The sequence below is a fragment of the Martelella mediterranea genome (assembly GCF_004342225.1).
GTDB lineage: Bacteria > Pseudomonadota > Alphaproteobacteria > Rhizobiales > Rhizobiaceae > Martelella > Martelella mediterranea_B.
Window position 1 is genome coordinate 1 of record NZ_SMAR01000007.1, and the last position, 57,671, is coordinate 57,671.

49 protein-coding genes, 2 tRNA genes, 1 pseudogene and 1 riboswitch (1 of these 53 running past the window's edge) are annotated in these 57,671 nt (G+C 56.1%); of the genes and pseudogenes, 22 read left to right on the top strand and 30 right to left on the bottom strand.

All coding sequences use genetic code 11. The annotated features are described in order from the left end of the window. The 3 genes from EDC90_RS06425 to dgcA all read left to right on the top strand — a co-directional run. Positions 1-378: cupin domain-containing protein (locus tag EDC90_RS06425; RefSeq protein ID WP_132309682.1), on the top strand; the 378-nt coding region annotated here is incomplete at its 5' end. Positions 379-655: 277 nt separating this feature from the next. Then, positions 656-1,657 (top strand): N-acetyltransferase DgcN, encoded by a 1,002-nt coding sequence (dgcN, locus tag EDC90_RS06430; protein ID WP_132309684.1) that lies wholly within the window; start codon positions 656-658, stop codon positions 1,655-1,657. Then, positions 1,654-2,640, top strand: coding sequence for an N-acetyl-D-Glu racemase DgcA (dgcA, locus tag EDC90_RS06435; protein ID WP_132309686.1), 987 nt, complete (start codon positions 1,654-1,656; stop codon positions 2,638-2,640). Before dgcN ends, dgcA begins: the two co-directional genes overlap by 4 nt. Before the next feature lie 149 nt (positions 2,641-2,789). On the opposite strand, the gene EDC90_RS06440 is transcribed toward dgcA, so the two are convergent. From EDC90_RS06440 to EDC90_RS06450, 3 genes are all read right to left on the bottom strand, one after another. After that, a tRNA-Thr gene (locus tag EDC90_RS06440) sits at positions 2,790-2,865 on the bottom strand. A 148-nt stretch (positions 2,866-3,013) separates the two neighbouring features. Continuing rightward, a complete protein-coding gene (gene folE / locus EDC90_RS06445; protein WP_245510964.1) occupies positions 3,014-3,625 on the bottom strand; it encodes a GTP cyclohydrolase I FolE in 612 nt (203 codons plus the stop codon). 112 nt (positions 3,626-3,737) lie between these two features. Beyond that, positions 3,738-4,613: a DMT family transporter gene (locus tag EDC90_RS06450; RefSeq protein WP_132309688.1), complete on the bottom strand. Its 876-nt coding sequence runs from the start codon at positions 4,611-4,613 to the stop codon at positions 3,738-3,740. A 220-nt stretch (positions 4,614-4,833) separates the two neighbouring features. Between EDC90_RS06450 and EDC90_RS06455 the strand changes: the two genes are divergently transcribed. Beyond that, positions 4,834-5,229 (top strand): VOC family protein, encoded by a 396-nt coding sequence (locus EDC90_RS06455; RefSeq protein ID WP_132309690.1) that lies wholly within the window; start codon positions 4,834-4,836, stop codon positions 5,227-5,229. 2 nt (positions 5,230-5,231) lie between these two features. Here the strand turns inward: EDC90_RS06455 and EDC90_RS06460 are convergent, their stop codons facing one another. Then, complete coding sequence (locus tag EDC90_RS06460; protein ID WP_132309692.1) at positions 5,232-5,768, bottom strand: AAA family ATPase; 537 nt, start codon at positions 5,766-5,768, stop codon at positions 5,232-5,234. Between the two features lie 14 nt (positions 5,769-5,782). After that, complete coding sequence (locus tag EDC90_RS06465; protein ID WP_132309694.1) at positions 5,783-6,142, bottom strand: MliC family protein; 360 nt, start codon at positions 6,140-6,142, stop codon at positions 5,783-5,785. Between the two features lie 470 nt (positions 6,143-6,612). On the opposite strand from EDC90_RS06465, the gene EDC90_RS06470 reads away from it, so the two are divergent. The 3 genes from EDC90_RS06470 to EDC90_RS06480 all read left to right on the top strand — a co-directional run bounded on the left by EDC90_RS06470 (position 6,613) and on the right by EDC90_RS06480 (position 9,750). Next, positions 6,613-7,566: a bifunctional enoyl-CoA hydratase/phosphate acetyltransferase gene (locus tag EDC90_RS06470; protein WP_132309696.1), complete on the top strand. Its 954-nt coding sequence runs from the start codon at positions 6,613-6,615 to the stop codon at positions 7,564-7,566. Between the two features lie 151 nt (positions 7,567-7,717). Further along, a complete protein-coding gene (locus tag EDC90_RS06475; RefSeq protein ID WP_132309698.1) occupies positions 7,718-8,986 on the top strand; it encodes an Hsp70 family protein in 1,269 nt (422 codons plus the stop codon). 143 nt (positions 8,987-9,129) lie between these two features. Next, positions 9,130-9,750, top strand: coding sequence for a hypothetical protein (locus EDC90_RS06480; protein ID WP_132309700.1), 621 nt, complete (start codon positions 9,130-9,132; stop codon positions 9,748-9,750). A gap of 94 nt (positions 9,751-9,844) precedes the next feature. On the opposite strand, the gene EDC90_RS06485 is transcribed toward EDC90_RS06480, so the two are convergent. The 5 genes from EDC90_RS06485 to EDC90_RS06505 form a co-directional block, all read right to left on the bottom strand. After that, positions 9,845-10,690: a dipeptide ABC transporter ATP-binding protein gene (locus tag EDC90_RS06485; RefSeq protein ID WP_132309702.1), complete on the bottom strand. Its 846-nt coding sequence runs from the start codon at positions 10,688-10,690 to the stop codon at positions 9,845-9,847. Continuing rightward, entirely contained in the window at positions 10,687-11,529 is an 843-nt protein-coding gene (locus EDC90_RS06490; RefSeq protein ID WP_132309704.1) for an ABC transporter ATP-binding protein, read from the bottom strand. The genes EDC90_RS06485 and EDC90_RS06490 overlap by 4 nt, the downstream gene beginning before the upstream one ends. A gap of 4 nt (positions 11,530-11,533) precedes the next feature. Continuing rightward, positions 11,534-12,442 carry an ABC transporter permease subunit gene (locus EDC90_RS06495; RefSeq protein WP_132309706.1) on the bottom strand — a complete coding sequence of 303 codons (909 nt, stop codon included), beginning with the start codon at positions 12,440-12,442 and terminating at the stop codon, positions 11,534-11,536. Positions 12,443-12,452: 10 nt separating this feature from the next. After that, positions 12,453-13,460 carry an ABC transporter permease subunit gene (locus EDC90_RS06500; protein ID WP_132309708.1) on the bottom strand — a complete coding sequence of 336 codons (1,008 nt, stop codon included), beginning with the start codon at positions 13,458-13,460 and terminating at the stop codon, positions 12,453-12,455. 67 nt (positions 13,461-13,527) lie between these two features. Further along, complete coding sequence (locus tag EDC90_RS06505; protein WP_132309710.1) at positions 13,528-15,123, bottom strand: ABC transporter substrate-binding protein; 1,596 nt, start codon at positions 15,121-15,123, stop codon at positions 13,528-13,530. Positions 15,124-15,572: 449 nt separating this feature from the next. On the opposite strand from EDC90_RS06505, the gene EDC90_RS06510 reads away from it, so the two are divergent. The 6 genes from EDC90_RS06510 (at position 15,573) to EDC90_RS06535 (ending at position 20,991) form a co-directional block, all read left to right on the top strand. Next, positions 15,573-16,094, top strand: coding sequence for an NUDIX hydrolase (locus tag EDC90_RS06510; protein ID WP_132309712.1), 522 nt, complete (start codon positions 15,573-15,575; stop codon positions 16,092-16,094). Positions 16,095-16,181: 87 nt separating this feature from the next. Then, positions 16,182-17,090, top strand: coding sequence for an NUDIX hydrolase (locus EDC90_RS06515; RefSeq protein ID WP_132309714.1), 909 nt, complete (start codon positions 16,182-16,184; stop codon positions 17,088-17,090). Positions 17,091-17,160: 70 nt separating this feature from the next. Beyond that, complete coding sequence (nadA, locus tag EDC90_RS06520; RefSeq protein ID WP_132309716.1) at positions 17,161-18,132, top strand: quinolinate synthase NadA; 972 nt, start codon at positions 17,161-17,163, stop codon at positions 18,130-18,132. Then, positions 18,129-19,658, top strand: a complete 1,530-nt coding sequence (locus tag EDC90_RS06525; RefSeq protein WP_132309718.1) for an L-aspartate oxidase — start codon at positions 18,129-18,131, stop codon at positions 19,656-19,658. The genes nadA and EDC90_RS06525 overlap by 4 nt, the downstream gene beginning before the upstream one ends. A gap of 1 nt (position 19,659) precedes the next feature. Further along, the gene (gene nadC / locus EDC90_RS06530) at positions 19,660-20,523 is read left to right on the top strand and encodes a carboxylating nicotinate-nucleotide diphosphorylase (RefSeq protein ID WP_132309720.1); all 864 of its coding nucleotides are present in this window, start codon (positions 19,660-19,662) and stop codon (positions 20,521-20,523) included. Between the two features lie 93 nt (positions 20,524-20,616). Then, positions 20,617-20,991 (top strand): DUF2147 domain-containing protein, encoded by a 375-nt coding sequence (locus EDC90_RS06535; RefSeq protein ID WP_132309722.1) that lies wholly within the window; start codon positions 20,617-20,619, stop codon positions 20,989-20,991. A gap of 30 nt (positions 20,992-21,021) precedes the next feature. On the opposite strand, the gene EDC90_RS06540 is transcribed toward EDC90_RS06535, so the two are convergent. Next, entirely contained in the window at positions 21,022-22,845 is a 1,824-nt protein-coding gene (locus EDC90_RS06540) for an SLC13 family permease (protein WP_132309724.1), read from the bottom strand. A 679-nt stretch (positions 22,846-23,524) separates the two neighbouring features. Between EDC90_RS06540 and EDC90_RS06545 the strand changes: the two genes are divergently transcribed. Continuing rightward, complete coding sequence (locus EDC90_RS06545; RefSeq protein ID WP_132309726.1) at positions 23,525-24,571, top strand: DUF2778 domain-containing protein; 1,047 nt, start codon at positions 23,525-23,527, stop codon at positions 24,569-24,571. A 79-nt stretch (positions 24,572-24,650) separates the two neighbouring features. Here the strand turns inward: EDC90_RS06545 and nrdF are convergent, their stop codons facing one another. The 4 genes from nrdF to nrdH are packed head-to-tail and all read right to left on the bottom strand — an operon-like array spanning position 24,651 to position 28,483. Next, positions 24,651-25,631, bottom strand: a complete 981-nt coding sequence (gene nrdF / locus EDC90_RS06550) for a class 1b ribonucleoside-diphosphate reductase subunit beta (RefSeq protein ID WP_132309728.1) — start codon at positions 25,629-25,631, stop codon at positions 24,651-24,653. A gap of 17 nt (positions 25,632-25,648) precedes the next feature. Then, entirely contained in the window at positions 25,649-27,820 is a 2,172-nt protein-coding gene (gene nrdE / locus EDC90_RS06555; RefSeq protein ID WP_132309730.1) for a class 1b ribonucleoside-diphosphate reductase subunit alpha, read from the bottom strand. 2 nt (positions 27,821-27,822) lie between these two features. Next, the gene (nrdI, locus tag EDC90_RS06560; protein ID WP_132309732.1) at positions 27,823-28,215 is read right to left on the bottom strand and encodes a class Ib ribonucleoside-diphosphate reductase assembly flavoprotein NrdI; all 393 of its coding nucleotides are present in this window, start codon (positions 28,213-28,215) and stop codon (positions 27,823-27,825) included. A gap of 46 nt (positions 28,216-28,261) precedes the next feature. Continuing rightward, positions 28,262-28,483: a glutaredoxin-like protein NrdH gene (gene nrdH, locus EDC90_RS06565; protein ID WP_132309734.1), complete on the bottom strand. Its 222-nt coding sequence runs from the start codon at positions 28,481-28,483 to the stop codon at positions 28,262-28,264. An 826-nt stretch (positions 28,484-29,309) separates the two neighbouring features. On the opposite strand from nrdH, the gene EDC90_RS06570 reads away from it, so the two are divergent. Continuing rightward, a complete protein-coding gene (locus tag EDC90_RS06570; protein WP_132309736.1) occupies positions 29,310-30,371 on the top strand; it encodes a dipeptidase in 1,062 nt (353 codons plus the stop codon). Positions 30,372-30,426: 55 nt separating this feature from the next. Here the strand turns inward: EDC90_RS06570 and ribH are convergent, their stop codons facing one another. From ribH to EDC90_RS06605, 7 genes and pseudogenes are all read right to left on the bottom strand, one after another. Then, positions 30,427-30,867, bottom strand: coding sequence for a 6,7-dimethyl-8-ribityllumazine synthase (gene ribH, locus EDC90_RS06575; RefSeq protein ID WP_132309738.1), 441 nt, complete (start codon positions 30,865-30,867; stop codon positions 30,427-30,429). A 125-nt stretch (positions 30,868-30,992) separates the two neighbouring features. Then, positions 30,993-32,207 carry a 3,4-dihydroxy-2-butanone-4-phosphate synthase gene (gene ribB, locus EDC90_RS06580; RefSeq protein WP_132309740.1) on the bottom strand — a complete coding sequence of 405 codons (1,215 nt, stop codon included), beginning with the start codon at positions 32,205-32,207 and terminating at the stop codon, positions 30,993-30,995. Further along, on the bottom strand, positions 32,204-33,259 hold the full coding sequence (gene ribD / locus EDC90_RS06585; protein ID WP_132309742.1) for a bifunctional diaminohydroxyphosphoribosylaminopyrimidine deaminase/5-amino-6-(5-phosphoribosylamino)uracil reductase RibD: 1,056 nt from the start codon (positions 33,257-33,259) through the stop codon (positions 32,204-32,206). Before ribD ends, ribB begins: the two co-directional genes overlap by 4 nt. 113 nt (positions 33,260-33,372) lie before the next feature. Next, positions 33,373-33,526, bottom strand: a riboswitch (FMN riboswitch). A gap of 140 nt (positions 33,527-33,666) precedes the next feature. Beyond that, positions 33,667-33,819 (bottom strand): annotated as a pseudogene (locus tag EDC90_RS06590) (mannonate dehydratase); the annotation flags it as partial. Between the two features lie 27 nt (positions 33,820-33,846). Then, positions 33,847-34,482 (bottom strand): phosphoribosyltransferase family protein, encoded by a 636-nt coding sequence (locus EDC90_RS06595; protein ID WP_132309744.1) that lies wholly within the window; start codon positions 34,480-34,482, stop codon positions 33,847-33,849. Between the two features lie 155 nt (positions 34,483-34,637). Continuing rightward, positions 34,638-35,093 (bottom strand): thermonuclease family protein, encoded by a 456-nt coding sequence (locus EDC90_RS06600; RefSeq protein ID WP_132309746.1) that lies wholly within the window; start codon positions 35,091-35,093, stop codon positions 34,638-34,640. Positions 35,094-35,167: 74 nt separating this feature from the next. Then, positions 35,168-35,392 (bottom strand): DUF1674 domain-containing protein, encoded by a 225-nt coding sequence (locus tag EDC90_RS06605; RefSeq protein ID WP_432419993.1) that lies wholly within the window; start codon positions 35,390-35,392, stop codon positions 35,168-35,170. 221 nt (positions 35,393-35,613) lie between these two features. On the opposite strand from EDC90_RS06605, the gene htpX reads away from it, so the two are divergent. The 4 genes from htpX (at position 35,614) to purH (ending at position 41,580) form a co-directional block, all read left to right on the top strand. Beyond that, on the top strand, positions 35,614-36,573 hold the full coding sequence (htpX, locus tag EDC90_RS06610; protein ID WP_132309750.1) for a zinc metalloprotease HtpX: 960 nt from the start codon (positions 35,614-35,616) through the stop codon (positions 36,571-36,573). An 8-nt stretch (positions 36,574-36,581) separates the two neighbouring features. Next, positions 36,582-37,949, top strand: coding sequence for an RsmB/NOP family class I SAM-dependent RNA methyltransferase (locus tag EDC90_RS06615; RefSeq protein ID WP_132309752.1), 1,368 nt, complete (start codon positions 36,582-36,584; stop codon positions 37,947-37,949). A 259-nt stretch (positions 37,950-38,208) separates the two neighbouring features. Then, positions 38,209-39,819 (top strand): heparinase II/III family protein, encoded by a 1,611-nt coding sequence (locus EDC90_RS06620; RefSeq protein ID WP_207903866.1) that lies wholly within the window; start codon positions 38,209-38,211, stop codon positions 39,817-39,819. A 144-nt stretch (positions 39,820-39,963) separates the two neighbouring features. Beyond that, a complete protein-coding gene (gene purH / locus EDC90_RS06625) occupies positions 39,964-41,580 on the top strand; it encodes a bifunctional phosphoribosylaminoimidazolecarboxamide formyltransferase/IMP cyclohydrolase (protein ID WP_132309756.1) in 1,617 nt (538 codons plus the stop codon). A gap of 326 nt (positions 41,581-41,906) precedes the next feature. Here the strand turns inward: purH and EDC90_RS06630 are convergent, their stop codons facing one another. Together EDC90_RS06630 and EDC90_RS06635 are read right to left on the bottom strand one after the other, a co-directional pair. Then, positions 41,907-43,223, bottom strand: a complete 1,317-nt coding sequence (locus EDC90_RS06630) for an MFS transporter (RefSeq protein ID WP_245510975.1) — start codon at positions 43,221-43,223, stop codon at positions 41,907-41,909. Positions 43,224-43,382: 159 nt separating this feature from the next. Next, a complete protein-coding gene (locus tag EDC90_RS06635; RefSeq protein ID WP_132309760.1) occupies positions 43,383-48,173 on the bottom strand; it encodes an NAD-glutamate dehydrogenase in 4,791 nt (1,596 codons plus the stop codon). A 189-nt stretch (positions 48,174-48,362) separates the two neighbouring features. Here EDC90_RS06635 and pdxY point away from each other — a divergent pair, with 189 nt between their 5' ends. Both pdxY and EDC90_RS06645 read left to right on the top strand, forming a co-directional pair. Beyond that, positions 48,363-49,241 carry a pyridoxal kinase gene (gene pdxY, locus EDC90_RS06640; protein ID WP_132309762.1) on the top strand — a complete coding sequence of 293 codons (879 nt, stop codon included), beginning with the start codon at positions 48,363-48,365 and terminating at the stop codon, positions 49,239-49,241. A gap of 52 nt (positions 49,242-49,293) precedes the next feature. Next, the gene (locus tag EDC90_RS06645; protein ID WP_132309764.1) at positions 49,294-49,932 is read left to right on the top strand and encodes a carbonic anhydrase; all 639 of its coding nucleotides are present in this window, start codon (positions 49,294-49,296) and stop codon (positions 49,930-49,932) included. A 14-nt stretch (positions 49,933-49,946) separates the two neighbouring features. On the opposite strand, the gene EDC90_RS06650 is transcribed toward EDC90_RS06645, so the two are convergent. After that, entirely contained in the window at positions 49,947-50,384 is a 438-nt protein-coding gene (locus EDC90_RS06650; protein ID WP_132309766.1) for a metallopeptidase family protein, read from the bottom strand. A gap of 360 nt (positions 50,385-50,744) precedes the next feature. Here EDC90_RS06650 and EDC90_RS06655 point away from each other — a divergent pair. Further along, positions 50,745-50,821: transfer RNA gene (locus tag EDC90_RS06655), tRNA-Met, on the top strand. Positions 50,822-51,019: 198 nt separating this feature from the next. On the opposite strand, the gene EDC90_RS06660 is transcribed toward EDC90_RS06655, so the two are convergent. The 5 genes from EDC90_RS06660 to EDC90_RS06680 form a co-directional block, all read right to left on the bottom strand. Next, entirely contained in the window at positions 51,020-53,014 is a 1,995-nt protein-coding gene (locus EDC90_RS06660; protein ID WP_132309768.1) for a CocE/NonD family hydrolase, read from the bottom strand. A gap of 77 nt (positions 53,015-53,091) precedes the next feature. Then, a complete protein-coding gene (locus EDC90_RS06665; RefSeq protein WP_132310006.1) occupies positions 53,092-54,738 on the bottom strand; it encodes an ABC transporter ATP-binding protein in 1,647 nt (548 codons plus the stop codon). A 1-nt stretch (position 54,739) separates the two neighbouring features. After that, positions 54,740-55,564, bottom strand: coding sequence for an ABC transporter permease (locus tag EDC90_RS06670; RefSeq protein ID WP_132309770.1), 825 nt, complete (start codon positions 55,562-55,564; stop codon positions 54,740-54,742). Beyond that, positions 55,561-56,577 carry an ABC transporter permease gene (locus tag EDC90_RS06675; RefSeq protein ID WP_132309772.1) on the bottom strand — a complete coding sequence of 339 codons (1,017 nt, stop codon included), beginning with the start codon at positions 56,575-56,577 and terminating at the stop codon, positions 55,561-55,563. The genes EDC90_RS06670 and EDC90_RS06675 overlap by 4 nt, the downstream gene beginning before the upstream one ends. Before the next feature lie 50 nt (positions 56,578-56,627). After that, positions 56,628-57,671, bottom strand: partial view of an ABC transporter substrate-binding protein gene (locus EDC90_RS06680; RefSeq protein WP_132309774.1) — the 3' portion only. Its footprint extends 543 nt past the window's final position; 1,044 of the gene's 1,587 nt are visible here — the last part of the coding sequence; its start codon lies beyond the right edge, outside the window — the gene reads right to left on this strand; it ends in the stop codon at positions 56,628-56,630.

Below are 57,671 nucleotides of genomic sequence, written 5' to 3' on the forward strand. Positions count from 1 at the left end.
AAGAAATCGAAAGAAACGCAATCACTGGCGGTCGATCACCCGACTTCCTACCGGCCATGGGGCGGATACACCTCGATCATCAAGGGTGAGCGGTTTCAGGCCAAGCGCATTTTCGTCAAGCCCGGCAAGAAGCTTTCGCTGCAAAAGCACCACCACCGCGCCGAACACTGGATTGTGGTGAAGGGCACGGCAGAGGTCACCGTCGATGAAAATGTCACGATGCTGACGGAAAACCAGTCGATCTATATCCCGCTCGGCGCCGTTCACCGGCTTTATAACCCCGGCAAGATCACGCTGGAACTGATCGAGGTCCAGACCGGCTCATATCTCGGCGAAGATGATATCATCCGACTCGTCGATGATTTCGGGCGCGAGTAAAACACACCACCGGTGAAAAGTCAGGCCCGCAATGTCATCGCGTTGCGGGTCTGACTTTTCCATCCACCCAAAATCGACGATTATTCGAAATTAATTCTATATGACCGCATTTTCATCGATTATTCCGCAACAGAAAACAATATTCCAGCGCACCTACTTGACCAGACAGCAGCCTGCACCATAAATTGCATCGCTAAAAGCGGTCAGCCAAGTGCATGCCGCAATTGGCGTTGAAAGAACAATATCTCCCGGTGCGGACAACAAGGGGCAATGGCACATGATTGAAACTCCCTACCTTCTCTTCCTCGGCGATGCGCCGGATCAGCTCGCAGCCAAGGTGGCGCAAGGGATCAAAGACTGGCGCCCCGATTATGCGACTGGTCAGTTCCGGCTGGAAGGCTGCAATGCCGATCTGGGCCTGCCGGATCTGTCTATCGCCGACGCCGTCGAAAAGGGTGTGAAAACGCTGGTCATCGGCGTTGCCAACCGTGGCGGGATCATTTCTCCGGCCTGGAAGAGCGTTCTGATCGAAGCGCTGGAAGCAGGGCTTGATATTGCATCGGGACTTCATAACCTGCTGCGCAATGAGCCGGATCTCGCTGCGAAGGCGAAGGAACTGGGTCGCACGCTGCATGATGTGCGCATCCCCAACGTTCAGTATCCGATTGCCAACGGCAAAAAACGCACAGGAAAACGCATGCTCGCGGTCGGCACGGACTGCTCAGTGGGAAAGATGTACACCGCGCTTTGCGTTGAAAAGGCGCTCAAGGCAAAAAACGCCAAGGCAACCTTCCGCGCCACCGGCCAGACAGGCATCCTGATCACCGGGGATGGTGTGCCGCTTGACGCTGTGATTGCCGACTTCATGGCCGGTTCCATTGAATACCTGACGCCCGACAATGATGCCGACCACTGGGACCTGATCGAAGGTCAGGGCAGCTTGTTCCATGCATCTTATTCCGGCGTGACGATGGCGCTCATTCACGGCGGGCAGCCGGATGCACTCGTGCTCTGCCACGTTCCGAACCGTCCGCATATGCGGGGCCTGCCGGACTACCAGCTTCCAAGCCTTGAGGCTTTACAAGATCTGGCGCTGACAATGGCGCGGATCGTCAATCCTGCCTGCAAGGTTGTTGGCATTTCGGTCAACACCTACGGCATGTCTGATGAAGAGGCGGCCAAATGCTGCAAGGATATCGAGGACCGCATGGGCCTGCCGACGGTTGATCCGTTCCGCCATGGCGCAGACCGTCTTGCGGAGGCATTGCTGGCGCTATGACCGCACTCAGCCTCACCGCAACAGAAGACATCTTTCCCGTCGCCGGCAGTTTCACCATTTCCCGCGGCTCCCGCACGGAAATTCATGTAGTCACGGTGACGCTGTCTGACGGCACGCATACGGGGCGCGGCGAATCCGTACCCTATGCCCGCTACCATGAAACCGTTGATGGTGTTATCGGTGACATTCTGGCGCTCGAAGAAGACCTGAAAGCCGGTCTGGATCGCTTTGGCCTTCAGGACCGTCTGAAGCCGGGTGCCGCGCGCAATGCGCTGGACTGCGCCTTCTGGGATCTGGAAGCCAAACGCGCCGGAAAGCCGGTCTGGCAGCTTGCCGGTCTGAAAGCCCCTGAACCGCTGACAACAGCCTACACGATCTCACTTGGGACACCGGAGAAGATGCAGGCTCAGGCCGGTGAGAATGCACATCGACCGCTCTTGAAGGTCAAGCTTGGCACAGACGATGACCTGGGCCGGATTGAGGCGGTGCGCAAAGGTGCACCGGATGCGACCATCATTGTCGATGCCAATGAAGGCTGGACGCTGGAGGCCTATCAGAAGCTTGCGCCGCAACTCGTGCGCCTCGGTGTGGCTCTGGTTGAGCAGCCACTGCCCGCCAGTGACGACGAGGCTCTGCGGCATATCTACAGGCCGCTGCCGGTCTGCGCCGATGAAAGCTGCCATGACCGCAGATCACTGGAAGCACTCGAAGGCAAATATGACGCAGTCAATATCAAGATCGACAAGACCGGCGGCCTGACGGAAGCCCTGCAGTTAAAGCGCGAGGCTATGGAAGCCGGCTTCAAGATCATGACAGGGTGCATGCTGGGCACATCGCTGGCCATGGCGCCGGCTATGCTGGTGGCAGCCGGAGCGCCGTTCGTGGACCTTGATGGGCCACTGCTGCTGGCAAAGGATCGTGATCACGCCATCCGGTTTGATGGATCCGTCATGCATCCTGCCGAACCGGCACTTTGGGGGTAAAACTTAAAAGCCCCTGATTATGTCGAAAATATAAGATCAACCTGTCACGGTCCGGAACATGCGTTCGGGCCGTTTTTCATAGCAAGCGCAAAACTTAAAAAACAGTTCGCACGGCACACTTGTCAGACTGATATTTTTGAAAAGGGAGGTGGTGCCCCAAGCCGGACTTGAACCAGCGACCTACGCATTACGAATGCGTTGCTCTACCGACTGAGCTATTGGGGCAAAGAAGAATGCAAAGGGCTGTTACAGGCTCGTGACTCTTTTTTCAAGCGCCTTTGCCCGGATATGTTCAAAAAAACAGAAAACCAGTATTTCTCTTCTCCCGCAACGGCCCTGAAGACCGACAGAGCCATCCCGGTGATCGGCCGGCTCAGCCTTTCAGCAAGGAAAGCACCTCAGCGCGTTGTTCAGCGTCAGTCTCATAAAGGCCGCGTGTGACCAGTGTAACCGTCTTCGCGCCATGGGCTTTGATGCCGCGCATCGCCATGCACATATGCTCGGCCTCTACCATGACCATAATGCCTTTTGGCTTAAGTCTGTCTTCAATAGCATCCGCGATCTGGGCTGTCAGACGCTCCTGCAGCTGTGGGCGTCTGGAAACCGCTGAGACGACACGGGCGAGCTTGGACAGACCTGTGAGTCGTCCGCCATCCGGCAGGTATGCGACGTGGACCTTTCCGAAAAAAGGCAGCAGATGATGCTCACACATCGTGTGAAATATGATGTCTCTGACAACGACAACTTCACTGTGACCGTCCTCCTGAAACACCGTCTGCAAATGCTCGCGCGGATCTTCATGAAGGCCGGAAAAAACGTCCTGATACATCCTGGCAACGCGCTTTGGCGTATCGCGCAGGCCTTCCCGCGCCGGATCCTCGCCCAGCGCCACGAGGATGTCGCTGACCGCCCGCATGATCGTTTCGCGCTGCTTCAGCAGATCTTCATCTTCGTGGCTGTTCACACCTGTCGAAAAATCGCCCACGGCTCACCTGTCTTTCATATTTTTGTCTTGCCTGCGTCTACGGCACCTTCACTTGATGCCGGGACGCTACAGCGGATAAGAGACGCTTGATTTAACAATCTTTTGGTTTTCTTCAAGACAAAGAGCGCTGGCCATGAGCTGAAATCGCACAGGCCGCAACAATCAGTCCTGCGCCGATCAGCGTGGTCACAGACGGCACTTCATTGAAGAAGACATAGCCATAAAAGGCAGCCCAGACGAGGCCGGTATAATCGATGATGGCATAAAGCGACGCGGGAATACGACCGAGCCCCGCTATCAGCAGAATAAACCCGACTGCGCCGCAAAGGCCGATCAGACCGATCTGCCATCCGAGTTCAGCGGCAGGCATTTGCCATAGAATAAAAGCCATTGGCGCGGAGAAAACGGCAGCAAATACTGTCTGCATCAGGCTCAGTGCTATGGGGTGATCATGCGCGGAAGATTGTTTCATCGCAATCGCTGTCAAAGCATAAGCCAGTGGCGCCAGAAGCCCGGCAGCAATCGCAAACGGCGAGACCGGTGGTCCTGCCAGCCCGGTTCCGCGCATGAGAACGATCAGCCCCGCCCCAAAGACAGCCAGAACGATCGCGGCTGTCGTTGCGCTGGAAGGGGTTTCCCTGAATACGATCACGCCCAGCACGGCCATGAACACCGGCGCAGTCATCGCCAGCGCGAGAGCCATCAGCAAAGGCATGCCAGCAATGCCGAAGAAGAACAGGCTGGCGGTAATCGCGGCGAGAAATCCGCGCAGCGCGTGGGCCTTCAGATAGCCCGGTCGCGGCCAGCGGCGAACGATGAGACGCAAAAAGACACAGAGAAACAGCGCCGAAACCATGTAGCGCAGAAACACGACCTGAAAACTGGAAAGTTCCGCGCCCAGACTCTTTGCCAGCGCGTCAACGCCTGAAAGCGAAGCCACCGCGCCGATTGCCATGCCGACGCCGGATGTCCTGGTCAACGAAGACATGATCACCTCCTCAACACGCCCCGGCACTCTGCATTCACCGAAAGCGCACCCGGCATCAGAAGCCGGATCGTCAAGCGGTATACAGGTGCAGGAACGTGGTCAAGGCGACTGCCTGTTATATCTGTCCTCAGATCATCCGAAGTCCGGCATCTTCACTTTTTTCGCCCGCCCCTATCGGCTAAGGATACGCCCAGACAAAGCAAAAGCAGGACTTTCCGCCATGGCAAAAATGATTCACTCAATGATCCGCGTTCTTGATGAAGCCCGGTCAACCGATTTTTACAAAACGGTTCTCGGTCTGGAGGTGGTGGACCGGTACCCGTTTGACGGTTTCACTTTGATCTATCTTGCCAATGCAGAAACCGGATTTGAGCTGGAACTGACGGTCAATGAGGGGCAGAACGAAGCCTACGACCTTGGCAATGGCTATGGCCATCTCGCTGTTTCGGTGGATGATGTGGCTTCAGAGCACGCCCGCTTGTCAGCACTCGGCCTGCCGGTCGGCAAACTTGTGACGATGGAGCGTGACGGTTCTGCATTCGCCCGGTTCTTCTTCATCGCCGATCCCGACGGCTATAAAATTGAGGTTCTGGAGCGTTTTGGCCGGTTTCAGTAAGTCTATCTGCCGGCACCCAGCCGCTCGAGCACAAAATCAGCCCGGGTGGCAATGCCGGTTTTGGGGAGCAACACCGGCTGGTAACCCAGGCGCGGATAAAACATCATCAACCGCTCATATTCCGCCTTCGCCTCATCGAAACCATGTTTGCGCTGTGCATCATGTTCATAGATCTCAGGCCATGGCGGCGCCATGAAAACCAGCCGATTGTAACATCTTCCAAGGTTCAGCCCGTCAGCATGAGCCTCACCGGTGATGTGTTCCAGCCCCGCGACAGCATCGACAAGGCCACGATCAAAGAAGACCGGTTCGCGGCAACCATGGAACCGGTCACAGTCTTGACGAGCAACCGAGATGGCACGGCGCAAAAAACCTTCAAGATCAAGCCAGGGCAATACCGATCCGCCGGTTTGCTGTTCCTCTCGCACGATACGGCGGCCGGGCTCTTCAACCGTGTTGAACCCGCGCGCCGAAAGCTCCTCCAGCAAAGTGGATTTCCCGCCGCCGGAGCAGCCGGAAATCACAATGAAGTTTTCCATTCAGGGCTGCCGCCTCAGTCTTCGGTGGTTTTGCAGGTCAGCGGATCATCATCGCTCATCTGATTTTCTAGACTGGCCACATCGCCTTTGACCCACCAGATATAAGGTCCGCCAGCATACCGGGCGCCGGAGCCCGAAATGACATTGGCCGTGACGATAAAGTTCTCAGGCCAATCAAGCACTGCAATCGAAACCTCGTCAGCATTAATGTAACGGGCGGACAATTCAAAATCACCGCAGTCATAAAGCGTACTGATTTCGGTCGCTTCCGTATCATCCGGCAATGCTATTGAGATATCGGCAGCTGACGCTGGTGCGGCAGCCATCAGCAGCGCGGCAACACTGAGGGTGGCGGCAGAGTTTCTGATCGTCATTATCTCATCCCTTTGAAATATGAATGCATTTGTTAACCGGAAACCGGTTTCTTTAGGGGCTGTCTTCACCGATTGACCACTTTCATGAAAACCGGCGGAAAACAGCACAGACGCTTTGATCTTGCTCAAGGCTGCCTCTTCGTCTTAGCCTTAAGTCGTACGGCAACGCCGCAAACGTGAAGACCGCCAATCGGTGTTCGACAATTGACCGGCCTGAAGCGATACCGTCATATGCAACGGTTATCGTGCTCAAACATGACAGGGAATGAACACGTGCCGATTTTGGCAAATCTGAGCGTAAAAGCAAGACACAGGACACGTGCATGCGTTGTTTCTGATGTTCATGACGCTCTCCCTGTTTTTACGACATTCTCAACACGTTCTGTCCGCCGCCACCTTCTCCCGAGGGACCCGGCGGCAGGATACCACCTCACAAGCCACAACTGATGTTCGTTTAAGGAGTTCACACCATGGCCGATAAATTCGATGTCGCGGGTTTCAATAAAAACTTTATCGAACGCGCCGCCCAGAAGCCGGCCATTGCAACCGCTGTTGTTCACCCCTGCAGCCGCGACGCTTTGCTTGGTGCCGTTGAAGCGGCTCATGAAAACCTGATCGTTCCGATCCTCGTCGGTCCGGAAGCCAAGATCAGGGCTGTTGCCGATGAGCACGAAATCGACATTTCCGATTACCAGCTGATCGATACACCCCACAGCCACGCGTCTGCTGCTCAGGCCGTTGCGCTTGCCAGCAAGGGCGAAGCCGAGGCCCTGATGAAGGGCAGCCTGCATACTGACGAATATATGAGCGCGGTTTTGAAGAAGGATGCCGGCCTGCGCACCGCACGCCGCATTTCCCATGTCTTCGCCATGGTCGACCCGGAATATCCCAAGCCCTTCTTCATTACCGATGCGGCGATGAACATCAAACCGGACCTGGCCGCAAAGGCCGATATCGCCCAAAACGCCATTGATCTGATGCGGGCAACATCCGAAACGGAAATCACACCGAAGGTTGCCGTTCTCTCCGCCGTTGAAACCGTCAACCCGTCGATCCAGTCCACCATCGACGCAGCCTGCCTGTCGAAAATGGCAGATCGTGGCCAGATCACCAACGCTATCGTCGACGGCCCGCTGGCTTTCGACAACGCCATCAGCCTGGAAGCGGCCAAAATCAAAGGCATCACCTCCTCCGTTTCCGGTGATGCAGACATCCTGCTGACCCCTGATCTGGAATCCGGAAACATGCTGGCAAAGCAGCTGGTTCTGCTCGGTGGCGCAACCTCTTCCGGCATCATCCTCGGTGCCCGCATTCCTGTTATTTTGACCTCGCGCGCCGATGGCCCTGCCTCGCGCATCGGATCCTGCGCAATTGCAGCTCTGATGGCTGACGCCCGCCGCAATGGCCGTTACGCCGCCATCTGATCGCCGAAAATAAGAAACCCTCAGGCCGCTGCCTTGCTTTTCATGCGAGGCGGCGGCTTTCTTTTGGCTGAAGACTTGAAACCCGGCATCAGAGGCGTATAACCGCCGCCCCTCTGAAATTTCCTCAAAAGGCAGACGAAAGGACGGCGTCATGACCGCTCTTGGGCTCGACTTCGGCACCACAAACACTGTGATCGCACTGCCTGACGGCAAGGATCACCAGACCCGCTCCATCCGGTTTGAAAGCCGCGCAGGGGTCACTGACACCATGCGCACCTGCCTTTCGTTCATGAAGGACGGGAAGGCATCTGTTGGCGTGCCTCTGGTAACCGAGGCCGGCGCTGCCGCCATTCGCACGCTGATCGACAATCCCGGTGAATGCCGGTTCCTGCAGTCGATCAAGACTTATGCTGCCAGCCCGCTTTTCAAGGAAACCGCAGTTCTTGGCCGTCGCCATTCGTTCTCGGATCTCATGGCCGTTTTTCTGCAAAAGTTGATTGATTATGCCGGTGATGAGTGGCCTTCAAATGTAAAGCGCCTCGTTGCTGGCCGCCCTGTTCGCTTTGCCGGCATCGGCGCAGACGAAGCTCTGGCGCTGGAACGCTACAACGAAGCACTTGCCCGGTTTGGCTTTCCTGAAATCCGGTTTGTTCTGGAACCGGTAGCCGCCGCATGGTATTTCGCCGAACGACTGACGCAGGATGCCAATGTTCTGGTGGCCGATTTCGGCGGCGGCACGACCGACTATTCAATTATCCGTTTTTCAAGAAGCGCCGGAAAACTTTCCGCCGAGCCATTGTCGCATTCCGGTGTCGGGGTTGCAGGCGATATGTTCGATTACCGTATCATCGACAACGTCGTCAGCCCGCAGATCGGCAAGGGAACGCAGTATAAAAGCTTTGGCAAAAGGCTGGATGTTCCATCAAACTATTATGCCAGCTTCGGGCGCTGGAGCCAGCTTTCGATTTTCAAGACAACACGGGATTTCGCGGACCTGAAAAGCCTGTTGCGCGATGCCGTTGAGCCGGAAAAACTTGAACTCTTCATCGACCTTATCGAACATGACGAAGGCTACCCGCTCTATGAAGCTGTATCGGCCACCAAACGCGCACTTTCGGACGGCGAAGAGGCCGAATTTTATTTCTCGCCGCTCGGTAAAGACAGCCATCGTACCGTTCGCCGGGCGGACTTTGAAGGCTGGATTTCCGGGGAACTGAACCAGATGGAAGAAGCGCTGGATGAAGCGATCACGGGTGCGGGTCTTCAGCCGGGAGAAATCGACAAGGTCTTCCTGACAGGCGGCACGTCCTTTGTGCCGGCAGTGCGCAAAATCTTCGAAAACCGTTTTGATGCAAGCCGGATCGAAAGCGGCGGTGAACTTCTGTCGATTGCTCACGGTCTGGCACAGATCGGTCGTTAGAACGTTTTCGGGCGCAACGCTCAAAATATATTTCAAAAACCGATTCTACCATCACCCTGTCAATCTCTACTTTCATGCCACTACCAAGGATGGCTGGAACTTCTGATGTGCCTTAAGTCCAGTCCATCAAAAAGGAGGCATGAATGAAAACGTTGTCCGCCTTACTTCCATGCGTCAAGCGCCGACAACCGGAAGCGCCGCAGCCTGAAAGGCATCAACTGGCCGACCGACGACCTCAGGCAAAGAGAAGTCAAACAACAGCACCGCGCGACGGAAGCCTTTCAGATGTGCTGGCGAAGCAACCAGACAAGCCGGCAAGACCGTTCACAATCATACCAAAACCACTCCAAAAACCCGCTGCGGCGAACCAGATTTTTGCGCTGCAGAAATCAGGCATGGATTACCGCCTGGTCGAAAGTGAGAACGGCAAACCTCTGGACAACCCCGAGCCCCACGGCGATTACGTATTTGCAATCAAAGCTTCCGATCCGAAGACCGTGCTTGTCGGCAAACATGTTCTTCCCGGAGCCACACCACAACCACACGACAATTTGGCTGTGGAGGGACATTCATCCATCACCCACGGCGAGAATGCTCTCTATGCAGGCACTGCATGGTTTAACAAGGGAATACTCAAAAGCTGGTCGAATGACAGCGGCCACTACAGACCGAATGCGCATGCACGCCACAGTGCCCTGACGAGCGACAACAGACAACTTCTTCCAGAAAGCAAGTTCATCCGTCACAAACATCAGGACGGATAAAACAAAAGGCTTGTCAGGGTGTACCCCCGGCAAGCCTTATGCCAACGATCACGATTAGCGCACCCTTGGACTTTGCGCTTGCGAGAAAAGGGGACTAACGACCGGCGGCCATCTTTGCCTGCTTGGCAGCAAGGCGCGCACGAATGCTGTCGACACCGGCGCGCGGCGTTGCCTTGAACAGCGTCTGCGTATATTCATGCTGCGGATCGGTGAACACCTGATCGCGCGTGCCGCGCTCCACGACCTCGCCGAAATACATCACCATGATCTCGTCGCAGATGTAGCGAACCACCGAAAGATCGTGACTGACGAAAATATAGGTCAGGTTGAACTCATCCTGCAGGTCAGCCAGGAGATTCAGGATCTGCGCCTGCACAGAAAGATCAAGCGCGGACACCGGCTCATCAAGCACCAGCAGACTCGGATTGAGGATCAGCGCGCGGGCAATGGCGATGCGCTGGCGCTGGCCGCCTGAAAACATATGCGGGTAACGGTCGAAATGCTCCGACCCGAGGCCGACCTTTTTCAGCAGATCCTGCGCCTTTTCGCGCCGGTCCGCTGCCGAAAGATCGGTGTTGAGCAGCAGCGGCTCCATCAGCACGTCACCAACCTTCTGGCGCGGATTGAGCGAGCCATAGGGGTTCTGAAAGACAATCTGCACCTTGCGGCGCATTTCCGGTGTCGGTTTTGACTTTGCAATATTGACCGTATGCCCACCAAGCTTCAGTTCGCCATCGGTCTGGGCATCAATCATCGTGATGATGCGCGCCAGCGTGGACTTACCACAGCCGGACTCCCCCACAAGTGCCAGCGTCTTACCGCGTTCAACGGAAAAATCGACGCCCTTCAGGGCGCGAACGGTGCGTGCCTTGTTGAACATGCCACCTGGAACAACATAGTCACGGACGATGTTCTTGCCTTCAGCAACGATATCGCTCATGCCTGATCTCCCGTGTAATCAGTTGCATAATCAATGGTCGGCAAACGGTCGCCGGTCGCATTTTCCGGCAACGCGGAAAGCAGCGCTTTTGTGTAGGCGTGTTTCGGGTTTTCAAACAGCGAAAGCACGTCGGACTCTTCCATTTTCCGGCCCTGAAACTGCACGATCACCCGATCGGCAGTCTCGGCGACAACGCCCATATCATGGGTAATCATGATCAGCGCCATGCCAGTTTCAGCCTGAAGGCGGCCCAGAAGTTCCAGAATCTGCTTCTGGATCGTCACATCCAGCGCGGTCGTCGGCTCATCAGCAATCAGCAGCTTTGGCGAGCAGGCCATGGCAATCGCGATCATGATGCGCTGGCACTGACCGCCGGACATCTGATGCGGATAGGCCTTCAGCCGGTCCTCAGGGTTTGGAAGGCCGACAGCTTCCAGCAGTTCGACGGCGCGCTTGTGACGTGCCTTCTTGTCGAGGTCGGTATGCTGCTTCAGGACTTCATCGATCTGGAACCCAGACGTAAAGCACGGATTGAGGCTGGCAATCGGCTCCTGAAAGATCATCGAAATATCCTTGCCGATGATCCTGCGGCGTTCCTTGGGGCCAAGATTGGAAATATCCTTACCCTCAAAAACGATCCGATCAGCCGTCACTTTGGCCGTTGGCGGCAAAAGCCCCATCACGGCGAGCATGGCAACGGACTTGCCCGAGCCACTTTCACCGACGATAGCCAGAACCTCGCCTTTATCAACCGTGTACGAGGCATTGTGCAGAACCGTCGTTTCGCCACCGGCGGTGGGAAAGCTGACGGAAAGATTTTTTACATCCAGTAGCGGCATGGTCTTAACTCCGCTTCAGCTTGGGATCGAGCGCATCACGCAGGCCATCGCCCACGAGATTGATCGCCAGAACCGTGATCAGGATGGCAAGACCGGGAAAGGTGACAACCCACCAGGCACGCAGGATAAATTCGCGCGCCTCGGCCAGCATTGTTCCCCATTCCGGTGTCGGTGGCTGTGCGCCCATACCAAGAAAGCCAAGGGCTGCCGCTTCCAGAATAGCATTCGAGAATGACAGCGTCGCCTGAACGATGAGCGGTGCAAGGCAGTTCGGCAGAATGGTCTTGAACATCAGCCGGAGATTACGGGCACCGGCGACACGGGCAGACACCACATATTCACGCTTGGCTTCCGCCATCACGGCTGCGCGGGTCAGGCGGGCAAAGTGAGGCTGCAGCACCAGCGCAATCGCAATCATGGCATTGAACAGGCCGGGGCCCAGAACGGCCACCAGGACCAGTGCCAGAAGCAACGGCGGAAAGGCCAGGATCACATCCATGACGCGCATGATCGCGACGTCGACCCAGCCCCGGAAGAAACCGGCAATCAGCCCAAGCGTGATGCCAAGAAGAAGCGCAATTGAAACGACGATCATGCCGATGGCCAGCGAATACCGCGAACCGTAAATCAGGCGCGAAAGAATATCGCGACCGACCGCATCGGTTCCCAGCGGAAATTCCAGCGTTCCGCCATCCTGCCAGAATGGCGGTGTCAGGAACATGTCGCGATACTGCTGATCAGGATTATGCGGAGCGATCCAGGGCGCAAAGAGGGCGACAAGAACCAGCAGGATGATGATGGCAAGCCCGACGACGGCACCACGGTTCTGGCTGAAATAATGCCAGAATTCCGAGAGCATCTGCAGGCGGACATTTTTGGAACGGGCCATCTGGCCCAGCGTGTTGTCTGACATGGCTGAGCTCCTACTGGTGACGGATTCTGGGGTTGATCAGACCATAAAGCAGGTCAACAACCAGATTAACGATCATAACAAGGCCCGCAATCAGAACGAGACCGCCCTGCACCACCGGATAGTCGCGCCGCGAAATGGAATCGATCATCCATTTGCCGATACCCGGCCAGGAAAAGATCGTCTCGGTCAGAATGGCACCGGCCATCAGCATACCGATTTGCAGGCCGATCGTGGTGATCACTGGGATCATCGCATTTCTGAGCGCGTGAACACCGATAACCCGCTTTGTCGAAAGGCCTTTTGCGCGAGCTGTGCGAACATAGTCTTCACCCAGCACCTCCAGCATAGCCGAGCGCGTCTGTCGCGCGATCACCGCCAGCGGGATGGTCGCGAGCACGATCGAAGGCAATATGAGGTGCGAGATCGCGGAAGCGAAAGCCCCCTTCTCACCGGAAAGCAAGGAATCGATGGTCATGAAGCCGGTGACTGACGGGAAATAGTAAAGCAGCGAAATCCGGCCCGATACGGGCGTCCAGCCCAGAATGCCGGAGAACAGGATGATCAGCAGCAGGCCCCACCAGAAGATCGGCATGGAGTAACCGGTGAGCGCAATGCCCATCGTCGCCTGATCGAAGATAGAGCCGCGCTTGACGGCGGACAAAATGCCGGCGGGAATGCCAACGGCAACCGCGATAATCATGGCGCAAATGGCCAGCTCTGCAGTTGCCGGGAACAGGTTCAGAAACTCCTGGAACACCGGTTGTTTGGTCGAAATCGATATCCCGAAATCACCATGAAGCAGCCCCCAGACATAATCCAGATACTGGACAACAATCGGACGGTCATAGCCGAACTGGTGGAGAAGCTGCTGGTAACGATCAGCCTCCATGCCGCGTTCACCGGCCAAAAGCAGGACCGGGTCGCCGGGCAGAACACGCACAAAACCGAAGGCAACGATCGTGATGCCAATGAAAGTCGGGATAATCAGCAGTAGCTTGCTGAGCAGAAATTTAAGCATAACGCACTTTAAGCCTTGATTGCGAAGGGGCCGGTTTCCGCCGGCCCCAAAGCTTGAACGTTTATTCTTATTCGCTGATGGTTACGTCATCGAAACGGTGGTAACCGAGCGGGTCCATGACAAAGCCTTCAACCGAAGTCGACATCGGCATGAAGACCTTGGAATGGGCAATCGTGTTCCACGGCGCCTGTTCCTTGAAGATTACCTGAGCCTGCTTGTAAAGCTCGGTACGCTCTTCGGTGTCAGACGTGACCTTCGCCTTCTGGATCAGGTCTTCAAACGGCTGGTAGCACCACTGCGCGCGGTTGGAACCGCCGACTGCATCACAACCGAGCAGAACGGCAAGGAAGTTGTCCGGGTCGCCGTTATCACCGGTCCAGCCGAGGAGGACAGCACCATCGCGATCTTCTGCCGAAGAACGTGCCAGATACTCGCCCCACTCATAGGAAACGATTTCTGCATCAACACCGACTTCAGCCAGATCGGCCTGCATCAGCTCAGCCATACGCCGTGCATTCGGGTTATAAGGACGCTGAACCGGCATAGCCCAGATCTTCATGGAAAGATCGGTCACACCTTCTTCTTCCAGCATGGCCTTAGCGGTGTCCGGATCGTAAGGATCGTCCTGAACTTCGTCGTTATAGGACCACATTGTTGGCGGGATCGGGTTCTTTGCGACCTCGCCAGCACCCTGGAAAACGGATTCCAGAATGGCCTGCTTGTCGACGGCCATATTCAACGCCTTGCGAACCTTGGGGTTGTCGAAGGGAGCAACCTTGGTGTTGTAGGCGAGATAGCCGACGTTCAGACCTTCTTTTTCCATGACCTTGAGGTCATCATTATCTTCCAGTGCGGAAATATCAGCCGGTGAAGGATACGGCATGATCTGGCATTCGCCGGCTTCCAGCTTCTGGCGGCGAACGGCAGCGTCCGTCGTGATTGCGAAGATCAGATTATCGAGATCCTGCTTGCCCTTGAAGTAATCCGGGTTGGCCTTGTAGCGGATCACAGCATCCTGCTGATAGGCAACGAAGGTGAACGGTCCCGTGCCGACAGGCTTCTGGTTCAGCTGCTCCATGTTGCCCGCAGCTTCCAGCTGATCAGCGTATTCCTTCGACATGATTGAAGCGAAATCCATCGCAAGGTTCGCGATCATCGGCGCTTCCGGACGGTTGAGAACAAATTTCACCGTCATGTCGTCGACCTTCTCAATATTCTTGATCAGGTCCGGCATCGACATGCCGTTAAAGTATTCCCAGGAAATGCCCGGCGCATACTGGTACCAAGGGCTCGATTCATCCATCTGGCGGTTGAACGAGAAAATCACGTCATCCGCATTCATGTCACGGGTCGGCGTGAAATAATCGGTGGTCTGGAATTTTACGCCAGGACGAAGATGGAAGGTGTATTCCAGGCCGTCATCGGAAACATCCCAGCTTTCAGCAAGGCCGGGTTCGACTTCGGTGGAGCCGTGCTTGAACTCAACGAGACGATTATAAATGGCGCGCGATGACGCATCAAAGGTCGTGCCTGATGTGTACGGGGCCGGATCAAAGCCTTCCGGCGATCCTTCCGAGCAGTAAACCAGCGTTTTTGCGCTGGCGGCACCACCAAGCGCAATAAAGAAGCTCGTAGCCAGAGCCAAAGCTTTCCAATTCTTCATCATTTTCCCCTTAGTTGAAATAGAACCGGTCCCAATAAAATCGTCGCACGGACCGTGCTTTTCACTCCCGGCAAAACATAATCCATACAGAACGTCTAAAATCTTGCCGAAATCGACTGGGAAGCGGTCAGCATGCCTTTCACAGCACGCGGCCTCCCCCCGTGCGGCATGCACCCAACCGCATTGCCACACTTGCGGCGAGATTATCGTTTTTTTTTGACCACGCAATCAAAAACAGGGTTGCGACCAGTCAGGAGGACATCACCGCATCTCTCACGCACTGACATTTGACAAGCCGTTCCGTATTTCAGAAAATTTGCTTCCCCTCGACGCAATTCCATTGCGCGATTTACGTCAAAACTTTCAGAATATTACTTTCCACAGTCGCACACTTTTGATCGCTGACGTAAAGGAGAACGTGCATTGAACCCGTTTGAAAGGAAAATCTGATGGATCAGGCGTCACACATCGCTGAAATCATAAACGCCTACGACGCCCGTTTCAAAACGCACTATGGTGCTTTCATTGACCCGAGAAAGGACATGGCTGCGCGGAATTCGTTTCCCGTTCATATCACCGCCTCGCTGTTCCCGATTTCACATGACAGACGACAATGCCTTCTGATCCATCATAAAACATTGAACAAGTGGATCCAGCCCGGCGGCCACGTAGACCCTGGTGAAACCATTGTCGAAGCGGCAATGCGGGAATGCCTTGAAGAAACCGGCTTTGCCATCCGGCTTCCGCAGACCGCCGACCCTATTAGCATCGACCTGCACCGAATTCCGGAAAACGCACGCAAGCAGGAACCGGAACATTATCATCTCGATATCCGGTATATCGGCATTACAGATGACATGCCCGCCGCCAACAAGAAGGAGGTGCATGACGCCAGATGGTTTGACCTCGCTGAACTCGACAGAATCGATGAGCGGATTCGCCCGCGCCTCACCGCTCCAAATCAAAGCTGATGGATGGCATTGGCGCCGTCTTGAATTCCATGCTACCGCCAGATCAGATGAATATTCACCCAATCGACCGATGATTGCTCTTTTTCCATGTCCGATACGCTTGCCCATGCCGAACTGATTGCCGTTTTGGCGGCCGTGACGGATGAAACGCCCCGCATTATGACCGTGCGCGCTGGCGCTGCCCTGCCATCGGGCCCGTTTGAAAGCGTGCATCGCAGCCTTCAGGCCGGTCTACGTGCGTGGATCGAAAGCCAGACCGGCCATCCCGTTGGCTATCTGGAGCAGCTTTACACCTTCGCAGACAAGGATCGCGGTTTCGACGACCATGCCAGCGAGCACCGCACGATATCGATCAGCTATCTTGGCCTGGTGCGTGAGGAAGCCCCGCCCGGAGGACAAAAGCCGCTCTGGAAAGACTGGTACACCTATTTTCCATGGGAAGACCTGCGGCAGGGCCGGACGGAAATTCTCGACAATGTCACAGACATGCTGACCCAATGGGCGATGAGCGATCGTCCCGGCCGCGAACTGCGCCGCCACCGCGTCGATTTTGCGTTCGGATTGAATAACATGCGCTGGAACGAAGATATGGTGCTGCAGCGCTATGAACTGATGTTCGAAGCGGGATTGATCCCCGAAGCAGGGTCAACACCAGCGTTCTGGTTTGGCCGGCCTATGGCGGCCGACCACCGCCGGATCCTGGCAACCGGCATCGCCCGCCTTCGCGCAAAACTGAAATACAGACCCGTTGCCTTTGAGCTGATGCCGGAAAGCTTCACGCTGCTGCAACTGCAAAAAACAGTTGAGGCATTGGCCGGGCTTCGCCTCCACAAGCCGAACTTCCGCCGTCAGGTGGACCAGCAACAACTCATCGAGGAAACCGGCGAAATGTCCGGTGAAAGCGGCGGGCGCCCGGCCAAACTGTTCCGCTACCGCAGGGCCATTGTTGAAGAACGCGCACTTTCCGGTTCAAGACTCCCGACCAGCCGCGATTGACATAAACTCACCACGAGCATAACAATATTATCTCAAATATACTCAAAAAGAGTATAAAAGGAGGTGACAAATGAACGCTCCCGTGAGCACCGAGGCGCTTTATGAGCGCGTGGCACACATCATGCCAAGAGCCGAGTGGCTGAGCTTTTCAGACGATATCGAGGCCATTCTCACGCTCAAGAAAGAACGCAATGCGGTCATTCTGGCGCACAACTATCAGACACCGGAGATTTTCCACGGTGTTGCAGATATTGTCGGCGATAGTCTGGCGCTGGCGCGCGAGGCCATGACGGTAGACGCCGATATTATCGTGCTGGCGGGCGTGCACTTCATGGCGGAAACCGCCAAGCTGCTCAACCCTGAAAAGACAGTCCTGATCCCCGACATGGGCGCGGGCTGTTCGCTGGCGGATTCCATTACACCAGAAGACATTGCGCTTCTGCGAAAGGCCAATCCCGGTGTTCCGGTGATCACCTATGTCAACACATCCGCCGCCATCAAAGCCGCCTCGGATATCTGCTGCACGTCCGGTAATGCGAAGCGCGTCGTGGAATCTCTGGGCGTTCAGAAAGTCCTGATGATACCGGATGAGTATCTTGCCCGGAATATCGCCCGTGAAACCGATGTCGAAATACTGACCTGGAAAGGCCATTGCGAGGTTCACGAGCTGTTCACCGCAGATGACGTGCGCGAACTGCGCGAGGCCCATCCGGGCGTAACCATTCTGGCCCATCCCGAATGCCCGCCGGATGTGGTAGACGCAGCAGATTTTTCAGGTTCGACCGCCGTGATGTCGAACTATGTCGGCGACCACAAGCCGGGCAAGGTTGTGCTTCTGACGGAATGCTCAATGAGCGACAACGTTGCGGTTCAACACCCGGATGTCAGCTTTGTGCGCCCGTGCAATCTCTGTCCGCATATGAAACGGATTACACTGGGCAACATCCGCCAGGCGCTTGCGGAAAACCGCCACGAAGTGACCGTCGATCCGGCCATTGCCGCCGATGCGCGCCGTGCCGTTGAACGGATGCTGACGATATGACCGGCAATCCGGTGGCCATTGTCGGCTCGGGCATTGCAGGCCTGACTGCAGCTCTGGCACTGGCGCCGCTGAAGGTGGTGCTGATCACCAGAGCCGCCATCGGCAAGGAAACTTCAAGCGCCTGGGCACAAGGAGGCATCGCCGCAGCCCTTGGCAGGGATGACAGCCATGCGCAGCATCTTGCCGATACGCTTTCTGCCGGTGACGGTCACTGTACGCCCGAGGCTGCATCCCGGATACTTCAAGGCACCGCAGAGGCGATTGCCTTTCTTGAAAACCATGGCATTCGTTTCGATCGTGATAACGAGGGAGAACTTGTCTTTGGGCTTGAGGCTGCCCATAGCCGCCGCCGTATTCTTCATGCCGCTGGCGACGGTTCAGGCGCTGCGATTATCGCTGCTCTGGCTGAAGCGGTCAGGAAAACGCCGTCAATCACCATCCTTTCTGAAACAGAAGCCAGGCGCATTCTTCTGACCGACGATCAGGTTTCCGGCCTGCTTTGCGTGAGAAACGGACGTACCTTTTCCCTTCAGACCTCGCGCGTCATACTGGCCACAGGTGGGATCGGCGGACTTTACGAGGCCTCGACCAATCCGTCTGGCAATTTCGGACAAGGCATCATGCTGGCCGCCCGTGCCGGGGCTGAGCTATGCGATATGGAATTCGTTCAGTTTCACCCGACCGCGCTCGCCACGAACCGCCGCCCGCTGCCGCTCATCAGTGAAGCGGTGCGCGGCGAAGGCGCAATCCTTGTCAATGACAGGGCCGAGCGTTTTGTCAAAGACATCAAAGGCGCAGAGCTTGCGCCGCGTGATGTTGTCGCCCGCGCCATTGCGGCTCAGATCATGACCGGACGCCGGGTTTATCTCGACGCAAGAAAGGCGTTGGGGTCGCGCTTCGCCTCCCGTTTCCCGACAATTTCAGATATCTGCAAGTCTGCCGGTATCGACCCGGCCCGGAACCTGATTCCGGTCCGCCCTGCTGAGCACTACCATATGGGCGGGATCGCAACAGATACGGCAGGCCGAACGTCACTTCCGGGTCTCTGGGCTGTTGGCGAATGTGCTGCAACAGGTCTGCATGGCGCAAACCGCCTCGCCAGCAACTCACTTCTCGAAGGCGCTGTTATGGGTCTGGCCGCTGCACGATATATCAAATCCCGCCCCGAACCACTGGCACGCCCCATGCCGGAAATTACCAAGACCCCGCCACCACCGAAACCGGATGCGATACGCTCAATAGCCGAACGCCATCTGAACATTTTGCGGGATGGCCCTTCACTCAAGGCGGCCATAAACGCACTTCTGCCTTTCGCTGAAGCAGATGCAACAGCCGCCGATCCAGCCATTATTGCCTTGGCCATCGCTGTTTTTGCCCATGAACGGCGCGAATCCCGCGGCGCTCATATGCGCACGGATTTTCCACTGAAAACGGCCCGGTCGGTACAAAGCCGAATGGATCTTTCAACCATTCTGGAAACGGCCCGGACTATTTCCGCATCACACCCTATCGCCCGGAGTGCCTGACATGCAGCTTGCCCCTTTGCCCCGCCTCCTCATCGAGCCAGCCGTTCGCCGCGCGCTGGAAGAAGACCTTGGCCTTGCCGGAGATATCACAGCAAATGCTGTCATCCCCGATGATCACCGTTCAACGGTCGTCATGGCATCACGTAAGGATGGCGTAATTGCAGGGCTGGATGCCGCCGCACTCGCGTTTCAGCTGATCGATCCGCAAATCGTCATCTCCCGGCACGTCCAAGATGGCCAGCCTGTTGGCGCGGGCTCTGTCATCGCCACAATCACCGGACCATCGCGTTCAATTCTGACAGGCGAACGTACTGCGCTGAATTTTCTTGGTCACCTCTCAGGTATTGCCAGCGTGACGGGCGCAATCGCCGCCGCGATTGCAAGCACAAACGCCAGCATCGTCTGCACCCGCAAGACAACGCCGGGCCTGAGGGCGCTTGAGAAATATGCGGTGAAGGCTGGCGGCGGCGGCAATCACCGTTTTTCACTGGCCGATGCCGTGCTGATCAAAGACAATCACATCGCCATTGCAGGCGGCGACATCACCACCGCCATCAGACGTGCGAAAGAAAATGCGGGACATATGGTCAAAATCGAAGTGGAGGTGGATACGCTGGAACAGCTGCAGGTCGCGATGAACGAAGGCGTCGATGCTGTACTGCTCGATAACATGACACCCGACATGCTGACAAAAGCGGTAGCGATTGTCGCCGGGCGCGCCGTCACAGAGGCTTCAGGCGGCATAACACCTGAAACCGCAGCACGCATTGCAGACACCGGCGTTGACCTCATTTCAGTCGGCTGGCTCACCCATTCAGCACCGGTGCTCGATATCGGTCTCGATTATCAGGCCCATCTATCATGATCAAAGAGTGATCTGTTTGCGACTTCAGCACGTTTAATCTCCTGAAGAGGGCAAAGGCGAAACTGCCGTGTCCCGAGAGGCGAGGAAAACGACATGTTTGGCAGAACACTCACTTTCAGCATTTTCTCAGCCATCGCTTTTCCGGCGCTGGCCGGAGCATCGGACATCACCGGGCTCTGGGCGCGCGGTGATGGAAAAGCTCGGGTCCAGGTGGAAAAATGCGGCGATGACTTCTGCGCCACCAATGTCTGGGTTAAGCCCGGCACACCGCGCGAACGCGTCGGTGACAAGCTTGTCATGGATGTTCAGCCGATTTCCGCAAACCGGCTGGAAGGCAAGGCAAAAGATGTCCGTCGCGACCTGACCTATAATATGGAAATCACTGTCAATGGTGATGCGATGCAGACAAAGGGCTGCCTCCTCGGCCAGATTATCTGCAAGTCAGCGAACTGGACCAGTCTGCAATAGACGCGCCGCGAAACAAGGCTGCCGCTTGCTTTAGAGACCGTAATACCAGGGTGCGAGAAGCGAAAAAACCACTGTGATCAGAATAATCAGTGGTGTGCCAGCGCGCAGGAAATCACTGAAGCTGTAATGCCCCGGCCCCATCACCATCAGATTGGTCTGATAGGCAATTGGCGTAGCGAAGGAGCAGTTGGCAGCATAGATGACCGTTGCCGCGAATGCTTCAGGCGGCGCACCGATCTGCCGCGCCATATCAAGCGCAATCGGAATGAAAAGAGCGGCGGCCGCATTATTTGAGAGCATGTTCGTCAGGGCTGCCACACCGACAAACAGAAGCGCCATGGCAACCGGCGCCGAGTTGGACCCGGCCAGATGAACGATCCCCTGCGCGATCAGCTGAGCGCCTCCGGTTGCCTCCAGCGCGGTAGACATGGCTATTGACGCGCCGACCAGCAGGAAAATCTGTCGATCAAAGGCGCGTGCGGCCTGCTGAAATGTCAGGCACCCGAATGCGATCATCAGCAGCGCACCAGTGACGGAGTTGACCGCAATCGGCGAAATCCCCGTTGCGGAGAGAATGACAATCGCGGCAAAAATCACAGATGCAATCAGCGCTTTGTCACGCGGCGGCACACTTTCGGCCGAATGCTCAAGGAGCAGTATGTCATGGTTCCCGCGCATCGCCATGATGTCGTCTTCACTGCCGCCGATCAGCAATGTATCACCGGCTTCCAGCCTTAACTGTGACAGTGGTGTACGCGCCATCCGGCTTTTGCGCCGGACACCGAAAATAGTAATGCCAAAACGTTGCTGGATGCCACTGTATCGGATCGAGCGCCCCTCGAACAACGAGCCTGGTGCAATCACAGCTTCTGCAAGATGATAATGCGGGCCGACCTTCTGTTCCTGCACAGGCACAGAGCCATCCGGCGGGGCCGAAAGATCGACCTCCCCCTTGGCCACCATATCCATGAAAGCCTTGCGGGTACCGGTCAGCTGTAGCCTGTCGCCCGGAGAAAGTTCGACGTCATCATCATAGGGCGGCAGCAACGTTCGACCATTGCGGATCAAAGCATGCAATGAAAGCGGCGACAACTTTGGGAAGAAGCCGGATCTGGCATAGTCACCAGCCAGACGACTATCCGGCAGAATGACGATCTCGCCGAGGAATTGGGTTCCGGAGCTGCGGAAGCTCTCCGCCTGCTCGCCGTCTTTGCCGCTCAGGATCCGTGGCAGGATCAAAAGGACATAAAGATATCCGACCGCCGCCAATATCACCCCCATTCCAGTGATATCGAAAAAGCCGATCTCGACGCCCTGCTCACCAGCCATTCCCGCTGCAATCATATTGGTGGAAGAGCCGACCATCGTTGTCATACCGCCGAGAATGGTGATGAAGGACAGCGGCATGAAGATTTTGAACGGCGACAGGCTGAACCGTGCAGCCAGTGACGTCAGCACCGGGATGAAGATCACAACCACAGGCGTATTATTCAAAAAGGCAGAGGTGACACCGGCCACCACCAGCAAGACCGCGATCGAAAGCGCCGGATTTCCTCCATAAAAACGGCCAATGCGGTTTGTCAGCCCCTCCAGCGCATCCGTGGCGAAAAGCCCTTTGCCGACAATGAGGAGTGAAAGCACCGTTACAAGCGCTGGCGAAGAAAAGCCGGAGAGCAAAGACGTAACAGAAAGCGCGTCCCCGCCGCTCATCTGATAGGGAAACGTTCCGAACACCACCAGAATAAGGCTGAGTGAGGCCAGCGACACTGCCTCGATGGGAAACCTGTCCGAAGCGTAGACGATGATCGTGCCAACGATGATCACCAGCGTTGAAACAAGATGGAAGTAATCCATAAAACCAGTGGCCCCGTCGGCTTTCCCCTAACGCCACACTCAGTCACTTGTGACCAGCAGGCTTTCACGACTTAACGACCTGCACGTTGTGTTGTCAATTTCGGCGAAGTTAAAGCAGCATCGAAATCAGTAAGCTTGTATCTGACGAAGGCCTGGCCGGGGTAAAGGACAGCGTGACGACAGGCAGACAGCTGCCTTTTCCTTCCGGAACAGAGGTGTTATGATCAAAAAAGGCATTTCACCAAGCGACATAATATTGGCCGGGTGATTGTGAGATTACCGTTTCCAAAACAGCAGTTTAACGATGGGCAAGGTAAACTCTGGCTGGTACAGAATTGGTAAAATTCAATTTCAACTCAAAAATCCAAATTATAATGGCGTATTTTTGCCTATTTTCATTTTTAGAGGCAGTTTCACGAGCAAATATGCAATCGGCATCCGTCAAAAGAAAACGTAGTATCGTATGACATCAATCTGTTCCGGCATGCGTCCGCTCCCAACGCGCACCGGCAGAGGGCGAACACAGCGCCGCATAATAATTTGTTTACCGTGTTCCGCTTATCCTGCCCTCAACGACCGAGCATCGTCCTTGGGTAGTGCGTAGAAAGAGTGCATCGTGGCGTTTAGTCCTAGTTCAAAGAAAAATAGCGCTCCAAGAGCGCGTAGAGGTAATGTTCTGATGCGCCTGGCGGCTGCATCGGCTGTCATCCTTTTAACGGGCGGCGTGATTGTTACGATCGCGTCTTCGCCCATCATTTCAACGTCCATCTCCAAGCCGCGTCTTGGCTCTGCACATGGCGTGAGCCTGATGGTCAATCCGGCTTTCCAGACACAACGCGGCAAAAGCGTGAAAGTTCAGCGCCTGCTCGCCGCCAGAGACGGACAAGGCCGGACAAAACCACTGAGTGCGGAAGAAATTCGCCTGTCTTACCTGAAACCGCAGGTCCGTCAGGCCGGGGAAACGGCCCTTACGGACTGGCAGCGCAAGCTTGTAGGTCAACAGATCGCCGAGAATGAAGACGATGGCAGCCTGCTCGCCGGCCTTCCGCCCGAGCTCAAGCAACCTGCTGTGCCTGCCATCAAGACGGCACCTGTAGCACCATCGACTGCGCTTGCAGCCGTCAGCCCGAAAAAAACAGAGGCTCAGACCGGAGAAAATCCATTCAAGCTCGTGCTGCAGGGTGTCGAAGACTCCCGCACGCCGCCGGGACATATTCCGGTTCCGGCCAAAAGACCTGCCGGTATGGCCTTGGCATACGCCTCTTTCAGACATGATGATGTCAATGATATCTTCAGCAATGTGCCAGAACAAACCTCGAAGGTCGCTGTCTATGATATTGAAGGCGGCAAGGTTTACATGCCCGACGGGGAGGTAATGGAAGCGCATTCCGGCAAGGGCAAGTATCGTGACGATCCGAAATACACCCATGTGAAAATGGCGGGCGCTGTTCCGGCGGCGACCTACAAGCTGACACCACGTGAAGCACTTTTCCATGGCGTACCGGCTCTCAGAATGACCTCGGTCGATGGCACCAATCCGCTGGGCCGTACAGGCATTCTCGCGCATACTTATATGTTGCGTACTCCAGGCGACTCCCATGGATGCCTCGTCTTCAAGGACTACTACAAGTTCCTTAAGGCTTATCGGGATGGCCGCGTCGACTATATCGTCGCCGTTCCGAACCTGAAAAACGGAAAATCCGAGGAGCTGATCGCCAGCCGTTGATGACAGAAACGCGCTGTTAGAACCCAAAAAAGGCGGCTCGTAAGCCGCCTTTTTTAAATTCTCCGGAAAATGCAGCCGATCAGAAATCCCAATCGTCGTCTTCCGTCGCAACGGCCTTGCCAATGACATAGGACGAGCCGGAGCCGGAGAAAAAGTCGTGGTTCTCATCCGCATTCGGTGAAAGCGCCGACAGAATAGCCGGATTGACCTTGCAGGCCTCAGCCGGGAACAAGGCTTCATAGCCAAGGTTCATCAGCGCCTTATTGGCATTATAGTGCAGGAAAGCTTTGACGTCCTCTGTCAGTCCGACTGAGTCATAGAGCGATTCAGTATATTTGGACTCAATCTCGTAAAGCTCGAACAACAGGCCAAAGGCAAAGTCCTTGATCGACTGGCGCTCTTCCTCGCTGACCTTCTTCAGGCCCTCCTGAAACTTATAGCCGATATAATAGCCATGCACGGCCTCATCGCGGATGATCAGGCGGATCAGGTCAGCGGTGTTGGTCAGCTTGGCGCGGCTCGACCAATACATCGGCAGATAGAAGCCCGAATAGAACAGGAAGCTTTCGAGGAAGACGCTCGCCACCTTCTTTCGAAGCGGATCGGTGGCGCGGTATTCCTGGAGCACGAGTTGGGACTTTTCCTGCAGGAAGGCATTTTCTTCCGACCATCGATAGGCATCGTCGACCTCGGCCATGGAACACAGCGTCGAGAAGATCGAGGAATAGGAGCGTGCGTGCACGGCTTCCATGAAGGAGATGTTGGACAGCACCGCCTCTTCATGCGGGGTGACGGCATCGGGCATCAGCGTGATGGCGCCGACTGTGTTCTGGATCGTGTCGAGCAGCGTCAGCCCGGTGAAGACGCGGATGGTGAGCTGCTGCTCGTTCTCTTTCAGCGTCGACCAGGAGGGAATATCGTTCGACAGCGGCACTTTCTCCGGCAGCCAGAAATTGCCTGTCAGGCGGTTCCAGACTTCGAGATCCTTCTCGTCTTCGATTCGGTTCCAGTTGACGGCGCGCGGCACGGCGATGGCGGGCTTCTTTGTCTGCATGTTCATGGTTTTTCCCCCGCGCATTACAGGCTGCACGAAACACAGCCTTCGACCTCGGTGCCCGAAAGCGCCATCTGCCGAAGACGAATGTAGTAAATGGTCTTGATGCCCTTCTTCCAGGCGTAAATCTGCGCCTTGTTGACATCGCGCGTGGTGGCGGTGTCGCGGAAGAACAGCGTCAGCGACAGGCCCTGGTCGACATGCTGGGTCGCCGCCGCATAGGTGTCGATGATCTTCTCCGGCCCGATCTCGTAGGCGTCCTGGTAATATTCCAGATTGTCGTTCGACATGAACGGCGCCGGATAATAGACGCGGCCGATCTTGCCCTCTTTACGGATCTCGATCTTGGAGACGATCGGATGGATCGAGGCGGTGGCATTGTTGATGTAGGAGATCGAGCCCGTCGGCGGCACGGCCTGAAGATTGCGGTTATAGAGACCGCCCTTCATCACCGCGTCCTTCAGTTCCAGCCAGTCTTCCTGCGTCGGCAGGTCGATGCCGGCCTTTTCGAACAATTCGCGCACGCGCTCGGTCGCAGGCACCCATTCCTTCTCGGTGTATTTGTCGAAATATTCGCCGCTGGCATATTTCGACTTCTCGAAGTCCGCGAAGGAAACGCCGCGTTCGACGGCGATCCGGTTCGAGGCCTTCAGCGCGTGATAGGTCACGGCGTAGAAATACATATTGGTGAAGTCGACGCCTTCCTCCGAGCCGTAGAAGATCCGCTCGCGGGCGAGATAGCCGTGCAGGTTCATCTGGCCGAGGCCGATGGCGTGGCTCTCGTCATTGCCCTTCTCGACCGACGGCACAGATGAAATATGGCTCATGTCGGAGACGGCAGTCAGGGCGCGGATCGCGGTATCAACGGTGCGGCCAAAATCCTTCGAATCCATCGCCATGGCGATATTCATCGAGCCGAGATTGCACGAAATGTCCTTGCCCATATGCTTATAGGACAGGTCATCGTTAAATTCGCTGGCTTCCGAGACCTGCAGAATCTCAGAACAGAGATTGCTCATCGAGATGCGACCGGCGACCGGATTAGCGCGGTTTGCTGTATCTTCAAACAGAATATAGGGATAGCCGCTTTCAAACTGCAGCTCTGCCAGTGTCTGGAAGAAAGCACGCGCATTGATCTTTTTCTTTCGGATATCCGAATTATCGACCATCTCGCGGTAGTGCTTGGAAATCTCGATTTCCGTCATCGCCTTGCCGTATACGCGTTCGACATCATAGGGCGAGAACAGGTACATATCCTCATTATTGCGAGCGAGTTCAAACGTGATATCCGGGATCACAACGCCGAGCGACAGCGTTTTGATGCGGATTTTCTCGTCGGCATTTTCGCGCTTGGTATCAAGGAAACGCAGGATATCGGGATGATGCGCATTCAGATAAACCGCACCGGCGCCCTGACGCGCACCAAGCTGATTGGCGTATGAGAAACTATCTTCCAGAAGCTTCATCACCGGGATAACGCCGGATGACTGGTTCTCGATCTTTTTGATCGGCGCACCGGATTCGCGGATATTGGTCAGCGACAGGGCGACGCCGCCGCCACGTTTGGAAAGCTGAAGCGCCGAATTGATCGAGCGGCCGATGGATTCCATGTTGTCTTCAACGCGCAGCAGAAAACAGGACACCAGCTCGCCGCGGCTTTTCTTGCCTGCATTGAGAAAGGTTGGCGTTGCGGGCTGGAAACGGCCTGCGATGATTTCGTCGACAAGCGCAGTCGCCAGTTGCTCATCGCCCTTGGCCAGCGCCAGCGCAACCATACACACACGGTCTTCGTAGCGCTCAAGATAGCGCTTACCGTCGAACGTTTTCAGCGTGTAGGCGGTGTAATATTTGAACGCGCCCAGGAATGTCTGAAAGCGGAATTTCTTGTCGAAGGCGTGATCCCAGAGATCGCGAACGAAATTGAAGGCATACTGATCGAGCACTTCCTGCTCGTAATAGCCCTCGTCGACGAGGTAATCGAGCTTTTCGCGCAGATTGTGAAAGAATACGGTATTCTGGTTCACATGCTGCAGGAAATACTGACGCGCCGCCAGCCGGTCGGCTTCAAACTGGATGTTGCCGTTTTCGTCATACAGATTAAGCATGGCGTTGAGCGCATGATAATCAAGCGTCGTCGCCTTGGTTTTGGCGGCGCCTTTTTCTTCAACCGTGTCGTCCCCGGTACGTGCGGTCATCGTCAATTCTGCCGTTTCCAAAACTCTTCCAGCCCTTGTGTGACGTTGTTAACATCCTCTTGCGTCCCGAGAAGCTCGAAACGATAGAGATATGGTACCTTGCATTTGGCGGATATAATGTCGCCGGCGATACCGTATGTTTCACCAAAATTCGAATTCCCGGAAGCAATGACGCCCCGAATGAGCGCCCGGTTTTCCGGATTATTAAGGAAGTGGATGACCGGCTTCGGCACAGCACCGCGCCCGTCGCCGCCCGCATAGGTCGGAACAACAAGCACATAAGGCTCATGCACCTCTTTCGTATTGCCCTGCGGCCCCAGCCTTCTGGCCGGAAGACCGGTCTTGGTTACGAAACGGTGAGTGTTGCCCGTAGCGCTGGAATAATAGACGAGCATGCCCGTTATCCGTCTGCCTTCCTTCAGGTCGCCCTGATCGTCTTGATCAGGCGAGGGTTCCGATCATGTCGGGACGGAAACCGGACCAGTGCTGCTCACCGGCAACAACCACCGGAACCTGACGGTAACCAAGGCCGACAACATGATCATACGCTTCACTGTCAGCGGAAACGTCCACGATCTCATAATCGAGCCCCTTCCGCTCAAGCGCACGCGTCGTTGCATTGCACTGAACGCAGGCTGGCTTTGAGTAGACAGTGATCTTCATTTCTTCCTCGCTTCAATCATATATTTTCACAAGCGTTTCCCGGTTCAACCGGTCACGCTCATATTCCGCATGTCTCTGACGCTCAGGTTCAATGCGCAGAGGTTATTTCAGGCTCACCGCCGGCCTCATTGGACCGGCCTATGGCACGCCAGAACCGGGCGCGGCCCGGTTGTAGCAGTGGAACAAACACCCCACTGCAAATTCTTGTCCGGGTTCATCCGGCAACGACCTTTCAGATCACCAGCAGGCAGCCTTGCCACCGGCCAGACGGACCTCAGACAAAACACCACCATATGAACTCAGAAACTTGCGCTGTGACCACGTGTTTTCGCGAATCGCCCAAACCGGCCCTACAACACAATATATGCTACTCTAAACATGAAAAGCGTCAATATATAGTTTACGTTTGACACTTTTTTCGAACACGCACCGGATACCGGAGCGACGCAACGAAACTGACGGATTATGTGAAACGCAAAACCATTTACAGAACGCGGACACCCGGGAAACCCGACGGTGACATGAGGTGAGTCAGCAGGCCCTTAAAATGGGTTCGAACACCCCCTCACTTCCACCAACCTCTGGTAGAAAGCGCAATTCAACCGTGCTGTTCACCCACTATCCACAGGGCTGGATCGAGACTGACCTCACAATATCAGTAGCTTAAAGCGACAATCGCCATAGCCATTTTTTCTTTGCACCTTTTCAGGATCGATTCGGATGCTAAAGTGCCCCGAACCTGACACAGAAATATGAAGGTCGGAATGCGCCTGAAGATCGCCGTCAGGGCGACACTGGCAGGCACCAGATGACCACGGGATAAACAATGAATTCTGATACCGCGCCGCTCATATTCGATGGGCACAACGACTTCCTGCTTCACCTCGCGCGCGGAAAGATCACAGTTGAAGATGCTGTTTACGGCACTAAGAGCGGCCAGATCGACTTTTTGCGCGCCCGCAAAGGCGGCTTTGGCGGCGGCTTCTTCGCACTTTGGGTGCCTTCGACCACAAAAGGCCAGGCCAACGGCGATGAAGCCATGACCAATGCGCGTTACGACGTGCCGCTTCCCGGTCTGGTTTCATGGGAAGACGCAATGAAAGTCGTGGTCGATGAAATCGCAGCCCTCAGGGCCCTGGAACGAACAGGAAAACTGAAGATCTGCACCACAGCAGACGACCTTGAGACGACATTTCACTCGGAAAAGACGGCGGCGGTCATGCATCTTGAGGGAGCGGAAGCCATCGATCCGGATTTCAGCACGCTTGAAGTGCTGTACGCAGCAGGTCTCAGATCGCTGGGTCCGGTCTGGAGCCGCCCGACGATCTTCGGCCATGGTGTGCCATTTCGCTTTCCCTCAACCGGCGACACCGGACCGGGCCTGACAGAGGCTGGCAAAGAGCTTGTGCGCCAATGCAACCGACTCAAAATCATGCTGGACGTATCGCACCTTAACGAGAAGGGTTTCAACGATCTCGCCGCGCTCACGGATGCGCCAATCGTTGCCACCCACTCAAACGCCCATGTCATTTCGCCCCATGCACGCAACCTCACAGACAGACAGCTGGCGATGATTGCGGAGAGCGACGGCATGGTCGGCCTCAACTTTGCCACCGCCTTTCTGCGCCCAGACGGCCGCATGTCACCGGATATGCCAATCGAAATCATGTTGCGCCACCTCGACCACCTGATGGAAAAGGTCGGGGAAGACCGGGTCGGCTTCGGTTCGGACTTTGACGGCGCGATTGTTCCTCAGGCGATCGGAGACGTTGCCGGATTGCCCGTTCTGCGCCGTGAAATGCGCACGCATGGCTATGATGAAGCACTGCTGACAAAGCTTTGTCACCAAAACTGGTTCCGTGTGCTGCGCAAAACCTGGAATCCATGAGACCGGCGGGATCCCCGCCCGCTGCAAAGTGGCAGACGGGGACAATAAAGCAGGTTTAAGCCGAGGCAACTTTTGAAAGTGCTGCCAGCGCCTCAACACAGGCTGCTGCGGCCTCACGGCCTTTGTTGTGCCGGTCCTCAGCAGATCGGATGAAGGCCTGTTCCGCCGTATAGGTCGTCAGGATACCGAATGAGACAGGTATTCCGGTTTCAAGCGAAACCTGCATCAGTCCATGCGCGGTTGCTTCCGAGATATACTCAAAATGAGCCGTATCGCCTTTGATCACCGCACCAATACAGACAACCCCGGCAAACTTGCCGGTTTCTGCCAGCTTCTTTGCAACGACAGGCGTTTCAAAAGCGCCCGGCACATCAAAGATATCTGCATCCGCGACGGGATGACCACGCTCGGCCAGCTCAGCCTTTGCACCGTTCAAAAGACCGCTCGTGACCTTCTCGTTAAAACGCGAGATGACGATGGCAATACGATGAGACATCGTTTTTTTCCTTTCAGGCTGACGCATCGACCCAAAAACCGAATACGATTTTCGAAAGCACGATGCTTGGGTTCCAAAAATGTGAGCACCGCTTCTCAAGTCCAGATGGGTGCATGACGTTTCAATCAGATCGAAAGCAGATGACCGAACTTCTCGCGCTTGGTTGCGAGATAGCGTTCATTATAGGGGTTGGACGCGATCATCAGCGGCACACGCTCCTCAACGGCAAGTCCACAACGAATAAGCGCCTCAGGCTTATCGGGATTGTTCGAGAGAAGCCGTAACCGGCGAACACCAAGACTTTTGAGAATATGCGCGGCGGCGTAATACTCGCGTGCATCGGCTGGAAGGCCAAGCGCCAGATTGGCAGCATGAGTATCGAGCCCCTGTTGCTGCAAGCCGTAGGCGCGGATCTTGTTGGCAAGGCCGATGCCGCGACCTTCATGCCCTTTCATATAGATCAGAATGCCGCCCTGCTCTGCAATCAATGCCATGCTGGCATCAAGCTGCTGCCCGCAATCGCATTTCAGCGAGCCAAACACGTCACCGGTCAGACATTCGGAATGAACACGCACAAGCGGAGCCTCCGACAGCGGCCCTTTGACGAGCGCGAGATGCTCAACACCATCTACCAGGCTTTTGAACACCCGGACATCAAAAGCTGAATCGCTGAAACCAGTTGGCAGACTGGCACGCGCGGCTTCCTCCACCAGGTTTTCCGTTTGCATGCGATATTCGGCCAGTTCTGCAATGGTGAGGCAGGGCAAATCATGCTGCCGGGCGAAGGCCTCGAGATCAGGTCTGCGGGCCATTTCGCCATCATCGCGCATAATCTCGCAGATCACAGCCGCAGGGTTAAGCCCGGCGATCCGCACGAGATCGACGGAGCCTTCCGTATGTCCGTTTCGCACCAGAACGCCACCATCGCTGGCACGCAAGGGAAACATGTGCCCGGGCGAAACGATATCGTCCGGCTTTGCAGCCGGATTGGCAGCAGCAGCGATTGTGCGGGCACGATCAGCTGCGGAAATTCCGGTCGAAATACCCTCTCGCGCTTCGATAGAAACTGTAAAAGCCGTCGCATGGCGGGCACGGTTATCACTGACCATTGGTGGCAGCCCAAGCTGATCGACCTTTTGACCGGTCAGGCAAAGGCAGATCAGCCCGCGACCATGCATCGCCATGAAATTCACCGCCTGCGGTGTCGCAAAATCTGCAGCCACCACCAGATCGCCCTCGTTTTCACGCGCCTCGTCATCGATGAGCACGACCATGCGCCCGGCCCTGATCGCCGAAAGCGCCTTCCTGACGCGGGAAAGATTGTTATGCATCAATGTCATTCTTCATCTCCAAGCGGCCAGGCCGTATTCTTCAGCAGATCAAAGGCTTCATCGCGATAGCGGACGGCAACGGCATCGCCATCGTTGGCAGCAGCTGATTTTGTGATCACAACATGCGCATCCCAGAGCCCGGATTGAAGGATATGCTCTGTCAGCAAAGGACCGGCTTCGACCAGAACTTCCTGTGCACCGGCCGCTCCGATTTGACGCAGAGCATCGGAAAATGACTGCGCGACAAAAGGCTCGAAACCACGCGCACGGGCTTCAGACAGATAGGAGTCTGCCACCCGGCCACGGCGGTCCAGAATTGCAAGCGATCTTTTCTTCTCAGTGAAATCGGACACATGCCGAACTGTGAAGGACGGATTGTCAGCCAGCACAGTGCCGGAACCCGTCAGAATCGCATCGGCCCGGCGGCGAAGACGGTGTGCCAGCTTCAGCGATGCGGCTGACGTGAAGGTTTTTTCACCTGACGGTGGAATCATGCTTCCGCACTCATCAAGCGCCTGCTTCAGCGTGATCCAGGGAAGCCCGGTCGCTGCCTTCTTGGCGAAAGGCGCGATCAAACGCCTGCAGGCCAGCGCAGCCGCCCCGGCCGGTTCCCCGATCATGGCCTCAAGATATGTCACATCGAGACCGGCCTCACCAAGCCGCACGGCACCACCGCCAGCCACATGTGGGTTGGGATCAGCACAGCCAATAACAAGAAATTCCGCAGGCGTCGTCAGAATGGCCTCGGTACAGGGCGGCGTTCTGCCATGATGATTGCACGGTTCGAGCGTAACAACCACGGTGTGGATCCGGCTTGTCAGTCCGCGCTGGCGTGCAAGTGCGATGGCCGCGGCTTCAGCATGGGCGTGCCCTGCACGTTCATGCGCCGCCATTGCCAGAATATTGCCGGCAGAATCCAGAAGCGCACAACCCACAGGCGGGTTGGGGCTGGTTGCCCCGGCGAAGCGGCCAGCTTCACCAAGCACCTGCTCAAATGCAGACACAATCGCTTCGTCGGACAGTCTTTTGCCGGATATGGAAAGGGGTTTTACAATGCCCATTTGCGCCTCATCCAAAGATCAAAAGACGTCAAACAGGGCAAAATGCAGGTCAGATTGCGCACTGCCCCCATATCCTCAAAGAGGTCGGGCGCAGGACACACCGGTCCTGTCATTTCTGTTCTCTTCCATCCGGACTTTAACCGTCGGCTCCGGAATTACACCGGATCTGCTTGACCCTTTTTCATCACTTTGAAAAAGGCGCTCGCGGGCTGATGCCATCAGGCAATTACCGCCGGTGGGGAATTTCACCCCGCCCTGAGAACGTCACCAGCTGAAAGATCTCAACCGACGGGATAAAAATAGAACCAGAAACTGAAAAAACGCAAGCAATGTTTTTCACGCCGACCGGCAGAACCGGTTAACACACTGTCAAAAAAGAGACTTTCTGCCCCACAAAGCGGCTTCAGTCAGCGATCCAGTGCCGCGATAATACCACGCAACTCTGCCAGACCTTTAAGCCGTCCGATCGCCGGATAGCCTGGCTGCGCCTGACGGGACTGATCGTCAAGAATATCAAGACCATGGTCCGAACGAAATGGAATGCTGAAGTCAGCCCGGCCAATAGGCCCAGTCCCGCCAGTCCGGTTTTAAAGCATGGTTTCCGGCCTGGCTGCCCAACGTCTATTTTCATTGCTAAATTGCGGAATATGCGCCAGCCCCTTCACCAATCCGGCATCCGCCCCCAAAGTTTCCAGCCAGTCTCGCGCTTCAGTCAGGATCACACCGATACCAACGACTTCCCCGCCTGCCTTACGCACCAGATCAACAGAGCCTTTAAGACTGGATCCGGAGGCAACGACATCATCGACAACAACCACACGGCGGCCTTTCAGCAAGGGAACGGCGCGGTCATCCAGAAGCAGCCTCTGCTCGCCTTTCGAGGTGATTGAGGTAATCTTCTGCTCCAGCGCGTCCCCCAGATGCACCTTCGGCGACTTCTGCAGGATCACATAGCGGTCCAGCCCGAGAGCGCGCGTCACTTCGATGGCGACCGGAATGCCAAGCGTCGCCGCGCCGACCACAATATCAGGCTGCAACGGCGCCAGTTTCTCTTTCAGTTTTTCACCGCAATGGGCACCGAAACGAACGCCAAGATCAATCACCATCATCAATGAGATCGCAAGATCAGGGCGAATGGCGACCAGCGGAAGCTCAACCGGATAGCCGGCAACATCGACTTTGTGTGTCTGACTGGTAACGACGGGCTGAAAGGAATCGGACATGAACACTTCCCTGATAAGATGACAGAGGTGTTTTAGAACATCGGCCGAGAAAAGTGGACGCCGGTTTTCGCCAACCCGTTTCGCAGAGCAAAAAAGCCGGCCCATCGTGTGTCAGAGATCAACCACCCGATGTTTGCTCCAAACCGGATCAGAGCTCACGAAGAGGGACATGGAAAAGCTGTTTTCCGCCCGCCGTCATAAACAACAGCAAAACCACCGCGCAACAGCAGGCCGCTGAGATCGCGCTCATCCTCCAGTTCAACGTCAGCCACGACGCGCCCGAAATACTTATCGCCGGAGATGTGCCTGAGTCTGACCGTCTGGCCCGGCTGTAACAGAGAAATCACATAATTCTTCGCAGCACTCGCCGCCTGTTTTTCGGCATCGCAAGCCCCGCGCAGCTCCGGCGTATCGACACCGCGAACACGCACGGACGCCTCCACAATCTGCCCCGGCCATGGTCGTGCCTCGACCGCAATCGTATCACCATCAATCACACGAATGACGTCCGCGCGAACAGGTCCATCATAGACATCCGCACCGGTCGCGACGGCTGGCACCATCGCGAAAAACAGCAGAATCGAAAAAGGGCACAAGAGCTTCAAAACCATAAAAGGAATTTATTCCTTAAATACAGCAGAAGCAATAGGAATAATCGCCTAACTCAAGGTTGTGCCATCACCGTTCAGAAATCGATGGCCCGCCCTTTGATCTCCCAGTCGCCGTATCGTGCCGGATCAAGCCCACCCCGGCCGCCAAGCTCTTTCGCCTCAGCCTTTTTCTGCCGCTGCGCACGGCGTTCCTCAGCTTCGGCCAGTGCGCGCTGCGCTGCAGGCGGCAGACGTCTGCGGCGCTCTTCCTCGGCCTCGACTTGCAACGTGTTTTCAGGCGTCGCTGTCAGTGCGGCCAGATCAAGCGCAGATACCGCCTCAACCGTCGTCTGCTCAGCATCCGTGCCTGACTGGCCTGTGTTCTCTGCTTGTTTTTTTTCGTCCTGCATTTCAAAAACCTTTTACTGCCGGTCGGCAATATTGATTTAAAGCCATTCTTTTCCCACTTATAACGGGAATTGAAGAGCGGCAGAAGAGAAAACCGCGCCGTGATCAACAGACCGGTTTCGGAGACAGACAGATGAATCTTGTTCGCACAGCCATGCTTCTTGCGGCCATGACCGCACTGTTTATGGCCATTGGCTATATGATCGGTGGCCAGTCTGGCATGGTGATCGCACTGATCATCGCGGCCGGTATGAACGTGTTTTCCTACTGGAATTCTGACAAGATGGTGCTGCGTATGTATGGCGCACATGAAGTCGACGCATCTTCGGCGCCTGAATATTATAACATGGTGCGCAAGCTCTCAGAGCGTGCGGGCCTACCCATGCCCAAGGTCTACCTTTACGACAGCCCGCAGCCCAACGCCTTTGCCACCGGGCGAAACCCGCAAAATGCGGCCGTTGCGGCTTCGACCGGCATCTTGAAAATGCTGTCTTACGAAGAGCTTGCGGGGGTCATGGCGCATGAGCTTTCGCATGTTCAGCACCGCGATACACTGACGATGACAATCACCGCCACGCTGGCCGGTGCCATTTCGATGCTCGGTCACTTTGCCTTTTTCTTCGGCGGCAACCGCGACAACAACAATCCCTTCGGCTTTGTCGGCGTTCTGGTTGCGATGATCGTTGCGCCCATGGCGGCGGCAATGGTGCAGATGGCGATCAGCCGAACGCGCGAATACTCTGCGGACAAACGCGGGGGTGAAATCTGCGGCAATCCGCTGTGGCTGGCTTCAGCCCTGAACAAGATTGCCCGCGGCAACGAGACCATTCACAATGAGCGGGCTGAACGCAATCCGGCAACCGCACACATGTTCATCATCAACCCGCTGGCCGGAAAGAACATGGACAATCTGTTCTCAACCCATCCGAACACTGAAAATCGCATCGCGGCATTGCAGGATCAGGCCCGGCAGATGGGTGTCACCTCGACGGCGGCGCCACAGCCTGCTAAAGCGACCCGCAGATCGCAGTCGGTTCCTGAGACCGGCCGCACAAACGGCGGTGATACGCCCTTCAAAGGTCCCTGGTCTTGAGTGATGGCATGAAACGGGCGGGAAGCCAGCCGAACCGCCCGGCACACGCGGATATACCCGCAAACAGAAAACCCGGTTTCGCGACACGCGCTGCAGCAACGAAAATCCTCGGCGCAGTTGTTGATCGCGCCACACCGCTGGATGGTATGATTGACAGCGAGAATGGCAATGGCGCTTATCGCTCGCTCTCAAAAGGAGATCAGGCGCTTTGCCGGGCGCTGATCCTGACCGCTCTGCGCCACAAACCACAGATTGATGTGGCCATTTCAGGTCTTTTGGACCGGCCACTTCCCGCAGGCGCACGCGCCTTGTCTCATGTGCTGACAATCGCCGCAGCGCAGATCCTCTACCTTGATGTTCCCGATCATTCAGCCGTCGACATCGCTGTTGAACAGGCCAATGCCGATCCGCGCAACAAACGCTTCGCCGGGCTGGTAAACGCTGTTTTGCGCCGTTTAGGCCGCGGCAAGGATAAGAATCTTGCACGTATTGCAGATGTCGCTTCCATGCCGGACTGGTTCTTTAATCGCCTTGAAAACATTTATGGCCCGGAAAAGGCGATGGCCATCAGCAATGCGCAACTGACACCGCCAAGCATTGATCTTTCTGTCAAAGCCGATCCGGAAGGCTGGGCCGCAAAACTGGGTGGGACATTTCTGCCGACAGGCTCTGTTCGCCTTGATGCCCCCTCTGGTGCTATTCCCGAGATGGAAGGTTTCGACACGGGCGAATGGTGGGTTCAGGATGCCGCAGCCGCGATTCCGGCGAAGCTTTTTGGCGACCTTTCCGGCCAGCGCGTCATCGATCTTTGCGCGGCTCCGGGCGGCAAAACCGCACAACTGATCTGCCAGGGCGGTGAAGTGACAGCGCTTGAACGCTCCAAAAGCCGTTTGAAGCGGTTGGAACAGAACCTCATGCGCCTTCAACTACCAGTACAGGCCGTGGCTGCCGACATGATGGAGTTTCAGCCAGAAGACGGGCTTTACGATGCCGCACTTCTGGATGCACCCTGCTCCTCCACAGGCACGACACGCCGCCACCCGGATGTGTTATGGACCAAGACGATCGACGACATCGAGAAACTCGCAGAAGTGCAGTATCAGATGCTTCGGCGCGCAATCGATTTCGTACGGCCCGGTGGTATTGTCATCTTCTCCAACTGCTCTCTCGATCCAAAAGAGGGAGAAGAGGTCGTCGAACGCCTGATCAATGATGGTGCCCCGGCGGAACGCACCGCCTTTCCTGCGGGGCAACTTGCCTCACTCACGCATCTTTTTGATACCTCAGGCGCATTGCGCACGACCCCTGCCGATACCTTCGGCGACGGCGCGACCGGGCTGGATGGTTTTTACGCAGCAGCCCTCAAGCGTCTTTAAAGCGCCGTGCTTCTCGATAATCGATTCAGCTAATGGCGCTGAATTATATCTCCTTCCGGTGAAATGTAATATTGGAAGCAAATCTGTTTGGCGTTAAGCATCTGTTCAGTCTGACAGATTAGGCATCAATTAAAGATCACGCGGTCAAGGCGTGCGATAATAAAGATAATGGGTGCAAGTTTTGGGTTTTCGTATCGCGGATATCTGGCGATATGGTTGTCTGCTCGGGCGGGAAACCGTCGCGCGTGTGAGATGCCATATGATCTCGCCGGGATTGCCGGATATCTTTTCAGCCGGCCGTGAAACCGCGCGTTTGCTCGTGGCTCCAACGGATCTGCGGGCAACCGACCCTATGGAAGGTGAAGACCTTCTGTCTGACCGCTTCTGCTTTCAGGGTGAAACGCTGGAGACAAATGGCAAACCACCCTTCTCATGCGCGATGCCGGACGATGCCTTCCTGCGTGAGATGGCTCGTTTCAGCTGGCTCAGACATTTCAGGACGCAAGACAGTAGCGCCGCGAACGAAAAGGCACGCGCTTCTGTTCTAAGTTTTCTGCGCCGTCATCGCCGGATTTCAGGGCCTTGCTGGCAAACCGACGTTGCATCGCAGAGACTGCTGGCATGGCTGTCCCATTCCACCGTTGTGCTGAAAGGCGCAGACACACAGTTTTACCGCCGTTTTGCCGAAGCTATTCTGCGCCATGAACGCATTCTCAGGCAACGTTACAAAACCATGCCCGATGACGAAAACCGGCTCATTGCGGCCATCGCGCTTTGCATGGTCTCCATCTGTATGGATATGCCTGAGAAGCGGCGCCGGCAGGCCTCCAGACGTCTGGACGCAGCCCTCGACAGACAGGTACTTCCAGACGGCGGTCACATTACCCGAAACCCGCAAACACTGCTGAATGTTCTCTTCTCTCTGCTCCCCCTGCGCCAGACATATATTAATCTCGACCTGACGCTTCCCAAACGTCTGGTGCCGGCCATAGACCGGATTTATCCGGCGTTGCGCTTCTTTCGCCACGCCGACGGCAATCTTGCACTTTTTAACGGGAACGGCGCTACACTGGCGACAGATCTGTCTGCCATCATGCGTTATGATGAGACTGGGGGAACTGCATTCAAGGCACTGCCGCATAACGGCTATCACCGTCTTCAAGGCAACGGCACAGTGCTGATCACAGATGCCGGCAAGCCGTTCAGCCCGCACCTCTCGAAAACCGCTCATGCCGGAGCCTTGTCCTTTGAGATGTCTTCTGGACGCAGCCGCTTCATCGTCAATGCAGGTGTTCCTAACAGCAGCGATGCCGAGATGCTTCGCATGGCGCGATCGACGGCTGCACATTCGGCTGTCACACTGGGCGAAACATCTTCTGTGCGTTTTTCGCACAGTGCGTTCCTTGGCCCGGTTGCCATTGGCGGCATCCGCAACACTGGCGCAGAACGCTCCACCGGTGACGACGGAACAGATACGGTTGATCTTTGGCACGACGGATATCTGGGCACATTCGGCGTCTACTGCCTGCGGCGGATTTCACTTTCACCTGATGGACAGGTGATTGCAGGCTCAGATCGTTTCGACCGAAAAAACGGTGAAGCGCCCAGCCCCGAAAACAGAACAGCTGCCATCGTGCGTTTCCACCTGCACCCTTCTGTCTGGGCGTTACGCGAAAATGAACACAGTATTTTCCTCACGGCCCCTGATAATGAGAGCTGGCTTTTCTCTGCGCCGGGCCTTCAGGTGGAGATCGAGGAGGATCTGTTTTTCGCCAGCAATGCCGGCCTGACCCGCTCGCAACAAATCACGGTCAGCTCTGTCATCGGCGATCAGTCACAAATCGACTGGCGTTTTGAGCGGCAAAGTTGACTGCACTCGCAGGTTTATAAATGCTCCCAGCCGTGCTAACGCCTGTCGCGTGGACGCGCATAGCGCGCCGAACTGTTTTTACCGCCGCGCCGTTGGCTGCCTTTTCAAACCCGGCAGCCGCGCCTTTGCTGAAGGACACACAAGATGGCTGTCGCCTCGAAGAAAATCCCCGCGCCCGATCTCGTCAATATCAGAACTGCTCTGCTTTCCGTTTCGGACAAGCAGGGTATTGTCGAATTCGCAACAGCGCTCGCTGCGCGTGGCATAAAACTTCTTTCAACCGGCGGCACCCATAAGGCTCTTGCGGCGGCAGGACTTGAGGTCACCGATGTTTCCTCTGTCACCGGGTTTCCGGAAATCATGGACGGGCGCGTCAAGACGCTGCACCCGAATGTGCATGGCGGTCTTCTGGCGATCAGGGACGATGAAGATCATCAGGCAGCGATGAGCCAACACGGCATCGAATCCATCGACCTCGCCGTGATCAACCTTTACCCGTTCGAAAAGGTCCGCGCCGCTGGCGGCGACTACCCGACCACGGTTGAGAATATCGATATTGGCGGGCCGGCGATGATCCGCGCCGCAGCCAAGAACCATGCCTATGTTACCGTGCTGACAGACCCGGCTGATTATGATGAGGTCACGCAGGCGCTGGAAGCGGGCAATGGCGCCATCCATTATACCTTGCGCCAGCAACTCGCCGCCCGCGCCTATGCCCGCACCGCCGCTTACGATGCGGCGATTTCAAACTGGTTTGCGGAAGCGCTTGCCATTGAAACCCCGCGTCATCGCACACTGGGCGGAACGTTGCGCCAGGAGATGCGCTATGGCGAAAACCCACATCAGTCTGCTGCATTCTATGTGACCGGCGACAAACGTCCCGGTGTTGCAAACGCGGTTCAGCATCAGGGCAAGCAGCTTTCCTATAACAATATCAATGATACAGATGCGGCCTTCGAGCTTGTTGCGGAATTTTCGCCAAGCGTCTCACCCGCCTGCGCCATCATCAAGCACGCCAACCCCTGCGGTGTGGCCCGTGCCGAAACACTGACAGAGGCTTATCGCCGCGCGCTGGCGTGTGATTCTCAGTCGGCCTTTGGCGGCATTGTCGCGCTCAACCAGATGCTTGACGGCGAGACCGCCAGCGAAATCGTGAAGCTTTTCACGGAAGTGATTATCGCGCCGGACGCCGATGAAGAAGCCAAAGCAATTATTGCCGCGAAAAAGAACCTGCGCCTTTTGACCACCGGCGGCCTGCCGGATCCGCGGGCGCGCGGCTTCAACTACCGCACGGTTGCAGGCGGTTTTCTGGTGCAGGGGCGCGATACGGCGATGATCGATGAAATCGAAATGAAGGTCGTTACCGAACGCGCGCCGACTGAAACCGAGATTGAAGACCTGAAAATGGCCTTTGCCATTGCCAAGCATGTGAAATCGAACGCGATTGTTTACGTTAAAGACGGCCAGACCGCAGGCATTGGAGCAGGCCAGATGAGCCGTATCGATTCCGCCCGGATTGCAGCCATCAAAGCTGAAGAAGCCGCCAGGGCCGCAGACTGGCCGGAACCGAAAACAAAGGGCTCTGCAGTTGCATCCGAGGCGTTCTTCCCGTTCGCCGACGGCCTGCTTTCTGCAGTCGCAGCCGGTGCAACGGCCGTCATCCAGCCAGGTGGCTCGATCCGCGATCAGGAAGTCATTGACGCCGCAAACGAAAATGGCGTCGCCATGATCTTTACCGGAACCCGCACCTTCCGCCACTAGTGGAATGAATTTGACATTTGGGCCCCACCTGCCGCCAGTGATAACTTCAAATGTCAAATTCGAAAATTACACTAGAAACATAGACTTAGCTAGTGGTTCTTTTGATTCCGGCATTTGGACAAGCGCGTGTGGAAAAGGGAACCAGATGCCGGAATCTGACCACTAGAGCGGTTCCGCCTTTCATGGAAACGCGCAACCGCTCCATCTCTTTGTTTTGACGCATTTTCGCGGACGTCAGACGTTTCCATCTGACTGCGAAATGCTCTAGATGTGAGCTTTCAGGTGGTTGTCCATTCGGATGCACGGTGCTGCAGATGATTTTTCGGTCAGGTCTGTTCAGGCGCTTTGAGCCCTCTGAGAAACAGGAAAAGGCCGGACACCAGAAAGATAAGCAGGCTCGCCATACCCATATTTGGCGAGCCGGTCCAGCTGACCACAAGCGCGAAGGCCCCCGTGGCAAGGAAGCTGGTCATCCGCCCTGTCAGGGCATAAAGACCAAAGAACCGGCCGCTTTCATCACTTTGAACATGTTTTGCCAAAAAGGCACGTGATGCAGCCTGGGCCGGGCCAAAGGCCAGACCAATGATCACGCCATAGAACATAGACGCCTTTTCGGCGCCATCGGCAAACAAGCCTGCCTTGCCCGAAGCCATCGGCACCAATCCGAAGAGGATTGCATCAGGCCCGGTTGAAACCATCAGGACCATTGCGAGTATCAGCATCACAAGTGCGCAAGCGATAAGAACTCCGGGTCCAACCAGATGCGAGACCCGTGCAACAGCAAAACAGCCGATAATCGCTGCGATGTTCAGAACAATCCCGAAAAGGCCGATTTCCATCGTCGACCAGCCGAAGGTTGCGGCTGCAAAGGCACCTCCGAGAACCAAAAGCCCGTTCAGGCCATCCATGTATAACATACGGGCCACGAGAAAACGCAGCAGAAGAGGCCTGTCTTTCAGCACCAGTAATGTCTGTTTCAGGTCTGACAGACCGCCACGGGCAGCCTGACCCACCGCCTTGGTTCGCGGCGTATCCGGCGTGAAAAAGAATAACGGCAGAAGGAACACCAGATACCAGATGGCCGAAAGCGGCCCGCTCAGGCGCGCAGCCTCCCCCTCGGCAGGGTCCAGCCCGAAAAGCGGGGTATGGCCAAGAACCGTCAATCCTGTGGCGGGATTTGCGGCCATCAGAAGAATGAAGGGAATGAGCACGATCATGCCACCGAGATAGCCCAGCCCCCATGCATCATTTGAGATTCGGCTGAGCGCCTCGGCTTTTACAAGACGCGGGAGCATTGCATCGTTGAAGACGACCGATATCTCCGCGGCAAAAGTGGCGAGAATGATGAAAAAAGCGGGCCAGAAGTAACCTGATCCCGGCACCGCGAACCAGAGCATGGACAGGCTGAAAACCTGAATGACAGCGAGCGTGCCGATAAAGCGCTTATTGCCACCGGCCGCATCGGCGAGACCACCAGCCAGAGGTGCAAAAATGGCAATGACAATACCGGCAAGGGTTGCCGCATGGGCCCAGGCCACCTGCCCGGAAACCGGATCGCTCCCCAGCTGCGACACAAAATACGGCCCGAAAACAAACGTTGTGATGACCGTAAAAAAGGGCTGGGCCGCCCAGTCAAACAACATCCAGCCGAAAACGCCGCGCTTATCAGCTATACGACCGGATGAAATGCCCGAACCGTCTTCACGCGCTTCAACAGCCACGCCCACCCCCATGATGATAAACCATGGGGCAAAGACATGGCCGTTTTACAGGTAAAAGTCCAGCGCCTGCATGAAACCGGCTTAAAGCCCGGCTTCACGCGCCAGATCGTTCAGCAACCCGGCGGCAACCGTGATCTTGGCGATGGACGGATCACCGGTTTTCGACAGGCGCGACAGCTGATCGGATATCTGCGCCATACGCACCGGATGTTCTTCCCGCCAGGCCTCAACAGGATCGTCGCGATCAGCATATCGCATCAACGTGCTGGCTGCCAGATCACGACGGCTGGCCGAAATCTGATCCATGGATCTGGCGAGCGCCAGTGAATCATAGAAATCGGAAGGCTCGATCCGTGCTGCGACGCTTAAGATCGGTGACACATGAAACAGATTGGTGACGCGGAAATAAACGTCAGCTGCCCGCTCAAGGCTTTGGCCACTGCGCTCAGCGATATGCAGGGCTTCCGGAACAAACATCATGGCCACGTGTCTGGCGAGACTGCCCGCGAGGTCGTCGGGAACCCCTGCTTCGCGCCAGCTCTTTTCGCTTTCCGCCAGCCACTCGGCACGCGCTGCCGGAAGCATGGCATCAATGCTCTCCTCAAAGCGCGTAAACGCCTGTCTGAGGCGCTCGACTGCACCAGCAATATCACGCTCTGCCGTGCCATTTTTGATCAGCAGATGGGTCAGAATGCTGAACAGATAACGCAGCCGCGCATAAATCGTATTCTGCACGCTTCCATCGATCACACCATCCAGAGCATGAACCTGTTGCCAGAGCAGGTCCATGCCAAACCCGTCACGTGCGATGACCGCAGCCCTGACGACCTCTGCAGGGCTTGCCGCCGTCATATCGCAGGCATTTGTGATGAATTCCGGGCCGCCACGATTGATGACGTCGTTTGCAAGTGCCGTTGCGATGATCTCTCGCCGCAACCGATGCTCTGCGATATCCTCGGAAAAGGCCTCTCGCATGCGCTGAGGGAAATAGTCGTAAAGCAGAGGTTCCATATAAGGATCATCGGGAAGATCGCTGGCCAGCAGCTGATCGAACAGGACGATCTTGCCATACGAAAGCAGGACGCCGGTTTCAGCACGGGTGAGTACCTGGCCAGCCTGACGGCGCGTTTTGAGAGCCTCATCATCTGGCAGAGTTTCGACCTTGCGATCAAGATGCCCCTGATTTTCAAGCACTTCCATCATGCGGGACAGAAGAAGAAGATTGTTCAACCCCTCCTCGACACTGAGCGAGATAGACAGCGTCTGCAGATAGTTATTCTCCAGAACGATTGCTGAGACATCTTCAGTCATATCCGCCAGCAACCGGTCGCGGTCCGCGCGTGTCAGCCGTCCCGCCCGCATGGCAGAGGCGAGAGCGATCTTGATGTTAACCTCGACGTCCGAGCAGTTCACACCCGCAGAATTGTCGATGGCATCGGAGTTGCACCGTCCACCTTTCAGGCCGAATGCGATGCGCCCCTTCTGGGTCACTCCAAGATTGGCCCCCTCGCCAATCACCTTTGCTCGCAAAGCATTGGCATTGACGCGGATTGCGTCATTGGCGCGGTCACCAACCTCGGCATTGGTCTCGGTTGCCGCCTTGATATAGGTCCCGATCCCGCCGAACCACAGAAGATCGACCGGGCTTTTCAGGATGGCGGAAATAACGTCGAGCGGCGAATATTCTCCCTCTTCAATATCAATCGCAGCTGCGGCTTCCGGTGTCAGCCGAACAGACTTTTCCTTGCGCGAGATGATCATGCCGCCTTCGGAAAGGCAGGTGCGATCATAGTCCTGCCAGCTTGTGCGCGGAAGGTCGAAAAGACGTGAGCGCTCGGCAAAGCCTGTTGCCGGATCCGGATTGGGATCAATGAAGATGTCCCGATGGTCAAAGGCAGCGACAAGCCGGATTTTCTCCGAAAGCAGCATACCATTGCCAAAAACATCGCCCGACATATCGCCAACACCGGCGACCGTGAACGGCGTTTTCTGGATATCTGTGTTCATCTCCCGGAAGTGCCGCTTCACCGCCTCCCACGCGCCTCGCGCCGTGATACCCATTTTCTTGTGATCATACCCTGCTGAACCACCCGAAGCGAAGGCATCATCCAGCCAGAATTCAGCTTCCTGCGCCAAAGCGTTGGCGGTGTCGGAAAAGGTTGCGGTTCCTTTATCGGCGGCGACGACGAAATAGGGATCATCATCATCGAGTCGAACTGTATCCTGCGGCGGGATAACCACGCCGTCTTCAATGTTATCGGCCATGGTCAAAAGCGTGCGAATATAGCTCTTGTAGGCTTCGCGCCCGGCCTCGAACACCTCTTCGCGGCTTCCATTGAGCGGCAGCTTTTTCGGATAAAACCCGCCCTTGGCGCCAACCGGTACAATCACGGCATTCTTCACCTGCTGCGCCTTCACGAGCCCCAGAACTTCCGTGCGATAGTCCTGCCCGCGATCCGACCAGCGTAAACCGCCACGCGCAACCTTGCCGAAACGTAAGTGAACACCCTCGACATCCGGACCATAGAGGAAAATCTCGCGGAACGGTCGCGGCTCCGGCAGCACCTTCAGCGCGCGCGAGTCAAACTTGAAAGCAAGATTGGCGCGCGGCGCACCATTTTCGTCACGCTGGAAATAATTGGTCCTGAGCGTTGCATCGATCAGTTTGATAAACAACCTTAGAATCCGGTCATCATCAAGGCTTGGCACCTGCTCCAGCCCTTCCGAAATCGTGCCCCGCGCGCTTTCGATACGATCCTCGCGAAGATCGCCTGAAAGCTCCGGAGCAAACGTGTTTTCAAACAGGTGAAACAGGGCCCGCGTAATCACCGGATAGGTGCAGAGCGGCTGTGCGATATAATCTTCAGTGTAATTGATACCCACCTGACGCAGATAATGAGCATAGGCGCGCAAGACATTTGCCTGACGGGCATCAAGCCCTGCCAGCAGGACAAGACGATTGAAGCGATCATTGTCAACGGCACCGGTGAACGCTGCAGCAAAGGCATTCTCCAGTCGTGCGCTGTCTGTCTCCGGATCAAAGGTCACCCCCTGTTCCGGCATCAGCTCCATGTCATGCAGCACGACTTCGGTTTCGCCCTCACCACGGCGCGAAACAGTCAGGTCAAAGGTTCGCTCCGAGACAACGACAAAGCCGAGATTTTCCAGCAATGGCACGCGGCGCGACAGCGCCAGATGACCACCTGCATGAAAAATCTTCAGCCGGAGATGCGTTTCTTCCTCAGTATCATCCGACTGATAAAAGGCAATGCCGATGCCTGTATCCGCAGCCGTTTCGATCAGACCGAGATCTGAAAATGCCGCTTCCGGCGAAAAGGCCTCATGATAGGCCTCATTGGCCAGAAGCCGCGGCGCCCCCGGCCCCGCAAGTGCGTCAAAATGCTCGGTCCAGTCTGCAGCAAGCTCGATCACCCGTCGCTCAAGCTCTGCCTGCGGCACATCCGGCGTCTTTTCCAGACTATCCCGCCCGATGATAAAATGGACTCTGGCAGAACGGCCTTCCGGGAAAGATGGATAATAGGCCGAAACCCGCCCTTCATAGGCCGTCGCAAGATAGTCGCCAATTTTCTCACGCAGCCGCGAATCGTAGACGGTGCGTGGCACATAAACGAGCACGGAGACGAACCTGTCGAACCCGTCAATCCGGCTCAACACCCGAATACGCGGGCGCTCGGCAATCGCCATGATCTGATTACAGAAATCCGCAAGCAACGGCACAGGCGCCTGAAACAATTCGTCACGGGGATAGGATTCCAGAATGTTCTGGAGCATCCGCCCCGCATGGCTTTTTCGCTCAAAGCCGGAAAGCCGGGCAACTTCAGCCACCTTGGCCCGGAGAAGCGGAATACGGGCGGCAGACTGCGTATAGGCCGTATAGGTAAACAGGCCCACTATGCGCAGCTCACCGACAACCTCGCCATTCTCACCAAACCGCTTGACCCCGATGTAATCCATATAGGCGCGACGGTGAACCGTCGATGTCGTATTGGCCTTGGTGACCAGCAGAAACTCCGGACCTTCGAGAAAAGCCAGAATCTCCGGCGTCGATACCACGGGATTGGCCCCTCGCCGGAGCACACGCATGCCCGGATCGGACAAAATTCCGATATTGGAGCCTGGGACATGCTCAACATGACCGCCCGCGTCATCGCGGGCATAAACGAGATCACGCATGCCAAGGAATGTGAAATTGCCATCCCGCAGCCACTCCAGAAACCGCACGGCTTCATCGCGCGCATCATCGTGAGCGGATGGAGCAAGTCCCTTAAGCTCGCTGACAGCCGTGTCGAGCTTTGCAAGCATTGGCGACCATTGCGACACAGCAAGTTTGACATGACCGAGAACATACTCCAGCCGCGCCTTCAAATGCTTCTTCTGCTCTTTGGAAAAAGCGGCAGCATGCACCTGAATATGGCTGAGACGGTGTTCGCCTGCATGTGGCGTATCCGGTGAAAGCGCCAGAATCGGCTCTCCCGGCTCAGCAATCAGGATCGGGTGCACAGCCAGAATGAAATCATGCGCATGCTCGGCAATCTCTGCCATCACAGAATCGTAGATAAACGGCATGTTATGATCGGTAACCGCGATCACATCCGTCGCCAGACCGCCCGGTGCGACACCTTCGACCGGCTCGATTGTGACTCGCGCCTCGCCGCTGTTGAAGGCAGCAACCTCTTCTGCGGCATACACGGCAGCGGCAGCGAGCATTGACGGGTCATACCGGTCAAGGTCTTCCGGGCTGGCATGCTCATACATCACAAGCGGACTGACGAACGCCTTCCCCGCCCTTTCAGCGACGCCTTGTGCCTCTTCCAGCAGCGCTTTGCGCTTGTGCCCGTTTTCGTTCTGCATATCGCCTCCCGCGAAAAATCGAGTTTTTGCCGTTTCGTGCATCGGGTTTATGTTTAAGCTGTAACTGACGTTTGACAACATCCGGTTGACAGCGCCCTCCAAAAGGGGATTTAGAACCCAATTATGGCGCTGACACAAATTTCCAGCGAAATCGTGACCTGAAAGTCGCATAAAAGTGAGTGAAACGCGATGATTGAAAATCCGGGTGGCGCGGTGATTGCAATCTCCAGCCACGTCATGCGCGGCTCAGTCGGAAACCGCGCGATTGTCTTCGCTCTTGAAACGCTCGGCTTTGGCGCGTGGTCGGTGCCAACGATTGTCCTGCCTTACCACCCGGGCCATGGCCGCTCAACACCGCTGCGTTTCGATGACACGGCCTTCGCGCTTGCTCTTGAAGAGTTGGGAAAGAGCCGCTGGACCGGTGAAATCCGCGGCATTGTCAGCGGCTACCTCTCCACCCCGCAGCAGGCAGACGCCATTGCCGCTCTGGTCAATCGGCTGCGCACCGACAAACCCGACCTTCCCTATCTCTGCGATCCGGTGATCGGCGATGAGAAAGGACTTTACGTTACCGAAGAAACTGCTTCGGCCATAAGGGACACACTGATCCCGCTGGCAACCATCGCCACGCCCAACCGTTTTGAGCTTGGTTGGCTGACCGGTTCAACAACAGATGACAATACTGCTTTGATGAAAGCGGCCCTGATGCTCGGCCCTGCCGAAGTGGCTGTCACATCCGCCCATGCCATGCTCAAAGAGGGCGTCGCAGCCCTTTATGTTAACGAAAGGCATGCGCTGCTTGCCGAGCACGCACATATCGACAACCCGCCCAACGGGCTCGGTGATCTGTTTTCAGCGCTGTTTCTGGCCGCTCGCCTTGAAGGCATCGCCCCGGAAGAAGCGCTGGAAAAGACAACGGCCAGTGTCTTCTCTGTTCTTTCACATGCCCGGCGCAACGGTAGCGATGAACTGCTGCTGGAGCAGAATACCGCAAGCCTGCGGGCTCCGCTTGCAAAAGTTGGCATTCGTCAATTGATGCATCCGTCCCGTCGGCGTAAAAGGATTTGATGCGCGTTCTGCCGCGCAGCCCGTTCGTTTATGACAAGGATGGTATAATACGATGGAAGCGTTCCCCAAACCTCTCCTCGATGGCTACAAGAACTTCATGTCCGGCCGCTATGTCGAGGAGCGTGATCGCTATCACCAGCTCGCAGAAGAGGGCCAGAAGCCGGAAACGCTGATCATTGCCTGTTGCGATTCACGCGCCGGACCGGAGCTGGTTTTCAATGCGCGCCCCGGAGAGCTGTTCGTGGTGCGCAATGTGGCCAATATGGTTCCCCCTTATGAGCCGGACGGCCAGTATCACGGCACGTCTGCCGCACTTGAGTTCGCTGTCGAGGGCCTGAAGGTCAAGAATATTGTTGTTCTTGGTCACGGTCGCTGTGGCGGGATCAACGCGGCGCTTTCCTCTGTTTCCGAGCCGCTGTCGCCCGGCGATTTCATCGGCAAGTGGACCACCTTGCTGAAGCCGGCGGCCGAACAGGTTAATAAGAATTCCAACATGACCGCCACTGAGCGCCAGACCGCACTCGAGCGGATTTCAATCCGCAATTCGATGGGCAACCTGCGCACCTTCCCGAATGTCGCCGCAGCCGAAAAGCAGGGCAAACTCAAGCTCTACGGCGCCTGGTTCGATATCTCGTCAGGTGAATTGTGGGTGATGAATAACAAGACCGGCGACTTCAGGCGCCCGGACTGAGGCCAACAGAACCATCAGCGCCGGGCTTCGTTCTCGGCGCTTTCTTCAATGCGCTCCATGTCATCATCCGACAAACCGAAATGATGACCGATCTCGTGGATCAGCACATGGGTGACAATATCACCGAGCGTTTCTTCATTCTCGGCCCAGTAATCCAGAATCGGACGACGGTAAAGCGTGATGCGATTGACCATTTCGCCGGTCTCCATCGAAAACCGCTCCGAGATGCCGCGCCCTTCGAAAAGCCCGAGAAGATCGAACGGTGTTTCCAGCGCCATGTCCTCGAAAATATCATCGCTGGGGAAGTCTGAAATTTCGATAATGATGTCACCGGTGAGCGCACGAAACGGCTCCGGCAGTTTGGCATAAGCCTCAATCGCCAGAGATTCGACCGTTTCAAGGCTTGGGGCATGCCGGCCCTGCCAGTCTTCACTTTTGTTCACACGCGCCATTTCGTCTCCTTGTCCGGCTCATATAGGCGTTTTTGTCGCGCATTTCGAGAAAAGAATGACGCCAAGGTGACGACCAACCCTCTCGCCCTCTTCGCAAGGCAGCCTCTTTAGCGGCAATCCCCGTCCATCAGGATCTGGCGTGCCCGTTGCGGCATGATCTGCAGCGTTCAACAATGCCTGAGTTTGCTATGATGCCGACTTTCAAACTGTGTATGAAACAGCAAACCAGTTTTCGTTCAAACCTGCTTGACAGGACCCATACGAGGCCCTAATAACGCCCCGTCCCGGGCGGTTTAGCCGGTTCGGGAACGACGCCCCTCATCTGGCCGCTTGCGGCATTAACCTACGAGGGACGGAGATGGCGGAGTAGCTCAGTAGGTTAGAGCAGAGGAATCATAATCCTTGTGTCGGGGGTTCAAATCCCTCCTCCGCTACCATTTTTTCACGAACGATCCTCTAAATACATGCATGGCATCTTTTGAATGCCTTGTGAGCTGATTCAATCGCTCCCTTCCCCCTTCTGATCAGGTTTTCCGGCATCACCCTGGCAGAGCAGTCACGGACACCGCGCAAGATTCAAAAATCCCGACATGCCAATAACATGCCGGGATGAAAAATGATTATGGGCTGCTACCCTACATAAAGTCGCGCGGGATCCGCTTTTCGAACGACCGGCTGAATATCTCGGTCTCGCCTTCAAATGCGGTTACGCTGGCAGAAATGATCCAGTCTTTTTGCGTGCAGCGCATCGTCGTTGTGGTTTTGGTGGAAACCGACCAGCCATCGCGTTCCATATGTGTCAGCCAGTCGATATCCGCTGTCATGGACAACGGGTCGTTGGGGTCGATGGTCCAGACCTCGTTTTGAACTTCGCGCGAACGCAGGCCGTTTTCCGGGTGAACTTCGAGACCGGCATCCTCAAAAATCCGCCAATGGGTCAGGCCGGTTGTCAGATCCTTTTCAGCCGAGCGGCGCGTGCTCTCCGGCTGCCGCATTTCATAATTCGGCAGCGGGTCAGGGTTTTCCGGCTCAGCAACGGTAATGCGCTCATGATCGCCCAGAAGCGGCATGGCGAGGCTGATGCTGGACGTATCAATCGTGACACCGGGCGCTTCTGCTGATGGCAGGATGATCGGCCAATAGCTGGTGGAAAACGCGACCTTGATCCGGTGACCGGGTGCGAAGCGATAGCCCATGGCATCAAGACGCATGGTGATGCGTGTTTTCTTACCATGCTGCATCGGCTCTGGATTTTCGTTGCCGTTGCGATGTGCGAGGTTCAGCACACCATAGCAGGCCCGCGTCTCTGTGCCATCCGGATGGACATCGATGATCCGGACTGCGAGGTTTTCCCAATCCGCGTCACAGGCAAGATCAAGCGTAACCTCAGGCGCACCAAGATAAACCGCCTCTTCGTTCAGCGGCGCGGTTTCAAAGGTCAGCGAGCCACCATTGTCCGGGCGCTGATCCCCCGCAATCTCGGCATCGGGTTTCATCGTGAACCACTCGCCTCCGGTCATGCCGGTATCGAGAGGGGAACGAAGGTAAACTTCGCCGATGCCTTCGCTGGCACCCGTCATATTCAGCAGATTATCAGCCCCAACCGTCAGCGTCTCGGTTTGCGGCGTCTCCCAGCTGGATTTTGCAATCCAGAACCCCGGATCTTTCTCGCGCCTCAGCGCCGGGCGCGGACCATCGAGGATATAGGCCCGCATCTGCGGCAGTTCCTCAGCGTTATTGTCTTCATCGCCCAGCCAGTGCTTCCACCATGCAATCGCCTCGCCATGGAAATCCATGCGCGGCTTTGGCCATGCAAAATGCGGATACTTGTGTACCCACGGCCCGATGATCGCCTTGCCCTTTTCTTGCAGACCTTCAATGGCCTTCAACGGCGTGTTGCGGTAACCGTCTGCCCATCCGGCGATCACCAGAGCGGGAACCGGGAAGCCTTTAAAATCTTCGCAGATAGAGGCGTGTTTCCAGAAATCATCACGGCGCTGATGCGAAAGCCACTCTTCCATGAAGAAGGGCTGACCTTCGAGACGCTCCAGCCACATGTCTTTCCATTTGTCGCCGACCAGATCGATATCCGGAGAACGGGACTGATATGCGAGCATAGTTCCGGCCCAGGAAAGATGCGTCGAAAGATGGGTACCGTTCTTGTAGTGAATGTCATCATTATAGCGATCAACACTCGATGCAATCGAGATCACGGCTTTGAGCTGCGGCGGCTTCAGCGCCGCGACCTGAAGGCAGTTAAAACCACCCCACGAAATCCCCATCATTCCGACATTGCCGTTTGACCACGGCTGCGCTGCAATCCACTCAAGGATTTCGCAGGCATCGGAGAGTTCGCGCGGCGTATATTCACCATCGATCACACCATCGGACTCACCGGAACCGCGTATATCAACGCGGACACCGGCGATACCGGCAGCGGCAAAAACAGGATAAGTGGACTCGTCACGCGGATCTGTTCCTCCACGTTTACGGTAAGGGAGATATTCCAGCACGGTTGGAACGGGCTTGTCCTTCGCGCAGTCCGGCATCCAGATACGGGTTGCCAGCTTTGTCCCGTCCTTCAGCGTAATCCATTGATCTTCGGACGTCGAAAAACCGTGTTGTGCCATGGTTTTAACCTTCTTGTGTTCGGGTTTTGTCAGGAGACGAAGGAGGGGCCATCAAGATAAGCCCATCCTGAGGGTTCTCAGTGGTCGGCACTGGAGATCTTGCGACTGGCGAGAACCTGCTCAAGCCAGCCGATTTTCATTTCCGGCACAGAATTCAGCAACAGGTCGGTGTAGTCATCAAACGGCGGGTTCAGCGCCTCGGACTTCGGGCCAAAGCGGACGAGCCTGCCCTTGTGCATCACGGCGACGCTGTCAGCGATGGCGCGCACAATCGCGATATCATGCGTGATGAAGACATAGGAAAGCTGCTCTTCCCGCTGCAATTGAAGAAGCAGCTTCAAGATGCCATCTGCCACCAGTGGATCAAGCGCCGAGGTCGGTTCATCGCAGATGATCAGTTCCGGTCTTGCCGCAAGTGCGCGAGCGATTGCGACACGCTGTTTCTGGCCGCCGGAAAGTTCGGCCGGGTAACGGTCATAAAAACCGCTGCCCATTTCAATCTGTTCCAGAAGCTCATTCACACGGTTGCGTCTGGCAGAGCCGCGAAGCCCTTCGTAAAACGATACGGCCCGACCGATGATCCGTCCGACGGTCTGCCGCGGGTTCATGGCTGTGTCTGCCATCTGGTAGATCAGCTGAAGCCTGCGCAGTTCTTCGCGACTGCGTTTTTTGAGTGCTGCCGACAATTGCTGGCCGTCAAATGAAACGCTGCCTGCAGATGGCGGCAAAAGTCCGGTGGCCACGCGTGCCAGCGTCGATTTGCCGGAGCCGGATTCACCGACGATAGCCAGTGTCTGGCCTTTGGGCACATGCAGCGAGACGTCAAACAGAACCGGTGTCGCCCCATAAGCGGCTGAAATGTTTTTCATTTCGAAGAAATGATCAGACTGCTCGGCGGCTTCTTTATGCCGGATCGCCCGCACATTCACGAGATCCCGGGTATATTCGGCTTCCGGTTTTTCAATGATTTGCTGGACGGGGCCATACTCCACGGTTTCGCCGTTGCGCAGAACCATGATGTCATCGGAAACCTGAGCGACAACAGCGAGATCATGGGTGATATAAAGCGCGGCTGTGCCGGTTTTGGCAATTGCCGTCTTGATCGCCGCCAGAACATCGATCTGAGTTGTCACATCAAGCGCGGTTGTCGGCTCGTCGAAAACGATAAGCTCCGGCTTACTGCAAAGCGCCATTGCGGTCATGGCGCGCTGCAGCTGACCGCCGGAAACCTGATGTGGATACCGGTTCCCGAAGCTTTCCGGCTCCGGCAATCCGAGAATATCAAACAGCTCAACGGCGCGCTTCTTTGCTTCAGAGCGGCTCATCAGCCCGTGACGAACCGTCGCCTCAATAACCTGATCGCCCAGCTTGTGGGCAGGATTGAACGAGGCAGCAGCCGATTGCGAAACATAGCAAACCCGCGCGCCGCGCAGAGCGCGGGTGCCAGCTTTGCCGAGTTTCAGGATATCGACGCCATCCAGCAGCACTTCACCGCCGGTAATGGTCACCCCGCCGCGACCATAGGCCAGAGGCGAAAGACCAATCGTGGATTTACCAGCTCCGGATTCGCCAATCAGACCCAGAACCTTGCCGCTTTCCAGCGTAAAGCTCACGCCTTTGACGATTTCAATCGGCCTTGGCTTTTCACCCGGCGGGTAGGCTGTGGCACCGATCTGCAAATCACGGACCTCAAGCAGTGGTGCATCTGCGTTTTTATCCTGCATCTCAGCCACCTCGACCTCCTTTCAGGCTCGACGTGCGCTTGAGCAGCCAGTCGACAACCAGATTGATGGAAATTGTCAGTGCCGCGATTGCTGCACCGGGAACAAGAGCTGCGGACACTCCAAAGATAATGCCGTCCTTGTTGTCTTTCACCATGCCGCCCCAGTCCGCTGTTGGCGGCTGAATGCCAAGGCCGAGGAAGGAAAGCGTGGAGATAAACAGAACGGCAAAGGCGAGCCTCAGGCCGAATTCGGCCAGCAGGGGCGTCAGCGCATTGGGAAGGATCTCACAAAAGACAATCCAGAGCGTTTTCTCGCCACGCAACCGCGCGGCTTCGACGAAATCCATCACGGCGATATCGACCGCCAGCGCCCGTCCCAGACGGAACACGCGTGTGGAATCAAGGATCGCCATAACAACGATCAGCACGAACAGATTCTGCGGCAGGGCTGCGAGCACGATCAGCGCAAAGATCAGTGTCGGAATCGACATCATCAGATCATTCAGCCGGGAAAGGCCCATATCGACGGCGCCACGCATCACTGCGGCGACGAAGCTTAAAAGCACGCCGAGCGAAAAGGCGAGAACTGTGGCGCTTAGCGACACAAAAAGTGTCATCCGGGCACCGTAAATCATACGCGAAAGGAGATCGCGGCCCAGATTATCAAGGCCGAGCGGGAAGGCCGCACTTGCCGGCTCCCACGGCGTTCCGAGAACCTGATTTTCACCATAGGGCGCAAGCCACGGGGCGAAGACGGCACAGATGACAGCAACAGCAATGCCTGCCATGCCAACCCATGCCAGAAGTGGAACAGATCTGACATTCATCGCGGGTGCCTCAGTCTTGGGTTGACCAGAATGGAAAGGATGTCGGCGACCATGTTCAGCAGGATGTAAATAGCCGAAAACACCAGTCCGCATCCCTGCACAACCGGCAGGTCGCGCACCGTCACCGCATCCACCATATACTGGCCCATACCCGGATAAACGAATACAACTTCGACCACGACAACGCCGACAATCAGATAGGCCAGATTGAGCGCGACGACATTGATGATCGGCGCCAGAGCGTTGGGAGCGGCATGTTTGACGATGGCGCGAAAGGCGCCGATCCCTTTCAGTTCCGCCGTTTCCATATAAGCGGAAGCCATGACGTTGATGATCGCGGCGCGTGTCATGCGCATCATATGCGCAAGCACCACCAGCACCAGCGTTGCCACCGGCAGGATAATGGTTTCCAGCTTCTGCCAGAGGCTCATGCTGTCATAAACGGTAGCCGGGAAAGCAGCGACCGGATGCTGCACGACAAAAACCATGATCAGCAGATATGCAACGAAGAACTCCGGCATTGAAACGGCCGCCAGAGAAATCAGGTTGATCACCCGATCCATCAGCCGGTCCCGATAAAGGACGGCGATCAGACCGAGACCGACAGCCAGCGGCACGGCAATACAGGCAGCAGCGCCTGCCAGAAGCAGAGAGTTGCCGAGCCGGTCTGCGATTTGAGCACTGACCGATTGCCCGCTGGCCCATGAATGGCCAAAATCACCATGCATGATATTGATCAGCCATTCGAAATAACGCGTCGTGATTGGCCGGTCGAGGCCGAACTCGGCGCGCAGATTGGCAATCGCTTGCGGCGTTGCGGCCTGGCCGAGATAGGTGCTGGCAAAGTCACCGGGCAAAACCTCGATGCCGGCAAATATCAGGATCGAACTTGCAAACAAAAGACCGATGCCAAGCACTATCCGCTCGGCGATACGGCTGGCCATGGGAAAGCGGGCACGCAGCGTCACGAAAAAACCGGGGGGCGGCGAAGAAGCAGATTGAACGTCTGTCATGGGTTCCATGAAAGCCGCAGGTCGGGCCTGCGGCTTCCTCTCTTTTACGTTCAGGATTTCAGCCAGGTGCGGCTTGCGATCTGTCCGTTGGACAGATCATTACCAACATCATCGACCCAACCCTGAAGCTTTACGGAGCGTGCATTCAGGTAGTTGTTGAAGACCGGCAGGATGAGACCGCTGTTATCGCGGACCATGACAGCCATCTGACGATACAGCTCACGGCGTTTTTCCTGATCCGTTTCAGCACGGGCCTCAAAAAGCATCTTGTCGAATTCAGGATTCTTGAACCGCGTGTCGTTCCACGGCGAGGTGGAAAGCTGCGTCGTCGTGTAACGGATATCCTGCGTCGGACGGCCACCCCAGTAAGAGGCGCAGAAGGGCTTCTTGTTCCAGATATTGGACCAGTATCCGTCAGCCGGTTCGCGCTTCAGCTGGATATCGATGCCAGCTTCCTTTGCATTGGACTGGAACAGGACGGCTGCGTCGACAGCGCCGGTAAAGGCGGCATCCGATGTGCGCAGTACGACCGGCCCTTCATGTCCAGACTTCTTGAAGTAGTGCGCCGCCTCTTCCGGATCATAGGCACGCTGCGGAATATCGGTCGGTGCCAGCGCATAGGCATCATTGACCGGATAGTCATTGCCAAGTGAACCGTAACCACCCAGCACCGTCGTCAGCATAGCCTCGCGGTCAATCGCCAGCTTCAGCGCGGTACGCAGATCATTGTTATCAAACGGAGCGGTATCACCATGCATCAGGAAGGAATAAAAACCCTTGCCCTTGGTGCTGATCGTCTCAATGTTCGGCGCACGCGAGAGCAGAGACATTGTCTTCGGGCTCAGCGTATTGATGAAATGCACCTTGCCGGAAGAAAGGGCGGCAATGCGCGCGGTATTGTCGTTGATGACAAGGATTTCGACACTATCGACATAACCGCGGTCTTCGTTCCAGTCATCTTCATTCTTCGAAAATGTGATGCGGATACCCGGCTCAAAGCTCTCCAGCTTGTATGGGCCGGTGCCGATCACGCTGTTGGGGTCATCCATGCCGCCATTCTTCTGGACCTGAAGATGATAGTCCGTCAACAATAG

Coding starts and splice junctions, on each gene's coding strand:
- EDC90_RS06470 (WP_132309696.1), top strand. CDS start 6,613: ATGGCCGATAAATTCGATGTCGCGGGTTTCAATAAAAACTTTATCGAA.
- EDC90_RS06665 (WP_132310006.1), bottom strand. CDS start 54,738: ATGCAGGATAAAAACGCAGATGCACCACTGCTTGAGGTCCGTGATTTG.
- nrdE (WP_132309730.1), bottom strand. CDS start 27,820: ATGACCGCACGTACCGGGGACGACACGGTTGAAGAAAAAGGCGCCGCC.
- nrdH (WP_132309734.1), bottom strand. CDS start 28,483: ATGAAGATCACTGTCTACTCAAAGCCAGCCTGCGTTCAGTGCAATGCA.
- EDC90_RS06570 (WP_132309736.1), top strand. CDS start 29,310: ATGAATTCTGATACCGCGCCGCTCATATTCGATGGGCACAACGACTTC.
- EDC90_RS06495 (WP_132309706.1), bottom strand. CDS start 12,442: ATGTCAGACAACACGCTGGGCCAGATGGCCCGTTCCAAAAATGTCCGC.
- EDC90_RS06670 (WP_132309770.1), bottom strand. CDS start 55,564: ATGAATGTCAGATCTGTTCCACTTCTGGCATGGGTTGGCATGGCAGGC.
- EDC90_RS06645 (WP_132309764.1), top strand. CDS start 49,294: ATGGAAGCGTTCCCCAAACCTCTCCTCGATGGCTACAAGAACTTCATG.
- EDC90_RS06650 (WP_132309766.1), bottom strand. CDS start 50,384: ATGGCGCGTGTGAACAAAAGTGAAGACTGGCAGGGCCGGCATGCCCCA.
- purH (WP_132309756.1), top strand. CDS start 39,964: ATGGCTGTCGCCTCGAAGAAAATCCCCGCGCCCGATCTCGTCAATATC.
- EDC90_RS06455 (WP_132309690.1), top strand. CDS start 4,834: ATGGCAAAAATGATTCACTCAATGATCCGCGTTCTTGATGAAGCCCGG.
- EDC90_RS06635 (WP_132309760.1), bottom strand. CDS start 48,173: ATGCAGAACGAAAACGGGCACAAGCGCAAAGCGCTGCTGGAAGAGGCA.
- nrdF (WP_132309728.1), bottom strand. CDS start 25,631: ATGAACATGCAGACAAAGAAGCCCGCCATCGCCGTGCCGCGCGCCGTC.
- EDC90_RS06510 (WP_132309712.1), top strand. CDS start 15,573: ATGGATCAGGCGTCACACATCGCTGAAATCATAAACGCCTACGACGCC.
- EDC90_RS06480 (WP_132309700.1), top strand. CDS start 9,130: ATGAAAACGTTGTCCGCCTTACTTCCATGCGTCAAGCGCCGACAACCG.
- EDC90_RS06500 (WP_132309708.1), bottom strand. CDS start 13,460: ATGCTTAAATTTCTGCTCAGCAAGCTACTGCTGATTATCCCGACTTTC.
- nadA (WP_132309716.1), top strand. CDS start 17,161: ATGAACGCTCCCGTGAGCACCGAGGCGCTTTATGAGCGCGTGGCACAC.
- htpX (WP_132309750.1), top strand. CDS start 35,614: ATGAATCTTGTTCGCACAGCCATGCTTCTTGCGGCCATGACCGCACTG.
- EDC90_RS06600 (WP_132309746.1), bottom strand. CDS start 35,093: ATGGTTTTGAAGCTCTTGTGCCCTTTTTCGATTCTGCTGTTTTTCGCG.
- EDC90_RS06475 (WP_132309698.1), top strand. CDS start 7,718: ATGACCGCTCTTGGGCTCGACTTCGGCACCACAAACACTGTGATCGCA.
- EDC90_RS06675 (WP_132309772.1), bottom strand. CDS start 56,577: ATGACAGACGTTCAATCTGCTTCTTCGCCGCCCCCCGGTTTTTTCGTG.
- EDC90_RS06535 (WP_132309722.1), top strand. CDS start 20,617: ATGTTTGGCAGAACACTCACTTTCAGCATTTTCTCAGCCATCGCTTTT.
- EDC90_RS06525 (WP_132309718.1), top strand. CDS start 18,129: ATGACCGGCAATCCGGTGGCCATTGTCGGCTCGGGCATTGCAGGCCTG.
- ribB (WP_132309740.1), bottom strand. CDS start 32,207: ATGACATTGATGCATAACAATCTTTCCCGCGTCAGGAAGGCGCTTTCG.
- EDC90_RS06660 (WP_132309768.1), bottom strand. CDS start 53,014: ATGGCACAACACGGTTTTTCGACGTCCGAAGATCAATGGATTACGCTG.
- EDC90_RS06595 (WP_132309744.1), bottom strand. CDS start 34,482: ATGTCCGATTCCTTTCAGCCCGTCGTTACCAGTCAGACACACAAAGTC.
- EDC90_RS06505 (WP_132309710.1), bottom strand. CDS start 15,123: ATGAAGAATTGGAAAGCTTTGGCTCTGGCTACGAGCTTCTTTATTGCG.
- ribH (WP_132309738.1), bottom strand. CDS start 30,867: ATGTCTCATCGTATTGCCATCGTCATCTCGCGTTTTAACGAGAAGGTC.
- EDC90_RS06540 (WP_132309724.1), bottom strand. CDS start 22,845: ATGGATTACTTCCATCTTGTTTCAACGCTGGTGATCATCGTTGGCACG.
- nrdI (WP_132309732.1), bottom strand. CDS start 28,215: ATGCTCGTCTATTATTCCAGCGCTACGGGCAACACTCACCGTTTCGTA.
- EDC90_RS06620 (WP_207903866.1), top strand. CDS start 38,209: ATGATCTCGCCGGGATTGCCGGATATCTTTTCAGCCGGCCGTGAAACC.
- EDC90_RS06485 (WP_132309702.1), bottom strand. CDS start 10,690: ATGAGCGATATCGTTGCTGAAGGCAAGAACATCGTCCGTGACTATGTT.
- pdxY (WP_132309762.1), top strand. CDS start 48,363: ATGATTGAAAATCCGGGTGGCGCGGTGATTGCAATCTCCAGCCACGTC.
- EDC90_RS06545 (WP_132309726.1), top strand. CDS start 23,525: ATGCGCCTGGCGGCTGCATCGGCTGTCATCCTTTTAACGGGCGGCGTG.
- EDC90_RS06460 (WP_132309692.1), bottom strand. CDS start 5,768: ATGGAAAACTTCATTGTGATTTCCGGCTGCTCCGGCGGCGGGAAATCC.
- EDC90_RS06450 (WP_132309688.1), bottom strand. CDS start 4,613: ATGTCTTCGTTGACCAGGACATCCGGCGTCGGCATGGCAATCGGCGCG.
- EDC90_RS06465 (WP_132309694.1), bottom strand. CDS start 6,142: ATGACGATCAGAAACTCTGCCGCCACCCTCAGTGTTGCCGCGCTGCTG.
- dgcN (WP_132309684.1), top strand. CDS start 656: ATGATTGAAACTCCCTACCTTCTCTTCCTCGGCGATGCGCCGGATCAG.
- EDC90_RS06515 (WP_132309714.1), top strand. CDS start 16,182: ATGTCCGATACGCTTGCCCATGCCGAACTGATTGCCGTTTTGGCGGCC.
- EDC90_RS06615 (WP_132309752.1), top strand. CDS start 36,582: ATGAAACGGGCGGGAAGCCAGCCGAACCGCCCGGCACACGCGGATATA.
- nadC (WP_132309720.1), top strand. CDS start 19,660: ATGCAGCTTGCCCCTTTGCCCCGCCTCCTCATCGAGCCAGCCGTTCGC.
- EDC90_RS06490 (WP_132309704.1), bottom strand. CDS start 11,529: ATGCCGCTACTGGATGTAAAAAATCTTTCCGTCAGCTTTCCCACCGCC.
- ribD (WP_132309742.1), bottom strand. CDS start 33,259: ATGGGCATTGTAAAACCCCTTTCCATATCCGGCAAAAGACTGTCCGAC.
- dgcA (WP_132309686.1), top strand. CDS start 1,654: ATGACCGCACTCAGCCTCACCGCAACAGAAGACATCTTTCCCGTCGCC.
- EDC90_RS06630 (WP_245510975.1), bottom strand. CDS start 43,223: ATGTTGTTTGACTGGGCGGCCCAGCCCTTTTTTACGGTCATCACAACG.